The organism is Pseudonocardia petroleophila, from assembly GCF_014235185.1.
GTDB classification, from domain to species: Bacteria; Actinomycetota; Actinomycetes; order Mycobacteriales; family Pseudonocardiaceae; genus Pseudonocardia; species Pseudonocardia petroleophila.
The window spans coordinates 2,701,276-2,757,608 of record NZ_CP060131.1; the positions used below are offsets into that span (position 1 = coordinate 2,701,276).

55 protein-coding genes and 1 tRNA gene (2 of these 56 only partly in view) are annotated in these 56,333 nt (G+C 75.1%); 37 read left to right on the forward strand and 19 right to left on the reverse strand.

The annotated features are described in order from the left end of the window. From H6H00_RS13645 to H6H00_RS13665, 5 genes are all read left to right on the forward strand, one after another. Nucleotides 1-614: the 3' portion of a hypothetical protein gene (locus tag H6H00_RS13645; RefSeq protein ID WP_185721626.1), read on the forward strand. 217 nt of this gene lie to the left of the window's left edge; only the last 614 of its 831 coding nucleotides appear in the window; its start codon lies off the left edge, out of view; the stop codon is at nt 612-614. A gap of 116 nt (nt 615-730) precedes the next feature. Then, a complete protein-coding gene (locus H6H00_RS13650) occupies nt 731-4,459 on the forward strand; it encodes an ABC transporter ATP-binding protein (protein ID WP_185721627.1) in 3,729 nt (1,242 codons plus the stop codon). A gap of 275 nt (nt 4,460-4,734) precedes the next feature. Then, entirely contained in the window at nt 4,735-5,001 is a 267-nt protein-coding gene (locus tag H6H00_RS13655; RefSeq protein WP_185721628.1) for a hypothetical protein, read from the forward strand. A gap of 16 nt (nt 5,002-5,017) precedes the next feature. After that, nucleotides 5,018-6,844 carry a glutamine--fructose-6-phosphate transaminase (isomerizing) gene (gene glmS / locus H6H00_RS13660; protein WP_185721629.1) on the forward strand — a complete coding sequence of 609 codons (1,827 nt, stop codon included), beginning with the start codon at nt 5,018-5,020 and terminating at the stop codon, nt 6,842-6,844. Nucleotides 6,845-6,919: 75 nt separating this feature from the next. After that, a complete protein-coding gene (locus tag H6H00_RS13665) occupies nt 6,920-8,227 on the forward strand; it encodes a serine hydrolase domain-containing protein (RefSeq protein ID WP_185721630.1) in 1,308 nt (435 codons plus the stop codon). On the opposite strand, the gene H6H00_RS13670 is transcribed toward H6H00_RS13665, so the two are convergent. Then, entirely contained in the window at nt 8,224-9,714 is a 1,491-nt protein-coding gene (locus H6H00_RS13670; protein WP_185721631.1) for a helix-turn-helix domain-containing protein, read from the reverse strand. The genes H6H00_RS13665 and H6H00_RS13670 overlap by 4 nt on opposite strands. A 174-nt stretch (nt 9,715-9,888) precedes the next feature. On the opposite strand from H6H00_RS13670, the gene H6H00_RS13675 reads away from it, so the two are divergent. Together H6H00_RS13675 and H6H00_RS13680 are read left to right on the forward strand one after the other, a co-directional pair. After that, complete coding sequence (locus tag H6H00_RS13675) at nt 9,889-10,614, forward strand: LuxR C-terminal-related transcriptional regulator (RefSeq protein ID WP_255425736.1); 726 nt, start codon at nt 9,889-9,891, stop codon at nt 10,612-10,614. Between the two features lie 20 nt (nt 10,615-10,634). Next, a complete protein-coding gene (locus H6H00_RS13680; RefSeq protein WP_185721633.1) occupies nt 10,635-11,228 on the forward strand; it encodes a DUF4126 domain-containing protein in 594 nt (197 codons plus the stop codon). 3 nt (nt 11,229-11,231) lie between these two features. Here the strand turns inward: H6H00_RS13680 and H6H00_RS13685 are convergent, their stop codons facing one another. Then, complete coding sequence (locus H6H00_RS13685; RefSeq protein WP_185721634.1) at nt 11,232-12,257, reverse strand: 6-phosphofructokinase; 1,026 nt, start codon at nt 12,255-12,257, stop codon at nt 11,232-11,234. Between the two features lie 77 nt (nt 12,258-12,334). On the opposite strand from H6H00_RS13685, the gene H6H00_RS13690 reads away from it, so the two are divergent. After that, nucleotides 12,335-13,108, forward strand: a complete 774-nt coding sequence (locus H6H00_RS13690) for a pentapeptide repeat-containing protein (protein WP_185721635.1) — start codon at nt 12,335-12,337, stop codon at nt 13,106-13,108. Nucleotides 13,109-13,126: 18 nt separating this feature from the next. On the opposite strand, the gene H6H00_RS13695 is transcribed toward H6H00_RS13690, so the two are convergent. Next, on the reverse strand, nt 13,127-13,717 hold the full coding sequence (locus tag H6H00_RS13695; protein ID WP_185721636.1) for an ATP-dependent Clp protease proteolytic subunit: 591 nt from the start codon (nt 13,715-13,717) through the stop codon (nt 13,127-13,129). Nucleotides 13,718-13,832: 115 nt separating this feature from the next. Here H6H00_RS13695 and H6H00_RS13700 point away from each other — a divergent pair, with 115 nt between their 5' ends. Both H6H00_RS13700 and H6H00_RS13705 read left to right on the forward strand, forming a co-directional pair. After that, nucleotides 13,833-14,261 carry a hypothetical protein gene (locus tag H6H00_RS13700; protein WP_185721637.1) on the forward strand — a complete coding sequence of 143 codons (429 nt, stop codon included), beginning with the start codon at nt 13,833-13,835 and terminating at the stop codon, nt 14,259-14,261. A 151-nt stretch (nt 14,262-14,412) separates the two neighbouring features. Continuing rightward, on the forward strand, nt 14,413-16,494 hold the full coding sequence (locus H6H00_RS13705) for a PhoX family protein (RefSeq protein WP_379539759.1): 2,082 nt from the start codon (nt 14,413-14,415) through the stop codon (nt 16,492-16,494). A gap of 5 nt (nt 16,495-16,499) precedes the next feature. Here H6H00_RS13705 and H6H00_RS13710 read toward each other — a convergent pair whose 3' ends face one another. From H6H00_RS13710 to H6H00_RS13720, 3 genes are all read right to left on the reverse strand, one after another. Continuing rightward, on the reverse strand, nt 16,500-17,528 hold the full coding sequence (locus H6H00_RS13710) for a VldE C-terminal domain-containing protein (RefSeq protein WP_185721639.1): 1,029 nt from the start codon (nt 17,526-17,528) through the stop codon (nt 16,500-16,502). A gap of 169 nt (nt 17,529-17,697) precedes the next feature. Continuing rightward, nucleotides 17,698-18,453, reverse strand: coding sequence for a VldE C-terminal domain-containing protein (locus H6H00_RS13715; protein ID WP_185721640.1), 756 nt, complete (start codon nt 18,451-18,453; stop codon nt 17,698-17,700). A 340-nt stretch (nt 18,454-18,793) separates the two neighbouring features. After that, nucleotides 18,794-19,633 (reverse strand): carbonic anhydrase family protein, encoded by an 840-nt coding sequence (locus H6H00_RS13720; protein ID WP_185721641.1) that lies wholly within the window; start codon nt 19,631-19,633, stop codon nt 18,794-18,796. A gap of 300 nt (nt 19,634-19,933) precedes the next feature. Between H6H00_RS13720 and H6H00_RS13725 the strand changes: the two genes are divergently transcribed. Next, on the forward strand, nt 19,934-20,137 hold the full coding sequence (locus H6H00_RS13725; protein WP_185721642.1) for a cold-shock protein: 204 nt from the start codon (nt 19,934-19,936) through the stop codon (nt 20,135-20,137). Between the two features lie 161 nt (nt 20,138-20,298). On the opposite strand, the gene H6H00_RS13730 is transcribed toward H6H00_RS13725, so the two are convergent. Both H6H00_RS13730 and H6H00_RS13735 read right to left on the reverse strand, forming a co-directional pair. After that, on the reverse strand, nt 20,299-20,574 hold the full coding sequence (locus H6H00_RS13730; protein ID WP_185721643.1) for a hypothetical protein: 276 nt from the start codon (nt 20,572-20,574) through the stop codon (nt 20,299-20,301). A 9-nt stretch (nt 20,575-20,583) separates the two neighbouring features. Beyond that, nucleotides 20,584-21,090: a VOC family protein gene (locus H6H00_RS13735; RefSeq protein WP_185721644.1), complete on the reverse strand. Its 507-nt coding sequence runs from the start codon at nt 21,088-21,090 to the stop codon at nt 20,584-20,586. A gap of 50 nt (nt 21,091-21,140) precedes the next feature. Here H6H00_RS13735 and H6H00_RS13740 point away from each other — a divergent pair, with 50 nt between their 5' ends. Continuing rightward, the gene (locus tag H6H00_RS13740; RefSeq protein WP_185721645.1) at nt 21,141-21,770 is read left to right on the forward strand and encodes a TetR/AcrR family transcriptional regulator; all 630 of its coding nucleotides are present in this window, start codon (nt 21,141-21,143) and stop codon (nt 21,768-21,770) included. 9 nt (nt 21,771-21,779) lie between these two features. Here H6H00_RS13740 and hppD read toward each other — a convergent pair whose 3' ends face one another. Further along, the gene (gene hppD / locus H6H00_RS13745; RefSeq protein ID WP_185721646.1) at nt 21,780-22,973 is read right to left on the reverse strand and encodes a 4-hydroxyphenylpyruvate dioxygenase; all 1,194 of its coding nucleotides are present in this window, start codon (nt 22,971-22,973) and stop codon (nt 21,780-21,782) included. Between the two features lie 108 nt (nt 22,974-23,081). Here hppD and H6H00_RS13750 point away from each other — a divergent pair, with 108 nt between their 5' ends. The 3 genes from H6H00_RS13750 (at nt 23,082) to H6H00_RS13760 (ending at nt 25,704) form a co-directional block, all read left to right on the forward strand. Then, nucleotides 23,082-23,579, forward strand: coding sequence for an Lrp/AsnC family transcriptional regulator (locus H6H00_RS13750; RefSeq protein ID WP_185721647.1), 498 nt, complete (start codon nt 23,082-23,084; stop codon nt 23,577-23,579). Between the two features lie 92 nt (nt 23,580-23,671). Continuing rightward, nucleotides 23,672-25,111, forward strand: a complete 1,440-nt coding sequence (locus tag H6H00_RS13755; RefSeq protein ID WP_185721648.1) for a DHA2 family efflux MFS transporter permease subunit — start codon at nt 23,672-23,674, stop codon at nt 25,109-25,111. Further along, the gene (locus tag H6H00_RS13760; protein WP_185721649.1) at nt 25,108-25,704 is read left to right on the forward strand and encodes an HAD-IA family hydrolase; all 597 of its coding nucleotides are present in this window, start codon (nt 25,108-25,110) and stop codon (nt 25,702-25,704) included. Before H6H00_RS13755 ends, H6H00_RS13760 begins: the two co-directional genes overlap by 4 nt. Here the strand turns inward: H6H00_RS13760 and H6H00_RS13765 are convergent. From H6H00_RS13765 to H6H00_RS31860, 3 genes are read right to left on the reverse strand one after another with little or no spacing between them, the layout of a single operon-like run. Further along, a complete protein-coding gene (locus tag H6H00_RS13765; RefSeq protein WP_255425737.1) occupies nt 25,679-26,725 on the reverse strand; it encodes a winged helix DNA-binding domain-containing protein in 1,047 nt (348 codons plus the stop codon). The two genes, H6H00_RS13760 and H6H00_RS13765, sit on opposite strands and share 26 nt — an antisense overlap. Nucleotides 26,726-26,737: 12 nt before the next feature. Further along, a complete protein-coding gene (locus H6H00_RS13770; RefSeq protein ID WP_255425738.1) occupies nt 26,738-28,222 on the reverse strand; it encodes a sulfatase-like hydrolase/transferase in 1,485 nt (494 codons plus the stop codon). Beyond that, entirely contained in the window at nt 28,219-28,830 is a 612-nt protein-coding gene (locus tag H6H00_RS31860) for a CDP-alcohol phosphatidyltransferase family protein (protein ID WP_221775871.1), read from the reverse strand. The genes H6H00_RS13770 and H6H00_RS31860 overlap by 4 nt, the downstream gene beginning before the upstream one ends. 120 nt (nt 28,831-28,950) lie before the next feature. Between H6H00_RS31860 and H6H00_RS13775 the strand changes: the two genes are divergently transcribed. From H6H00_RS13775 to H6H00_RS13800, 6 genes are read left to right on the forward strand one after another with little or no spacing between them, the layout of a single operon-like run. Further along, nucleotides 28,951-29,925, forward strand: coding sequence for a zinc-dependent alcohol dehydrogenase (locus tag H6H00_RS13775; protein ID WP_185721650.1), 975 nt, complete (start codon nt 28,951-28,953; stop codon nt 29,923-29,925). Nucleotides 29,926-29,954: 29 nt separating this feature from the next. After that, nucleotides 29,955-30,353: a 6-pyruvoyl trahydropterin synthase family protein gene (locus H6H00_RS13780; RefSeq protein WP_185721651.1), complete on the forward strand. Its 399-nt coding sequence runs from the start codon at nt 29,955-29,957 to the stop codon at nt 30,351-30,353. Then, the gene (locus H6H00_RS13785) at nt 30,350-31,393 is read left to right on the forward strand and encodes a glycosyltransferase family 4 protein (RefSeq protein ID WP_255425739.1); all 1,044 of its coding nucleotides are present in this window, start codon (nt 30,350-30,352) and stop codon (nt 31,391-31,393) included. The genes H6H00_RS13780 and H6H00_RS13785 overlap by 4 nt, the downstream gene beginning before the upstream one ends. Continuing rightward, nucleotides 31,345-32,178 (forward strand): class I SAM-dependent methyltransferase, encoded by an 834-nt coding sequence (locus H6H00_RS13790; RefSeq protein ID WP_255425740.1) that lies wholly within the window; start codon nt 31,345-31,347, stop codon nt 32,176-32,178. Before H6H00_RS13785 ends, H6H00_RS13790 begins: the two co-directional genes overlap by 49 nt. Then, nucleotides 32,175-33,029, forward strand: coding sequence for a lysylphosphatidylglycerol synthase domain-containing protein (locus H6H00_RS13795; RefSeq protein ID WP_221775872.1), 855 nt, complete (start codon nt 32,175-32,177; stop codon nt 33,027-33,029). The genes H6H00_RS13790 and H6H00_RS13795 overlap by 4 nt, the downstream gene beginning before the upstream one ends. Then, on the forward strand, nt 33,023-33,586 hold the full coding sequence (locus H6H00_RS13800) for a histidine phosphatase family protein (RefSeq protein WP_185721652.1): 564 nt from the start codon (nt 33,023-33,025) through the stop codon (nt 33,584-33,586). The genes H6H00_RS13795 and H6H00_RS13800 overlap by 7 nt, the downstream gene beginning before the upstream one ends. On the opposite strand, the gene H6H00_RS13805 is transcribed toward H6H00_RS13800, so the two are convergent. Together H6H00_RS13805 and H6H00_RS13810 are read right to left on the reverse strand one after the other, a co-directional pair. After that, on the reverse strand, nt 33,570-34,319 hold the full coding sequence (locus H6H00_RS13805) for an FkbM family methyltransferase (protein ID WP_255425741.1): 750 nt from the start codon (nt 34,317-34,319) through the stop codon (nt 33,570-33,572). The two genes, H6H00_RS13800 and H6H00_RS13805, sit on opposite strands and share 17 nt — an antisense overlap. Nucleotides 34,320-34,332: 13 nt before the next feature. After that, entirely contained in the window at nt 34,333-34,779 is a 447-nt protein-coding gene (locus H6H00_RS13810; RefSeq protein WP_185721653.1) for a DUF2231 domain-containing protein, read from the reverse strand. 79 nt (nt 34,780-34,858) lie between these two features. Between H6H00_RS13810 and msrA the strand changes: the two genes are divergently transcribed. Further along, entirely contained in the window at nt 34,859-35,368 is a 510-nt protein-coding gene (gene msrA, locus H6H00_RS13815; protein ID WP_185721654.1) for a peptide-methionine (S)-S-oxide reductase MsrA, read from the forward strand. Between the two features lie 14 nt (nt 35,369-35,382). Here msrA and H6H00_RS13820 read toward each other — a convergent pair whose 3' ends face one another. Beyond that, nucleotides 35,383-36,204 carry a LuxR C-terminal-related transcriptional regulator gene (locus tag H6H00_RS13820; RefSeq protein ID WP_221775873.1) on the reverse strand — a complete coding sequence of 274 codons (822 nt, stop codon included), beginning with the start codon at nt 36,202-36,204 and terminating at the stop codon, nt 35,383-35,385. A gap of 240 nt (nt 36,205-36,444) precedes the next feature. Between H6H00_RS13820 and H6H00_RS13825 the strand changes: the two genes are divergently transcribed. Continuing rightward, entirely contained in the window at nt 36,445-37,809 is a 1,365-nt protein-coding gene (locus tag H6H00_RS13825; protein ID WP_185721655.1) for an MFS transporter, read from the forward strand. Nucleotides 37,810-37,921: 112 nt separating this feature from the next. Here the strand turns inward: H6H00_RS13825 and H6H00_RS13830 are convergent. From H6H00_RS13830 to H6H00_RS13840, 3 genes are all read right to left on the reverse strand, one after another. Then, nucleotides 37,922-37,996, reverse strand: a tRNA-Arg gene (locus H6H00_RS13830). A gap of 32 nt (nt 37,997-38,028) precedes the next feature. Beyond that, on the reverse strand, nt 38,029-38,727 hold the full coding sequence (locus tag H6H00_RS13835; protein ID WP_255425742.1) for a DUF305 domain-containing protein: 699 nt from the start codon (nt 38,725-38,727) through the stop codon (nt 38,029-38,031). Next, complete coding sequence (locus H6H00_RS13840) at nt 38,724-39,521, reverse strand: thioredoxin-like domain-containing protein (protein ID WP_255425743.1); 798 nt, start codon at nt 39,519-39,521, stop codon at nt 38,724-38,726. The genes H6H00_RS13835 and H6H00_RS13840 overlap by 4 nt, the downstream gene beginning before the upstream one ends. A 98-nt stretch (nt 39,522-39,619) precedes the next feature. Here H6H00_RS13840 and argS point away from each other — a divergent pair, with 98 nt between their 5' ends. The 10 genes from argS (at nt 39,620) to H6H00_RS13890 (ending at nt 51,784) form a co-directional block, all read left to right on the forward strand. Further along, the gene (gene argS, locus H6H00_RS13845) at nt 39,620-41,263 is read left to right on the forward strand and encodes an arginine--tRNA ligase (protein WP_185721656.1); all 1,644 of its coding nucleotides are present in this window, start codon (nt 39,620-39,622) and stop codon (nt 41,261-41,263) included. After that, nucleotides 41,263-42,705: a diaminopimelate decarboxylase gene (gene lysA, locus H6H00_RS13850; protein WP_185721657.1), complete on the forward strand. Its 1,443-nt coding sequence runs from the start codon at nt 41,263-41,265 to the stop codon at nt 42,703-42,705. Before argS ends, lysA begins: the two co-directional genes overlap by 1 nt. 76 nt (nt 42,706-42,781) lie before the next feature. Further along, a complete protein-coding gene (locus H6H00_RS13855) occupies nt 42,782-44,122 on the forward strand; it encodes a homoserine dehydrogenase (protein ID WP_185721658.1) in 1,341 nt (446 codons plus the stop codon). 5 nt (nt 44,123-44,127) lie between these two features. Continuing rightward, nucleotides 44,128-45,192, forward strand: coding sequence for a threonine synthase (thrC, locus tag H6H00_RS13860; RefSeq protein WP_185722437.1), 1,065 nt, complete (start codon nt 44,128-44,130; stop codon nt 45,190-45,192). Next, nucleotides 45,192-46,094 (forward strand): homoserine kinase, encoded by a 903-nt coding sequence (gene thrB, locus H6H00_RS13865; protein ID WP_185721659.1) that lies wholly within the window; start codon nt 45,192-45,194, stop codon nt 46,092-46,094. Before thrC ends, thrB begins: the two co-directional genes overlap by 1 nt. Before the next feature lie 399 nt (nt 46,095-46,493). Beyond that, nucleotides 46,494-48,755 carry a transcription termination factor Rho gene (rho, locus tag H6H00_RS13870; protein ID WP_221775958.1) on the forward strand — a complete coding sequence of 754 codons (2,262 nt, stop codon included), beginning with the start codon at nt 46,494-46,496 and terminating at the stop codon, nt 48,753-48,755. Between the two features lie 118 nt (nt 48,756-48,873). Further along, on the forward strand, nt 48,874-49,089 hold the full coding sequence (rpmE, locus tag H6H00_RS13875) for a 50S ribosomal protein L31 (protein ID WP_185721661.1): 216 nt from the start codon (nt 48,874-48,876) through the stop codon (nt 49,087-49,089). A 71-nt stretch (nt 49,090-49,160) separates the two neighbouring features. Then, nucleotides 49,161-50,225 (forward strand): peptide chain release factor 1, encoded by a 1,065-nt coding sequence (gene prfA / locus H6H00_RS13880; RefSeq protein ID WP_185721662.1) that lies wholly within the window; start codon nt 49,161-49,163, stop codon nt 50,223-50,225. A 31-nt stretch (nt 50,226-50,256) separates the two neighbouring features. Next, a complete protein-coding gene (gene prmC, locus H6H00_RS13885; protein WP_185721663.1) occupies nt 50,257-51,126 on the forward strand; it encodes a peptide chain release factor N(5)-glutamine methyltransferase in 870 nt (289 codons plus the stop codon). 10 nt (nt 51,127-51,136) lie between these two features. Beyond that, nucleotides 51,137-51,784: an L-threonylcarbamoyladenylate synthase gene (locus tag H6H00_RS13890; RefSeq protein ID WP_185721664.1), complete on the forward strand. Its 648-nt coding sequence runs from the start codon at nt 51,137-51,139 to the stop codon at nt 51,782-51,784. On the opposite strand, the gene H6H00_RS13895 is transcribed toward H6H00_RS13890, so the two are convergent. Next, entirely contained in the window at nt 51,774-52,469 is a 696-nt protein-coding gene (locus H6H00_RS13895; RefSeq protein WP_185721665.1) for a TetR/AcrR family transcriptional regulator, read from the reverse strand. The genes H6H00_RS13890 and H6H00_RS13895 overlap by 11 nt on opposite strands. A gap of 108 nt (nt 52,470-52,577) precedes the next feature. Between H6H00_RS13895 and H6H00_RS13900 the strand changes: the two genes are divergently transcribed. The 4 genes in view from H6H00_RS13900 to H6H00_RS13915 are tightly spaced (at most 20 nt apart) and all read left to right on the forward strand, a layout consistent with a single transcriptional unit that may run on beyond the window. After that, entirely contained in the window at nt 52,578-53,528 is a 951-nt protein-coding gene (locus H6H00_RS13900) for an NAD-dependent epimerase/dehydratase family protein (protein WP_185721666.1), read from the forward strand. Nucleotides 53,529-53,548: 20 nt separating this feature from the next. After that, nucleotides 53,549-54,829, forward strand: a complete 1,281-nt coding sequence (glyA, locus tag H6H00_RS13905; RefSeq protein WP_185721667.1) for a serine hydroxymethyltransferase — start codon at nt 53,549-53,551, stop codon at nt 54,827-54,829. 13 nt (nt 54,830-54,842) lie between these two features. After that, on the forward strand, nt 54,843-55,979 hold the full coding sequence (locus H6H00_RS13910; protein WP_255425744.1) for an MraY family glycosyltransferase: 1,137 nt from the start codon (nt 54,843-54,845) through the stop codon (nt 55,977-55,979). After that, nucleotides 55,976-56,333 carry the 5' portion of a Cg1360 family ATP-synthase-associated protein gene (locus tag H6H00_RS13915; protein WP_185721668.1) on the forward strand. Its footprint extends 194 nt past the window's final position, so only the first 358 of its 552 coding nucleotides appear in the window; its start codon is at nt 55,976-55,978; the stop codon falls past the right edge of the window. Before H6H00_RS13910 ends, H6H00_RS13915 begins: the two co-directional genes overlap by 4 nt.

Genomic DNA, 56,333 nt, shown 5'->3' on the forward strand with positions numbered 1-56,333 from the left:
CCGTGCACGGGGCGATCGCGACGGCGGGGGAGTTCCGGCACCGCACGATCACCACGACCTACCTCACCGCGCCCGGCCGCGGCGCCGTCCTCGCCGCGAAGACGCTGGTGGCGGCGGGGGTCGGCGTCGTCTACGCGGCGACGACGGCGGTGGTCGGCGTCGTCGGCGGGCTGATCGGGCAGGAGAGCACGCAGTTCCCGGAGGCGGGCGCGCTGCTCGGCGTCGTCGGGATCGGGGCGGCGGTGTGCGCGCTGTGGGGGGCCTTCGGCGCGGCGCTGGGCACAGTGCTGACCAACCAGGTCACCGTGCTCGTGCTGCTGCTGGTCTACGTGCTGCTCGGGGAACCGCTGCTGTCGCTGCTGCTCACCGCGGACGACTCGCCCGCTGTGGCCGGGATCAGCGCGTACCTGCCCGTCAACGCGGGGGAGGTGGCGCTCTACGACGTGCCGGCCCGGGTGCTCGTCGGCCCCGCCGACGGCACCGACCTGCTCGGGCTGGCGGCCGGGGTGTCCGGGCCGCCGCCGTGGTGGGGCGGGCTGCTGATCCTCGTCGGGTGGACGGCGGTCGGGGCGGCGCTGGGCGGGTGGCTCGGGACCCGGCGCGACATCACCTGAGCTGAGCGGCGCCCCCCGGGACTGCAGCATGGCCACCTTCACGCGACGACGTGGCGTGAAGGTGGCCATGCTGCAACGGCGGGGCGCGAGTCCCGGCCGCGACGTAGCGTGGTCCGGTGCCCGAGAACGCTCCCCCCACCGGCTGGATCCGCCGGCTCACCGGCGCCTGCCTGCGCCACCGCGGCGTCGCGATCGGCGCGCTCGTCGCATCCGCCCTCGGCGTCAGCCTGGAGGCGGTCGGCCCGCTCCTGACGCGCGTCGCCGTCGACGACGCCGTGGCCGGGTCCACGGCCGTGCTCGGCACCGTCGTGGCCGCGATCGCCGGGCTGGCGCTGGTGCGGTTCGCGGCGTCGTTCCTGCGCCGGTTCCTGGCCGGGCGCCTCGCGCTCGACGTGCAGCACGACCTGCGCCGCCAGGTGTTCGCCGCGGTCCAGCGCCTCGACGGGCAGCGCCAGGACGCCATGCGCACCGGGCAGGTCGTGTCGCGCTCGATCACCGACCTGCAGCTCGTGCAGTCGCTGCTGTCGATGGTGCCGCTGGCGCTGGGGTCGGTGGTGCTCGTCGTCGCGTCGATGGCGGCGATGCTGTGGCTCTCGCCGCTGCTCACGCTCGTCGCGCTGATCCTGCTGCCGGTCGCCGGGTTCGTCACCGCGCGGGCGAGGGCGTCGCTGTTCCCGGCGACGTGGTCGGCGCAGCAGCGCGCGGCCGACGTCGCGCAGCAGGTGGAGGAGACCGTCACCGGCGTCCGCGTGGTGAAGGGGTTCGGGCAGGAGACGCGCGAGGTCGGGGCGCTGGAGGGCCGCGCCCGCACGCTCTACGCCGAGCGCATGCGCGCCGCCCGCCTCACCGCGCGGCTCAACCCGACGCTGCTCGCGCTGCCGACGCTCGGCCAGGTCGGCGTCATCGGGCTCGGCGGGTACCTGGCGCTGACCGGTTCGATCACGCTGGGCACCTTCCTCGCGTTCACGACGTACGTGGCCGGGCTCGTCGGGCCCGCGCGGCTGCTCGGGTCGCTCGTCGTGAGCGCGCAGCTCGCGCGTGCGGGCGTCGAGCGGGTGTACGACCTGGTCGACTCGCAGCCCGACGTCACCGACCCGCCCGTTCCGGCGACGCTGCCCGACGGGCCGCTGTCGGTGGAGCTCGACGGCGTGCGGTTCGGCTACTCCCGCAAGGAACCCGTCCTCGACGGGGTCTCGCTGACCGTCGCGCCGGGCGAGACGCTCGCGCTCGTCGGCACCGCAGGCTCCGGCAAGTCGACGGTGGCGCTGCTGCTCCCGCGCTTCTACGACCCGCAGGACGGACAGCTGCGCCTGGGCGGCGTGCCGCTGCCCGACCTGCGGCTGGCCGACCTGCGCCGCGAGCTCGGCGTGGTGTTCGAGGAGGCGTTCCTGTTCTCCGACACCGTGCGCGCCAACATCGCCTACGGCTGCCCCGACGCCTCCGACGACGAGGTCCGCGCCGCGGCGGAGGCGGCGCAGGTGCACGAGTTCGTCGAACGCCTGCCCGACGGCTACGCCACGATGGTCGGCGAGCGCGGTCTGACCCTGTCCGGCGGGCAGCGCCAGCGGATCGCCCTGGCCCGCGCGGTGCTCACCGACCCCCGCGTCCTCGTGCTCGACGACGCCACCTCGGCCGTCGACAGCGCCACCGAGGCCGCCATCCACGACACCCTGCGCACGCTGACGGCCGGGCGCACGACCCTGCTCGTCGCGCACCGCCGCTCCACCCTCGCCCTCGCCGACCGGATCGCCGTGCTCGACGCGGGGCGGGTCGTCGACGTCGGGACCGAGGCCGAGCTGACGGCCCGCTGCGGGCTGTTCCGCGAGCTGCTCGCCGTCGACGACGCCCCGGCGCCGGTGGCGGCGTCGACCGGACCGGGCGGGACCACCCCGGAGCTGTGGCCCGCGCCGGAGAGCGTCCCGGGGTCGGACGCGGCGCTGCGGGTCGCCGTCGCCGCCTCGGGGGTCCCGACCGGGCGGCCGTCGGGCGTCGGGGGGCCGTCGGCGATGGCCGGGGCGATGCCCGTCACCGCGGCGCTGGCCGCGTCCGTCGCCGCGCTCCCGCCCGCCGCGGAGCAGCCGCGCCTGGGCGACGAGGAGCCCACCGCGCCCGACCCCGGCTTCCGGCTGGCCCGGCTGCTGCGGCCGGTCCGCTGGCTGATCGTGGCGACGATCGGGCTCGTCTCGGTCGACGCCCTCACCACGCTCGCGTTCCCGACCGTCGCCCGCCTCGCCGTCGACGGCGGGATCACCGCGGGCTCCACCACGACGCTATGGACGGCGACGCTGCTCGGCGTCGGGGTGGTGGCGGTGGGCTGGCTGGTCGTCGCGCTGCAGACCGTCACCACCGCGCGGGCCGGGGAGAGCCTGCTCTACCTGCTGCGCGTGCGCAGCTACGCGCACCTGCAGCGGCTCGGGCTCGACTTCTACGAGCGCGAGGTCTCCGGCCGGATCATGACGCGGATGACCACCGACGTCGACGCGCTGTCGGTGTTCCTGCAGACCGGGCTCGCGCAGGCCGTGGTCAGCCTGCTCACCGTCGTCGGGGTGGCGGTGGCGCTGCTGCTCACCGACGCCGCGCTCGCCGTCGTCGCGCTCGCGGTGCTGCCGGTGCTGATCCTCGCGACGGTGATCTTCCGGCGGCTGTCGTCGCGGGCGTACGCGGAGGCGCGGGAGAAGGTCGGCGCGGTCAACGCCGACATGCAGGAGAACGTCTCCGGCGTGCGCATCGCGCAGGCCTACGTCCGGGAGGAGCGCAGCGCCGCCGCCTTCTCCGACCGCAGCGAGGCCTACCGCCGCACCCGGATGCGCGCCCAGCGCTACATCGCGACCTACTTCCCGTTCGTCGCGCTGCTCTCGGACGTCTCGCAGGTCGCGGTGCTCGGCGTCGGGGCCGCGCGGGTGGCGGCAGGCGACCTCACCCCGGGCGTGCTCACCGCGTTCCTGCTCTACCTGGGCCTGTTCTTCGCCCCGGTGCAGCAGCTCTCGCAGGTGTTCGACGCCTACCAGCAGGCGCGCGTCGGGCTGACCCGGATCGCCGACCTGCTGCGCACCCCGACCTCGGAGGCCCCGGCCGTCGACCCGGTCCCGGTGCCCGCCCGGCTGCGCGGCGAGGTCGAGCTGCGCGACCTGTGCTTCGCCTACCCCGGTGCCCCGGCGCCGGCCCTGGACCACGTGTCGCTGCGCGTCGCGCCCGGCGAGACGGTCGCGCTGGTGGGCGCGACGGGTGCGGGCAAGTCGACGCTGGTCAAGCTGCTGGCCCGGTTCTACGAGGCCGGGTCGGGCGCGGTGCTGGTCGACGGCGTCGACGTGCGGCGGTTCGCCCTGGCCGACTACCGGCACCGGCTCGGGATCGTGCCGCAGGAGCCGCACCTGTTCACCGGCGACGTCGCCGCCAACATCGCCTACGGCCGCCCGTCGGCGACGCCGGCGGAGATCGAGGCGGCGGCGCGAGCGGTCGGGGCGCTGGACCTGGTGCGCACGCTGTCCGGCGGGTTCCGGCACCCGGTCGGGGAGCGCGGCCAGGGCCTCTCGGCGGGGCAGCGCCAGCTCATCGCGCTGGCGCGGGCGGAGCTGGTCGACCCCGACCTGCTGCTGTTCGACGAGGCCACCGCCGCGCTGGACCCCGCCACCGAGGCCGCCGTCCTCGCGGCGGGGGACCGGGTCGTGTCGCGGCGCACCGCGTTCGTCGTGGCCCACCGCCTCGCCACCGCCGCCCGCGCCGACCGGATCGTGGTGCTCGAGGGCGGCCGGATCGTGGAGGAGGGCCCGCACGCCGAGCTGCTCGCGGCGGGCGGCCCCTACGCCCGCCTGTGGCGGGCGGGAGAGCTGGAACCCGCCGCCTGACCCCCTCGCGGGTCCCGGGATCGCGCGCGTGAGTCGCCGGGGTTCGGGGCGGCCGGACCCTCGCACCGGCGCACCACCGGCAGGACGACCGGTCCGCTGCGGGCCGGATCGGTCTGCCACCGGCCCCGTGCAGGACGACCGACCGGCCGGGCGTCGGCGGCACACTCGCCGGGCGGCGGCGGCATACTCGCCGGGGTGAGCGGCAAACTCGCCGGGTCTGCCCGAAATCGGGCACGGGTTTGGCGTTCGCCCGCGCATCCGGCACCATCTGACGGGTGCCCGGCCCGTACGACGACCTCGTCGACCATCTCGTACGCAGCTCACCGTTGAGCGCGAGCGAGGCGACGCGGGTGGTCGCCGAGGTCGTGGCCTACTTCGCGGAGCCGGTGCAGGACTACGTCCGCCGCCGGCACACCGAGCTCCGGAACCGCGGATGGCACAACGACCGGATCTTCGCGGCGCTCGGCACCGAGCTGGCCACGCGGCGGGTGGCCCCGCCCGCGCTGTCGGCCCGGCAGCTGCGCCGACTCGTGTACGGCTAGAGAACAGGACACGCCCATGTGCGGAATCGTCGGGTACGTCGGGCCGCAGGACGCGGCCCCGATCCTCGTGGAGGGTCTGGGCCGGCTGGAGTACCGCGGCTACGACTCCGCGGGCCTCGCCGTGATGACGAAGGCCGGGCTGAAGGTGCGCAAGGTGAGCGGCCGGGTCGCGGCGCTGGCCGCCGACCTGCCCGCCCGATTCAAGGGCGCCCCCGGCATCGGGCACACCCGCTGGGCCACCCACGGCGGCCCGACGCCGGAGAACGCCCACCCGCACACCGACGGCAGCGGCCGCATCGCGGTGGTGCACAACGGCATCATCGAGAACGCCGAGGAGCTGCGCGCGAAGCTCACCGCCGACGGCGTGGAGTTCGTCAGCCAGACCGACACCGAGTGCGTCGCGCACCTGGTCGCCGCCGCGTTCACCGCGGGCGCGGGCGACCTGGAGCAGGCCGTGCGCTGGGCCCTGCGGCAGGTGGTCGGCGCGTACGGCCTCGCCGTCGTCGACGCCGAGCACCCCGACCGGATCGTCGTCGCCCGCAACGGCAGCCCGGTGCTGCTCGGCGTCGGGGAGAAGGAGATGTTCGTGGCGTCCGACGTCGCGGCGCTCGTCGGCTACACCCGCCAGGTCGTCTACCTCGACGACGGCGAGCTCGCCAGCCTCACCGCGGGCGGCTACCGCACCTTCACCCTCGACGACACGTCGACGGCGAAGAGCCCGTCCACGATCGACTGGGACGTCGTCGGCGCCGAGATCGGCGACCACGCGCACTTCCTGATCAAGGAGATCGAGGAGCAGCCCGCGACGATCACCCGCGCGCTGGCCGGCCGCCTCGACGAGCGCTTCTCCACCGCGCACCTCGGCGGGCTCAACCTCAGCGTCCGCGAGGCCCGGGAGTTCCGCCGGGTGAAGATCCTCGGCTGCGGCAGCGCCTGCTACGCGGGTGACCTGGGCGCCCAGCTCATCGAGGACCTCGCCCGGCTGCCCGCCACGAGCGAGGCGGCCAGCGAGTTCCGCTACCGCAACCCGGTCGTCGAGCCCGACACGCTCTACGTCGCGGTCAGCCAGTCCGGCGAGACCGTCGACACCCTCGCCGCGGTGCAGGAGCTGCAGCGCAAGGGCGGCCGCGTCATCGGCATCATCAACGTGGTCGGCTCGACGATCGCGCGCCAGGTCGACGGCGGCATCTACCTGCACGCCGGCGCGGAGATGTCGGTGGCCGCCACGAAGTCGTTCACCTCGACGGTCACCGCGTTCGCCCTGCTCGCGCTGCACCTGGGCCGCATCCGCGACCTCTCGCCGACCGACGGCACCCGGATCATCAACGGCCTCGCCGCGCTGCCCGAGCAGGTCCGCGAGATCCTCAAGCTCTCCGACGAGATCGCCGAGGTGGCCCGGGAGATCGCGCCGAGCCCCAGCATGATGTTCGTCGGGCGCCGCCGCGGCTGGCCGGTGGCGCGCGAGGGGGCGCAGAAGCTCAAGGAGATCTCCTACATCCACGCGGAGGCGTACCCCTCGGCCGAGCTCAAGCACGGCCCGCTCGCGCTGATCAGCCCGGAGATGCCGACGGTCGCGATCGTCCCCGACGACGACCTGCTCGACAAGAACACCTCCACGCTCTCGGAGATCAAGGCCCGCAGCGGCCCGGTCATCGCGCTCGCGCACCGGCAGCTGCCGGCGGAGCTGGCCGACCGCACCATCGTGATCCCGCGCAACGAGCCGGAGCTCGACCCGATCCTGCTCTCGATCCCGCTGCAGCTGCTGGCCTACCACGCCGCGGTGGCCCTGGAGCGCGACGTCGACAAGCCGCGCAACCTGGCGAAGTCGGTCACGGTCGAGTGACCCGTGAGCGGATACGGCTGCCCGGGCAGCCGTATCCGCTCACGGGCGCCGGAGACGCCCGGATACCGTCGGCCGGTGCTCGACTCCACCGCCGCCGTCCTGCTCGCCCGCACCGCCCGCGCCCAGCGCGACGGCCGCGTCCCGTCACTGGTGGCGGGGGTGGTGCGCGACGGCGGGCTGGTGTGGTCGGCGGGTCGCGGGGCGATCGAGGAGCCGCACCGGGACGTCCAGTACCGGCTGGGCTCGATCAGCAAGACGGTCACGGCGATCACGGTCCTGCGCCTGCGCGACGAGGGGCTGCTCGACCTCGGCGACCCGCTGGAGCGCCACCTGCCCGGCACCCCGCTGGGCGACCGGACCCTGGGGCAGCTGCTCAGCCACCTCGCCGGAGCCGGGTCGGAGAGCCCGGGGCAGTGGTGGGAGCGCACGCCCGGCACGACGCTGGAGGGCCTCGCCCTCTCCGACGCCGACGTCGTGCTGCCCGCCGCCCGCCGCTTCCACTACTCCAACCTCGGCTTCGGCCTGCTCGGGGAGCTCGTCGCCCGGGCGCGCGGGCGCAGCTGGTCGGAGGTCGCGCGCGACGAGGTGCTGCTCCCGCTCGGGATGCGCCGCACGACCCCGCGCCCCGACGGCCGCGCCGCCCAGGGGTACGCCGTGCACCCGTGGGCCGACGTGACGCAGGTCGAGCCCGAGCACCACGCCGAGGTCATGGCCCCGGCCGGGCAGCTCTGGGCGACCGCCGACGACCTCGCCCGGCTCGGTGCGTTCCTGCTCGGCGACACCGGGGACGTCCTCTCGCCCGACACCGTCGAGGAGATGACGCTGCCGGCCGGGATCGACTCCTCGGCGCCCGGCTGGTCGTCCTACGGACTGGGCGTGCAGGTGCAGCGCACCGCCGACGGGACCGTGCTGGTCGGCCACGGCGGCTCGATGCCCGGCTTCCTCGCCGGGCTGTGGGTCGACCGCGAGGAGGCCACCGGGGCCCTCGCGATGGGCAACACCACCTCCGGCCTCGACGGCGGGCTGCCGGCGGGGCTGCTCGCCGACGTCCGCGCGGCCGAGCCCCGCGTCGTCGACGCCTGGGAGCCCACCCCGTCGCCGGTGCCGCTGGAGCTGCTCGGGCCCTGGTACTGGGGCCCCTCGCCGTACGTGCTGCGCGCCGTGCCGGGCGGGCTGCTGCACCTGGGCGGGCTCGGGCGGCCGGGCCGGTCCAGCCGCTTCCGCCCCGGCCCGGACGGCACCTGGACCGGCCTCGACGGCTACTTCGCGGGCGAGACCCTGCGCCTGGACCCGGTGGCGCTGAACCTGGCCACGTTCGTCCTCACCCGCACCCCGTACGACCCGACCGCGCCGGTGCCCGGCGGCGCGGGCGACTGGGCCTAGTCCTCGGCGAGAAGCCGGGCCCGGCGGGCCAGCACCTCGGGCCGGCGCCGGTCGTCGGCGGGCAGGCGCTCGGCGAGCAGGTCGTGCACCTCGAGCTCGTCGCGGCCCAGCGGGTGCGCGGCGAGCTCGGCCAGCAGGTCGACGTCGTCGGCGTCGAGGACGGCGCGGCGCAGGCCGACCTCCAGCTGGTCGCGCAGCTCCCGGATCTCCGGGGCGTCCGAGCGCGGCAGCAGGGGCCCGGCGCACGCGCGCAGGGCCTCGGCGGCGTTCCCCTTGCGCAGCGCGGTGCGGACGGCGTCGAAGTCGGTGTCGACGGCGGCGTCGAGGCGGTACGGGCGGGTGCGCAGGACGTCGGCCCCGATCAGGCCGCGCAGCCGCAGGATCTCCCCGCGGACGGTGGTGGGGTTGCCGTCGTCGCCGTAGAGCAGCAGGGCGAGGCGCTCGGCGGTGAGGCCGTCGGGGTGCAGGGCGAGCGCGGTGAGGATCTCGGCGGGCCGCAGGGTGACCTGCACCGTCTTGCCGTTGAGCACCACGCGCGGGCCGGCCTCGCCCATGAACCGCAGCGACAGCGCGCTGCGCCGGGCGGCGCGGGCGGGGCGCGGCGTGCGCAGCAGGTACCCCTCGGCGAGCGGCTCGACCACCATCTCGCGGCCGTCGTCGAGCAGCACGCGGTCGGACCCCTGCGGCAGCGCGACCCGCTCGGGCCACGTGCCGTACGGCTCGCCCGCGACGATCCGGCCGGTCGGGGTGACGAGCGCACCCTGCCCCCGCAGGCTCGTCAGGTGCGGCATGTTCCGCACGCGCAGCCGCTCGTCGGCGATGGCCAGGCGCACGCGCAGCTGGTTCTCCGCGAGCTGCGCGGTGGCCGACACGAGCTGCACCATCGCCGGGTGCACGGTGTGCAGCGGCCCGGAGATGTCGATGGCGCCGAGGATCGCGCCGGTGTCGGGGTCGTGCACGGGGGCGGCCGCGCAGGTCCACGCGTGGAACGCGCGCACCAGGTGCTCGGCGGAGTGGATCTGCACCGGGGCGTCGATGGCGAGGGTGGTGCCCATGGCGTTGGTGCCGATCGCGTCCTCGGACATCTTGAACCCCGGCGACAGGCCGGTGTCGTCGGCGATGTGCAGCAGCCGGGCCGCGCCCTCGCGCCACAGGATGGTGCCGTCGGCGTCGGTGACGAGCATGACGTGCATGGCCTCGTCGGCGATGCTCACGAGCGTGCTGCGCAGCAGCGGCAGGACGTCGTTGAGCGGGTGCGTCTCGCGCACCTCGGACAGGTCGTCCTCGGCGAACACCGCGGGCGGGGTGTGCCGGTCGGGGTCGACGTGCGCGGCGAGGCTGCGCTGCCAGCTCGCGGACACCAGCGACCGCGGGGCCCGCCCACCGGACCCGCCGGTCAGGGCACTGTCGTAGATCCCGTGCAGCACGCGGGCGTGCTCGACGGGATCGTGCACGGGCGTCGTGCCGTGCTCTCCGCGCGTCGTCATCCGTAGCTCCGAGCGTCATCGCCCCAGGACATGCCCCGCGGCCATCATCGCCCAGGCCCCCGAACGGGGCAAGCCGATCGTCGTTGCGCGTGCAACGTCGAGGCAACGCGGCGGTGCCTAACGTCGCACCCCAGTGATGCGAGACACGCCCGACGGCCCCAAGGAGGTTGGTCCGTGACCATCGATGCCGTGCTCGAGCCGGACGTGGCTCCGTTCGACCGCTCCGCCGCCGGGCGCCCGACGGCGCGCCGCACCGCCCGCCTGCTGATCGTCGACGGCGAGGCGATCGTCCGCTTCGGCCTGCGCCAGCTCGTGGCTCCCGACCCCGAGCTGGCCGTCGTCGGCGAGGCCGCGTCCCCGCGCGACGCCCTCGTCGTCGCCGACCGGTGCCCGCCCGACCTGGTGATCCTCGACGTCGACCTGGGCCGCGGCGACTCGGCGGGCGTCGAGCTGGCCCGGATGCTGCTCGAGCGCCACCGCGGCGTGCGGGTCCTCGTGCTGACGAGCTGTCGCGACCGCGAGGTCATGCGCCGCACCGTGCGCCTCGGCGTGCACGGCTACCTGCGCAAGGGCGCCGAGACCGCCGACATCCTGCGCGCGATCCACGCCCTGCTGCGCGGCGAGAGCGTCTTCGACTCCCGCGGCCCCGGCGCGGTCACCGACGTCGTGCGCGAGGAGGACCGCCCCGCCGTCCGCCAGCTCGGCGGCGCGATGCTCACCGACCGCGAGAACCAGGTGCTGCGCCTGCTCGCCGTGGGGATGTCCAACCGCGAGATCGGCGTGCGGCTGCTGATCAGCGAGGCCACGGTCAAGTTCCACGTGCGCAACCTGCGCGACAAGCTCGAGGTCCGCCGCCGCACCGAGATCGTCTACACGGCCACGCGGCAGGGCATCGTCTGACCCTGCTCTACCCTGCTCCGATGGAGCTGGTGCCGGCCGTGCTGGCCAGCGGGTGGGCGAGCGGCGTCAACGCCTACCTCTGCGTGGTCGTGCTCGGCGTGCTGGGCCGCTTCGGCGGGATCGAGGCGGTGCCCGAGGCCCTGACCCGCACCGACGTGCTCGTCGTCGCCGCGGTGCTCTACCTGCTGGAGTTCGTCACCGACAAGATCCCCTACGTCGACTCGCTGTGGGACGCGGTGTCCACCGCGATCCGGCCGACGGCGGGCGCGGTGATCGGGCTGCTCCTCGCCGGCGACGCGTCCTCGCTGGAGCAGGCGGTGCTGGCCGCGAGCGGTGGGGCGGCGGCGCTGGTCAGCCACCTCGTCAAGGGCGGGCTGCGGCTGATCGTCAACACCTCGCCCGAACCCGTCACGAACATCGGGGTGAGCCTCGGCGAGGACGTCGCGGTGGCCGGGGTGGCGACGCTCGTCGTCGTCGCCCCCGTGGTGGCGTTCGGGATCGCCGCGGTGCTGCTGGTGATCGGGCTGATCCTGCTGGTGCTGCTCTGGCGGAACGTGCGGCGCGGGTACCGCCGCTACCGCGCCTGGCGGGAGCGGCGGCTCGCGACCGCGTGAGGCTCAGCCGAAGAAGACCTCGGCCTCGGCGTAGAGCGCGGGGTCGACGACCTTGAGCTCCTTCGTCGCCTCGCTCAGCGGCACCATCGTGATGTCGGTGCCGCGCAGCGCCGTCATCTGGCCCCAGGCCCCGGCGTGCACCGCGTCGATCGCGTGCAGGCCGAAGCGGGTGGCGAGCCAGCGGTCGCGGGCGGTCGGGGTGCCGCCGCGCTGCACGTGCCCGAGCACCGTCGTGCGGGCCTCCTTGCCGGTGCGCGCCTCGATCTCCTTGGCCAGCCAGTCGCCGATGCCGCCGAGGCGGACGTGGCCGAACGCGTCCTTCTCCTCGTTGAGCAGCGACTCGTCGCGGTCCTTCGGCTTCGCGCCCTCGGACACGACGATGATCGGCGCGTAGTCGAGCCGGAAGCGCGACTCGACCCAGGTGCAGACCTGCTCGATGTCGAAGCGCACCTCGGGGATGAGGATGATGTTGGCGCCGCCCGCCATGCCGGCGTGCAGCGCGATCCAGCCCGCGTGCCGGCCCATGACCTCGACGATGAGCGCGCGGTGGTGCGACTCGGCGGTGGTGTGCAGCCGGTCGATGGCCTCCATCGCGATGTTGACCGCGGTGTCGAAGCCGAACGTGTAGTCGGTGCCGGACAGGTCGTTGTCGATCGTCTTCGGCACCCCGATGACGTTGACGCCGATCTCGTGCAGCTTCGTCGCGACGCCGAGGGTGTCCTCGCCGCCGATCGCGATGAGCGCGTCGACGCCGAGGTTCTGCAGGTTGGTGCGGATCTTCTCGACACCGCCCTCGATCGCGAACGGGTTGGTGCGCGACGAGCCGAGGATCGTGCCGCCGCGGGGCAGCAGGCCCCGGACGGCGGGGATGTCCAGCGGCTTCGTCAGTGCCTCGAGCGGCCCGCGCCAGCCGTCGCGGAAGCCGACGAACGAGTAGCCGTACTCGGGGACGCCCTTGCGGACGATCGCCCGGATGACCGCGTTCAGTCCGGGGCAGTCGCCACCACCGGTGAGCACGCCGACGCGCATGTGAGAGGCCTCTCCATCGATGCAGAAGTGGGCACACGCTAGCGTCGCCGGTCCGGGCGGGTGCGAGGAGGTGGGCGGTGCGCGAGCTGACGGCCGACTGCGCGCGCTGCACGGCGCTGTGCTGCGTCGTCCCCGCGTTCGCCGCGTCGGCCGACTTCGCGATCGACAAGCCCGCCGGGACCCCGTGCCCGAACCTGCGCCCCGACCACGGCTGCGGCATCCACCCCTCGCTGCGGGAGCGGGGCTTCCCCGGCTGCACCGTCTACGACTGCTTCGGCGCGGGCCAGCAGGTCGTGCAGGTGACGTTCGGCGGGCACCCCGACACCCGGGTCGCCGCGGTGTTCCCGACGATGCGGGTGCTGCACGAGCTGCTCGCGTTCGAGACCGCCGCGCTGGCGCTCGGCACCGCGCTGGACGGCGACCTGCGCCGCGCCCGCGACGAGACGCTGCGCCTGTCCGGCGGCACCCCGGACGCGCTCGCCGCCCTCGACCCGTCGGCGCACCGGGCGGAGGTGGCGGGGCTACTGCGGGCGGTCAGCGCGCTGGTCCGCGACCCGGCCGGCCCCGACCACGCGGGCGCCGACCTCGTCGGGTCCCGGCTGCGCGACCTGCGCCGCGGCTGCCTGCGCGGGGCGGTGCTGCTGGGGGCCGACCTGCGCGGGGCGGACCTGCGCGGCGCCGACCTGCTGGGCGCCGACCTGCGCGGCGCGGACCTGTCGGGGGCCGACCTCACCGGTGCGCTGTTCGTCGTGCAGGCCCAGCTCGACGCGGCCCGCGGCGACGCGGCGACCGTGGTCCCGGCGGGCCTGCGGCACCCGGCGCACTGGCCCTCGGGCGGCGGGCGCGGCTGACGCCCCGGTGCGGCCGGCTCACACCACCGCGTCCACCAGCCCGTACGCCACGGCCTCGGCGGCGGTGAACCAGCGCTCGGCCGCGGTGTCGGCCGCGACCTCCGCGGCGTCGCGCCCGCTGCGGGCCGCGGTCACGGCGACGGCCTCCCGCCGCTGCGCCCCGGACACCGTCGCCGGGGCCGGGTCCGCCGCCGGGGTGCGCAGGGCCAGCCGGGCGTGCCGGGCGGCCGTCCGCCGCCCGGGCGCCCCCGCGGTGACGACCAGCTGCCCCACCCCGGCCACGGCGCCGACGGCGCAGGTCGCGACCTCGGGCCCGACCAGCGCCATCGTGTCGACGACGGCGAGCCCGGCTCCCGCCGTCCCGGCGGTGCAGGACACGGTCAGCGTGATCTCCGCCCGCGGGTCGCGGGCGGCCAGCAGCCGCAGCCGCGCGCACACCCGGTCGGCGGCGTCGGCGTCGAGGACCCCGCCGACGTGGACGATCCGCACGTCGAGCAGGTGCTCGGCCACCGGGTCGGCGCCCGCCACGAGCAGCGTCGAGGTGAACGAGGGCTGCGGGGGCTGCGGCGGGGGCAGCGGCACGACGGTGGGGCGGTGGGGTTCGGGCACGGGAGCTCCTCGGGTCGGGCGGTCCCGCCGACGCTAGGACGGCCGGGCCCGCCCGGCGGCCGCGTTCGCCGTGGGCCCGCGTTTGCGCCGTGGGCGAACGGGCAAACCCGCGGCCGTGGAACACCTCGACGACGCCCACGCCCGGCCCGCCGGCGCCTCCGACGCACTCGTCTCCGCGGTCGGGACCCTGTCCGAGGCGCTGGAGCGGATCGAGCGCGCCCGCGGCGCGCTCTACGAGTTCCACCAGCTCACCGGCGGCGCCGACGCGCTCCTCGACGACGTCGTCGACGGGCTGCGGGCCGAGGGCCACGGCGATCTGGCCGACCGGATCTCCGAGGAGCTCATCGGGCTCAACGCGATCGCGGGGCGCTGGACGTTCCAGATCGTCGAGGAGTTCGACGACGGCTACTACGCGACCTGGCGGGAGCTGGAGCGCACCGTCCGCGACGCCACGATGGGCGGGCGCCGGCACGTCCTGGAGGCGGAGATGAAGGCACGTCGGCGCACGGCGGGCCGCGCAGGTCACGAGGCCACTCCGGGCTGATCGGGGGATTCACCTCACGTCCATCCGGAGGCCACCGGCTCCTCGATCGGGCTACCTAGTGTCGGAGCGTTCCCGAGCGCCCACCAGGAGGATGACCGTGGCAAAGCCCTGCCCGGATGCCGACCCCACCACCCGGCCCGGCACCGTCGCGCTGCCGTTGCTGTCCGACCAGCACCGCTCCGACCAGCACCGCCCCGGCCGCCTCTACACCTGCCGCTACCGCTGCGGCGACGCCTGCGCGCAGCCCGTCCCGAACCGCTCGGAGAACGAGTACTTCGGCACGATCCTGCAGCGGGCGATCTCCCGCCGCGGGGCGCTGCGCGCCGGGGCCGTGATCACCCTGGCCGTCGGCGCGTCCGGGGCGCTGGCCGCGTGCGCCCCCGCGGCCCCCGGCGCGCCCGAGGGCACGGGCGGCGGCCTGCCCGTCGGCCTCGACTACGAGACCGTGCCCGTCAACAACACCGACGCGATCACGGTGCCGCCGGGCTACCGCAGCAACGTCGTGATCCGCTGGGGCGACCCGATCGTCGACGGCGCGCCGGAGTTCGACTTCGCGAACCAGACGCCGGAGGCCCAGGCGCAGCAGTTCGGCTACAACAACGACTTCTGCGGCGTGCTGCCGCTCGACGGCGACCGCCTCGTCATGTTCAACAACCACGAGTACACGATCGAGCCGCTGATGTTCGCCGGCTACGACGAGGAGAACCCCACCGAGACGCAGGTGCGGATCGGGATGGCCGCGCACGGGCTGTCGGTGCACGTGGTGGAGCGCGACCCGGCCACCGGCGAGATGCGCGCGGTCCTCGACCCCCTCAACCGCCGCTACACCGCCACCTCGGAGTTCCGGCTGACCGGGCCCGCCGCCGGGTCGGCGCTGCTGCAGACCTCCGCCGACCCCACCGGCACCCGCGTGCTCGGCACGCTGAACAACTGCGCGGGCGGCGTCACGCCGTGGGGCACGTTCCTGTCCGGCGAGGAGAACTTCAACCAGTACTTCGCCAACGCAGCGTCGGTCGTCGACCCCGCGGTGCTGGCCCGGGCCGAGCGCTACGGGATCACCGAGGAGGCCTCGGAGCGCAAGTGGGAGCGCTTCGACCCGCGCTTCGACATGCTCGCCGAGCCCAACGAACCCAACCGGTTCGGCTGGATCGTCGAGGTCGACCCGCAGGACCCGACGGCCACCCCGGTCAAGCGGACGGCGCTGGGCCGGTTCAAGCACGAGGGCGCCACCATCCACCTGGCCGCCGACGGCCGCGCCGTCGCGTACATGGGCGACGACGAGCGCTTCGACTACGTCTACAAGTACGTCTCGAACGCCGCGGTGCGGGAGGGCAACACCCGCGCCGCCCGCGAGGCCAACGCCACCCTGCTCGACGACGGCACCCTCTACGTCGCCCGCTTCACCGGCAACAGCCCGGCCACCGAGATCACCGGCGACGGCGCCCTGCCCGCCGACGGCGCGTTCGACGGCACCGGTGAGTGGATCAAGCTGGCGGCGGGCACGGAGTCGTTCGTGCCGGGGATGTCGGCCGAGGAGGTCTACGTCTTCACCCGCCAGGCCGCCGACGTCGTCGGGGCCACGAAGATGGACCGCCCCGAGGACGTCGAGGCCAACCCGGTGACCGGGCGCGTCTACATCGCGCTCACCAACAACACCGACCGCGGCACCGAGGGCGCGGCCGGTCCCGACGAGGCGAACCCGCGCACCGAGAACGCGCACGGGCACGTCGTCGAGTTCGAGGAGGACGGCGGCGACGCGGCGGCCGGCGCCTTCTCCTGGCGGATCCTGCTGGTCTGCGGGGACCCGGAGGACCCGAGCACGTACTTCGCCGGGTTCGACAAATCGCAGGTCAGCCCGATCACCTCGCCGGACAACCTCGCGTTCGACGGCCACGGCAACCTGTGGATCTCCACCGACTCCGGACGCGCGCTGGAGGTGGCCGGCACCCCCGCGGGCATCAACGACGGGCTCTACGGGGTGTCGCTGGAGGGGGAGACGCGCGGGCGCACCGCGCTGTTCGCGACCGTGCCGAACGGGGCGGAGTGCTGCGGGCCCGTCGTCACCGACGAGTTCGTGCTGATCTCGCCGCAGCACCCGGGCGACCTCGACGGCGCGAGCACCGAGACCCCGCAGTCGACCTGGCCCGACGGACCGGGCAGCCAGCCGCGGCCGTCGGTCGTGAACATCTGGCGCGAGGGCGAGGGCGGGCGCCCCGGCCGGATCGGCGAGTAGGGGCCCTACGAGCAGGCCGCGGCGAGCGGGCCGCCCGACCCGCCGCCGCGCTCGAACGACACGTGCACGTGGTCGAAGTGGTTCTCGGTCACGCCGCCGCGGTCGGACATGGGCTCCCAGCCCTCGCCGTAGTTGACGCGCTGGCGCCAGATCACGTAGCTGATCCCGAGCGCCTCCTGGTTGGCCAGCGCGCAGTCGGCGATCCGGTCGCCGCGCTCCCGCTCGGTCATGAAGTCGATCGCCAGGCCTCGGGGGTGGTCGGAGACGCGGGCGCGCCCGGCCACCCCGATCAGCGTCGGCGACTCGTAGAGGCAGGAGATGAAGCGGGCCGCGTCGCGGACGAAGTCCTTGACGGCGCCGAGCCCGCGCAGCGGCACGTCGCAGTTCGCGGCGGCCTCGCGGGCCAGGCGGGCCTCCTCGGCCGCGCGGGCCTCCTCGGCGAGTCCGGCCGCCTTGAGCAGCGACTCCGCGTCGGTGACGGGCGCCGCGGCCTCGTCCCGGGCCAGCACCGGCAGGATGCTCGCGGCGAGCAGCCGCCCGTCGACGAGCTGGCCCTCGACGGGTGCGGCCGCCGCCGGTGGCGCGGCGAGCAGGGGCGCCGGGGCGCTCGCGGCCCGGGCCGACTCGGCGGCCAGCGCCAGTGCCGCGGTGTCGTCGGGGTCGGCCGGGAGCGCCGGGACGAGCGGCGCGGCGACCGACAGCAGGCCCGCGGTGGCGGCCGCGGCCACCAACCCGTTGCGGACGGCCGGGGCGGCGTGGCGGGGGCCGACGCGCGGGGCGACGGCGGGCCCGGCCGGGCGGACGTCGTCGGCGAACTCGCGCGGCGGGGCGGCAAACTCGCGCGGCGGGGCGGCAAACTCGCGCGGCGGGGTGGGCTCGGGGGCGGGTCGTTCGAGCAGGGCGACCCCGCCGCCGCCCGCGTACGGGGTGGGCGGCGCGTCGGCGCGACGCGACGCCGCACCGGTGACCGCGACCGCCTGGGGAGCGGACCGCTGGTGCGTGCGCCGGCCGGCGGGGGAGCGGTGCCGGGACACGTCTACCTCTTCGTCGGGCCCTCCGGCGTCCGGTTCGGGGACCGGCCGGGGCGGGGACCCCGGTGCCGTACGGGCTCTTGCGCGGCCGACGATAGCGGTTAGGTCACGGATCGGAGTCAACCGTCACTCCGCGTGAGTCGGGCGTGTCGCTGCGCGCGACGAGCGGCGATCAACACCCGGAGAGGCTGCCGCCGCCACCGGAGTCGAACGAGACGTGCACGTGGTCGAAGTGGTTGGCCGTGACACCGCCCCGGTCCTCCATCGGCTCCCAGCCGCTGCCGTAGTTGATCCGCTGCTCCCAGATGACGTAGCTGATGCCGAGGGAGTCCATGTTGCGCAGCGCGCAGGCGGCCAGGCCGTCGCCGGTGGCGCTGTCGACCATGAAGTCGATGGCCTTGCCCGACGGGTGGTCCGACGTGCCGGCGCGCCCGGCGACACCGTGCATGGTCGACACGTCGTAGAGGCAGCCCAGGAACTCGGCGGCCTCGCGCACGAAGTCCTTCACGGCGCCCAGCTGCCCGGTGTTCAGCCCGCAGTCGGCGCCGACCGAGGACCGGCGCTCGGCCTCCGCCGCCTCGGCGGCGGCCCGCTCGGCCTCCTCCGCGGCGCGCGCCTCGGCGGCGACGCGCTCCTCCTCGGCCCGCGCGATCTGCTCCTCGGCCATCTGCACGGCCTTGACGAGCGGGGCGGGGTCGTCGAGCACGTCGGTGTCGGGGACGACCGGCTGCACCGCCGGGACCATCAGCACCTCGGGCACGGCGGCCTGGACCGGGAGGTCGGAGCGCGCCGCGACGTCGGCGATCTCCGGGGTCGCGGCCGGCGCGGCCGCGCCCATCAGGGACAGCGCGCCACCGGCGACGGCGACGACCGCGGCGCCGCGGCGCACCGGCGTGGAGCCCAGTGGTCCGGGGAACGCCGGGACCACGGGGGTGGAGACGGAGTCCGGCCGGCGCGTGGAGGGCCATCCGGTCGCCCGGCGCAGCGCCGGGGACGGAGTGCTCTCGTGCGCGCGGCGGCCTCGGGGGGAGCGATGCCGAGCCACGTTGAACCTTCCGGGCCGACGGTGCGGCTGGACGTCCGGTTCGGGGGGAGCCGGTCGGGTGGGGAGTCCCGTGTCCAGTTCGTGACCGTGCCGTCATTGACCCGGAACCGAAACTAGGCAACCTCCCCGCGTTCCGCTCGCTCGGACGCGCTCCGCAACGACGACCGTCACTCGGCGTGCGACGAACGGTGCCCGGTTGGCCCGTTCGTCGTACGCGGCGGGCTCACTGCTCGCGCAGTCGGACCACCCGGCCGTTGAGGGGCTGCAGGTCCCGGGCGTCGCCGTCGGGGAAGAGCTCGCGGACCTCGGAGATGGTCTCGTCGGCGACCGAGCCGGGGGTGCGCAGCACCAGCCACGACACGCCCTCGGTGTTGGGCTTCGTGGTGAGCGACCCGGGATAGCGCAGGGTCGACAGGTCCGCGGGCAGGTCGCCGGCCAGGTCCGCCCCGGCGATCGCGATCTCCTCGCCGCACTCCTCGGGCAGGTCGTCGAGGACGCGGTCGGCCGTGGTTCCCCCGGGTCCGCCGCCGTCGAGGAACCGCCCGATGACGAGCGTCTCGCCGTTCGGACCGGCGTGCACGAAGTGCTGCTCGACCGCGTACCGGCGCCCGTCGAGCGTGTGCTCGGAGGCGGTGTGGAAGTGGAACTGCTTGAGCTCGTAGCGGACGCCGTCCAGCGAGATGCCCGCCGCGCCCGCGGGGACCTCGGCCTCGATCGTCTCCTCGCGCCCGCGGGTGGTGCAGCCGGTCGGGTCGTCGGGGTCGCGGCTGACGTAGCGGACGGACAGGTCGACCGACCGCGGGTAGTCGACGACGAGCTCCGGCAGCTCCGGGGCCGGGACCGCGTCCGCCGTGCTCAGGGCGACCGGGCTCTGCTGCGGTCCCGCGGGGGGTGCGGGGCTCGTCGACGCCGCTCCGGACGGCGCGGTGCCCGGCGGGGCCGGTGACGGGTCGGTGGCGCAACCGACCAGCCCGGGGGTGAGGAGGAGGGCGGGGACGGCGGTCAGGAACGAACGGCGGGTGGGCACGACGTCGAGCTCCGGTTCCAGGTCGGTGTCACTCATTCCGGTGATCCGGAAGCTACGCTCGGATGTGGATCGTTGCCAGTGCTAAGCGTATGTCGTCCCCGATGTCCGGATCCGGCCCGAGACCGCGGATGAGCAGCCCGAATCCGGGGTCGGATCGACCCGTGTAGGGTTCGTGGTGTTCGTCCGTCGGTTTCGGTGTTCGTGTGATGCACGCCCGCAGGAACAAGTTGTCGGGGACAGCCCGGTCCACAGAGGTCCGGGGGGTCGCCGTCAGGGACGGTCGGTCGGGTGGTCGCGCAGTGCGACCCCCACCACCATCTGCTAGGAGCTCATCGCATGGCGCAGGGAACTGTGAAGTGGTTCAACGGGGAGAAGGGCTTCGGCTTCATCTCCGTCGACGGGGGCGGCGCTGACGTCTTCGTGCACTACTCCGAGATCGACGCGGGCGGCTTCCGCTCGCTCGACGAGGGGCAGCGCGTGGAGTTCGAGGTCGGCCAGGGCGCCAAGGGGCCGCAGGCCACCGGCGTTCGCGTCGTCTGACCCACCTCTCTTCGCGGAAGCCCGTCACCCCCTCGGGGGTGGCGGGCTTCCGTCGTTCCGGGGCCCCGACGGCGCAGACCGAGAGGTCACCGCGCAGACCGCCGGCGGCCTGCGCGGTGCACCCGGGTCTGCGAGGTCGGTCGCACGTGGCCCGGCGGCGCTCATGCGGCCGGCGGGTCGTCCAGCAGGTACCAGGGCACCATGTTGATCGCGCCGTTGAGGCCGGGCATGGGCACGCCCTGGGCCGTCAGGTCGCGCTCCTCGTCGCGCGCCACCACCATCCACCGCCCCGCGGTGTCGCGGCTGAGTTCGAGCTCGACCGTCTGGTCCTCGCCGTCGGCGCGGGAGCGGTAGATGCGGCACCGCGAGGCGATCTCCCAGAGCTGGGCCTCGACGAGGAACGGCACCTTCTCCAGGATGGGGAGCACGTCGTCCATGGGCGCACGCTATCGGGACGACGCCCGCGGGGATGTCTCAGATCGCGCCTGCGCGCGCCGCGCCGCCGACTCGCGGGGATCGTGGACGGTCGCGACCGCGTCGACGTCGGTGTGGTGCTCGACGGTGTAGAAGCGCACCTCGTGGCCGTCGGGGTCGTGCAGCAGCGGCAGGATCCAGCCGAACGTCGCGACGTGCACCCCCGCGTGGGTCTCGCCCAGCGCGGAGAGCCGGGCGGCCAGTGCCTGGATGGACTCCTGGTCCGGCACCCCGATGGAGAAGTAGTCGAACCCGGCGGCCGCCTCGGCGCGGGCGGGGTCCAGGCGCAGGGCGAGGTCGGGGCCGCCCCGCGGGTGGGTCAGGCCGATCCCGACGAGCGTGCCTCCCTCGATCCACTCCTGCGCCTGCTCGTAGCCCAGCCGGCTCGTGTACCAGTCGCGCGAGCGCTCCAGGTCCCGGACCGGGAGCTTGAGGTGGTGGACGCCGGCCAGCGCCGGTGCGGTCCCCGTGGATCCCATGACGGCCTCCCGTTGCAGTACCACTGCATGATGCAGTTAGACTGCAACCTGTGACCCCGCCCGTCAAGGCCCGTCCGCGGGCCGCGCAGATCGCCGAGACCGAACGGCGGGTGGTCGGGGCCGCGGCCCGGCTGTTCGTCGCCGACGGCTACGCGGCCACGACGCTCACCGCCGTCGCCGACGCCGCCGGGGTGGGGGCCCGCACGATCTACGTGCGCTTCGGCTCGAAGGCGGCCCTGCTCAAGCGCGTCGTCGACGTGGCGATCGTGGGTGACACCGAACCCGTCGACGTGCTGGGCCGGGACTGGATGCGGGCCGCGCTGACCGCGGCGACCGCCGACGAGCGGCTCGCCGCGGCCGCCGCAGCGGGCCGCCGGATCATGGAACGGGCCGGACCGGTGTTCGCCGTGGCCCAGCAGGCCGCGGCGGTCGAGCCGCTGATCGAGGCCTACTGGGACGAGGGCCGGGCGCAGACCCGGCACACCGGGCGGGTGTTCTGGTCCCGGATGGCGCAGGACGGCCTGCTCGACCCGGCGTGCGACCTCGACCGGATCGTCGACAGCGCGGCCGTCGTGTGCGCCGCCGAGACCTACCTGCTCGGCCGACGGATGCTCGGCTGGTCGCCCGCCGACTACGAGGCCTGGCTGCTCCGGACGACGACGTCGCTCACGCGGCCCTGAGCCGCGGGCTCAGAAGTTGCCGCGCCGCTCCTGCTCGCGCTCGATGGCCTCGAACAGCGCCTGGAAGTTGCCTGCGCCGAAGCCGAGCGACCCGTGCCGCTCGATGATCTCGAAGAAGACGGTCGGGCGGTCACCGAGCGGCTTGGTGAAGATCTGCAGCAGGTAGCCGTCCTCGTCGCGGTCGACGAGGATGCCGCGGGCCGCCAGCTCCTCGATCGGCACGCGGACGTGGCCGATGCGGGCGCGCAGCTGCGGGTCGGAGTAGTAGGACTCCGGGGTGGACAGGAACTCCACGCCGCGCTCGCGCAGCGCGTCGACGGTGGCGAGGATGTCGGTGGTGGCCAGCGCGAGGTGCTGCGCGCCGGGGCCGCCGTAGAACTCGAGGTACTCGTCGATCTGGCTGCGCTTCCTGCCGATCGCCGGCTCGTTGAGCGGGAACTTCACGCGGTGGTCGCCGCTGGCGACGACCTTGCTCATCAGTGCGGAGTACTCGGTGGCGATGTCCTCGCCGACGAACTCGGCCATGTTCGTGAAGCCCATGACCCGGTTGTAGAAGCCGACCCACTCGTCCATGTGCCCGAGCTCGACGTTGCCCACGACGTGGTCGAGCGCCTGGAACAGCCGGGGCCCGGCCGTCACGCCGCCGCGGGCGACGAACCCGGGCAGGTACGGGCCGGTGTAGCGGGAGCGGTCGACGAGCGTGTGCCGCGTCTCGCCGTAGGTGGCGATCGCGGCGGAGCGGACGGTGCCGTGCGCGTCGGTCTCGTCGTGCGGCTCCACCAGCACCGTGGCGCCCTGGGCGCGGGCGTGCGCGACGCAGCGGTCGACGTCGGGCACCTCGAGGGCGATGTCGACGATCCCGTCGCCGTGGCGGCGGTGGTGGTCGGCGACCGGGGACGCCGGGTCGACGGCGCCGGTCAGCACGAACCGCACCGCGCCGGAGCGCAGGACGTAGGCGTGGTGGTCGCGGTTGCCGGTCTCCGGGCCGGAGTAGGCGACCAGCTCCATGCCCCACACGGCCTGGTAGAGGTGCGCGGCCTGGGTGGCGTTGCCCACGGCCCACACGACGGCGTCCCAGCCGATGACCGGGAACGGGTCGCCGTCGCCGTCGTGCTCCACGAGGCCGACGAGCTGGCGCAGCTGGTCGAGGTCGAGCTCGGCCAGGCGCTCCTGGCCGGTCAGGGGGGTCTGGTCGATGCTCATGGGCACCATGACAGCGCCCGGTCCGGTGCTGCGCAACAGGCCGCTCCCGAGGTGGACGGGATGGGCAGAACGGCCAGTCGGAGCCGCCGCGGGCTGTACATTCTGCCCATGCTGGACGCCCTCGACATCGACCTGCTCCGCGCGCTGCGCGAGACCCCCCGCGCCGGGGTGCTGGAGCTGTCCCGCACGCTCGGGGTGGCCCGCGGCACCGTGCAGTCGCGGATCGACCGCCTCGAGCGCGACGGCGTCGTCACCGGGTACGGCCCCGACGTCGACGTGGTCGCGGCCGGGTTCCCGGTGCAGGCGTTCGTGACGCTGGAGATCGCCCAGGGCGCGCTCGACGACGTCACCGCGGAGCTCTCGGCGCTGCCCGCGGTGCTGGAGGCCCACGCCACCACCGGCACCTCCGACGTGCTGTGCCGCCTCGCCGCGGCCTCCCACGAGGACCTGCAGGAGACCCTGCTGCAGATCGACCGCTCCGGCACGGTCTCCCGCTCCACGAGCGTGATCGTGCTCTCGACCGTCGTCGCCCCGCGGACGGCGCCGCTGCTGGAGCGGGGCCCGCGTCGCGGCGCACCCCGGGCGCCCGCGTACCGCCGCGGGTAGCGCGTGCGCCGAATCACGGCTGCAGGGTGTCGGGGGCAGTGGGTACCGTCGGATCACGGCGGCCCGACCGGTCGCCGGAACGGGGGAAGCACATGTCCGGCGACGGTGTCGCTCGCGACGAGCCGCAGGCACCGGTGACGCGGGTGGGTCTGGCGATCGGCCTGCTGGTCGGCTCGGCGTTCGTCATGATCCTCAACGAGACGATCATGAGCGTGGCGCTGCCCGTGCTGATCGTCGACCTGCGGATCAGCGCGAGCACGGCCCAGTGGCTGACCAGCGGGTTCCTGCTCACGATGGCCGTGGTCATCCCGGTCACCGGGTACCTGCTGCAGCGGTACTCGCCGCGGCAGGTGTTCGTGGCGGCGATGACGATCTTCAGCACGGGCACCCTGGTGGCCGCGCTGTCGCCCGGCTTCGAGCTGCTGCTGGTGGGCCGCGTCGTGCAGGCCGTCGGCACCGCGGTGATGATCCCGCTGCTGTTCACCACGGTGATGACGCTGATCCCCCTCGAGCGCCGCGGCACCACCATGGGCACGATCTCGATCGTCATCGCGGTGGCGCCCGCGGTCGGCCCCACGATCTCGGGCCTCATCCTCTCCGCGCTCGACTGGCGCTGGATGTTCTGGATCGTGCTGCCGATCGCCCTGGTCGCGCTCGCCGCGGGGGCCTCGCTGCTGCGGGTGCCCGCCGAGACGCGCACGGTCCCGCTCGACGTGCTGTCGGTGCTGATCTCCGCGGTCGCGTTCAGCGGCCTGGTCTACGGCCTGAGCGCGATCGGCGAGGCCGCGCGCGGCGGGGCCCGGGTGCCGCCGTGGATCCCGGTGGTCATCGGGGCGGTGGCGATGGTCGTGTTCGTCCGGCGCCAGCTGCGGCTGCAGCGCGACGACCGCGCCCTGCTCGACCTGCGGCCGTTCGCGCACCGCTCGTTCGTCGTGTCGGTGCTGCTCGTGGCGCTGAGCATGATGGCGCTGTTCGGCGCGCTGATCCTGCTGCCGCTCTACCTGCAGGAGGTGCTCGGCACCGACCCGTTCACCACGGGGCTGGTGGTGCTGCCCGGCGGCCTGGTGATGGGTCTGCTCGGCCCGGTGGTCGGCCGCGCGTTCGACCGCGTCGGCGCCCGCCCGCTGGTGATCCCCGGGGCCGTGGTGCTCAGCGGGGCGCTGTGGATGCTCACGCTGCTGGTCGGCGGCCCGCTGTGGACCGTCGTCGCCGCGCACGTCGTGCTGAGCGCGGGCATCGCCGTGATGCTCACGCCGCTGATGACCGACGCACTGAGCTCGCTGCCCGCGTCGCTGTACTCGCACGGCAGCGCGATCATCACCACGCTGCAGCAGGTGGCGGGCGCCGCGGGCACCGCGCTGTTCGTCACGGTGATGACGATCGCGTCGGTGTCGGACGGGGCGATCGACGCGGCAGGCGTGCGCGTCGCGTTCGGGACGGCCGCGGTGATCTCGCTCGGCGCGATCGCCGTGTCGCTGCTGGTGGCGCCGAAGCGGACGGCCGCGCCCGAGACGGTCGACGCCGCCGCATGACCCGCACGGTCGTCCTCGACGTCGGCGACGTGCTGATCCCCACCGGCCCGCTGCACGAGTCGGTGGGGGCGGGGCTGGGGCTCGACGCGGAGACCTTCCGCGCCGGGTTCGGCACCGGCCGCGCCGGCTACGACCTCGGCGGGCCGGCCGGGGAGTACTGGTCCGGGGTCGTGCGCGCGTGGGGCCGCGACCCGGAACCGGCCCTGCTCGCCGAGCTGGAGCGCCGCGACGCCGAGCGCTGGACGGCCCTGCCGCCCGGCGAGGCGGAGCTGGTGGCCGAGCTGGCCGCCGCGGGCGACCGGCTCGCGATCCTGTCCAACGCGCCCGCGCCGCTCGCCGCCGCGGCCCGCGCCGCGTCCTGGACCGACCCGTTCGAGGTGATCGTGTTCTCCGCCGAGGTCGGGCTGGCCAAGCCCGACCCGGCCGTCTTCGCCGCGGTCGAGGCCCGGCTCGGGCCCACCGGGGGGATCGTGTTCCTCGACGACAAGCCGGCCAACGTCGAGGCGGCCCGGGCCCACGGCTGGGCCGCCCACGTCTTCGTCGACGTCGCCACGGCCCGGCGCGACCTCAGCCGTCGCGGTGGAACGCGGTGAGCCGGTCGGCCTCCGCCTCGACGTCGTCCCGGACGGCGGGCGGCAGGGCCTCGAACGGCGCGGTCCGCACGCGCCCGTCGGCGTAGCGCCAGGTGCCCGCCACCCGCCCGTCGACGAGGAACGTCGGTGCCGACTGCGGCTTGCGGACGTGGAACACCTCGTGCCGGTGCTCGGCCGGGACGAGCCGCGCGCGGGTGGCGTGGCCGAGCAGCAGCGCGCCGTCGAAGGTGCCGAGGAACCGCACGGGGGCCGGGGCGTCGGCCTCCGGCAGCGCGGCGCGCGGCAGGTCGTACAGCAGGGCGCCGTCGGGGTCGCGGAAGGTGCGCAGCGCGAGGCGGTCGAGCACCGTCCTCGTGTGCGTGATCGTCCAGCCGGCGTAGCGGCCGAGGTCGCCGGGGGTGGCGGGGCCGTAGCCGCGCAGGTAGCGGCGGGCGAGCAGCTCCTCGGCCGCGGCGAGGTCGACGGGGGCGCGGGGGGTCCGCGCGAGCCCGTAGACGTGGGCGCGCGGGCGTTCCCAGGTGCCCGCGGGCGGCACGCGCACCAGGTCGAGCCACAGCTGCACCCCGGTGAACGCGTCCTTGCCGAACCCGGCCGCGAGCAGCCCGTCGACGATCGCGGCCTGCGTCAGCGGCCCGGCGGCCAGCAGGTCGCGGACGACCTCGGCCGCGGCCGGCATGTCGATGCCGGCGCTGCGGGGGTCCCGGGTCCACCACACCCGGCGGTGCGCGCGCACGGCCTCGGTCAGCGGCGGGTGGTCGGCCGCGGACACCATGTGGATCGTGCAGCGCATCACCCAGCCCTGGACGATCCGGCCGCGGGTCAGGGCGTCGGTGAGGTCGGCGCGGCGGAACCCGGCCAGTCGCGACCACAGGCCGATGTAGGCCGACGGGCTGTACTGCGTCTGCAGCCCGCCCACCCGCTCGACGGCCGCGACGGGATCCAGGTCGGCGCGCTCCAGCAGCAGCTGGCGGGCCAGCAGCGCGCGGTTGAGTCGCGCCCACGACAGCTCCCGCTCCGCCACGGCCCCATCCTGCTACCCGGAGAACGCCGCCAGGAAGCGGTCCCGGAAACCCTCCATCGGCCAGACCGGGGCGTCCGGGGCGGGTCGCAGGCCCGGCGTCCAGTCCCAGGAGGCGACGCGGTCGAGCACCGCGGCGTCGCGGGTCACCACCGAGATCGGGACGTCCGCCGTCGCGCCACCGCCGGTGACGGCCGCGGACGGCTGGTGGTCACCGAGCACGAGGAGCACGAGGTCGTCGTCGCCGTGGGTCCGCACCCAGGACACGATGCTGTCGAGGGAGTAGGCGATCGCCCCGGCGTACTCCGCGGGCCCGGGCGGCACGCCCCGGTAGACCGACCCGTCCCCGACGGCCGCCCAGTCCAGCACCGGCGGCACGTACGCCCACGGCGCGTGGCTGCTGACCAGCGCGATCTCGGCCATCAGCGGGGCGTGCGCCGCGTCGAGCTCGGCGCGCTGGAACGCGGCGAGGGTGTACTGGTCGGGCACCGTGGCCCAGCCGTGGTCCGGCCCGCGGTAGCCCAGTGCGGCGAAGTCGTGGACGGTGTCGTAGCCGTAGAAGCCGGCCTCGGGCCACTCCCGGGTCGTGCCTGGCATGACCCCGACCGTCCGCCAGCCGGCGTCGCCGAACGCGCTGCTCAGCGTCATCCGGTCGCTGCCGACGAGCGCGGCGTGGCGCCGCTGGTCGTCGACGCGCAGGCCGGAGAGGAACGTGGCGTGGGCGAGCCAGCTGTTGCCGCCCACCACCGGTGAGGTGAGGAAGCCGCTGCGGGTGGCGAACCCGGCGGCGGCGAGGTCGCGGGTGCCGGCGTCGAGGTGCGGGCCGACGAGGTCCACGGCGTCGCGGCCGTAGCTCTCCACGAACGCGACGACGACGTCCTTGCCCGCCAGCGCCGCGAGCAGCCCGTCGGCGCCGCGGTAGGGGTCGGCGGCCAGCTGCGCGGCGAAGACCTCGGCGTCGGCGAGGCCGTCGCGGACCTGGACCGCGTGGTCGCGGACGAGCACCGCGGCGCCCGCGGAGGCGACCGGGGCGCCGAGCAGCGCGGCGACCACCCAGACCGGCGTCAGCACGGCGACCGCGCGGGCGGCGGTGCGCCGGTGCGCCACGGCGAGCCGGGCCAGGTGCCGCACGGCCAGCGCGACGCCGACGACCAGCGCCAGCGCGGCGACGGCCGCCGCCGTCGCGACCCCGACCGCCGCGGGCACCCCCGCCGACCCCGCCACGAACTCGACGCCCGCCGCGACCGAGGTGGCGTCGAGCAGCGGGTCGAACGGGCGGGCCAGCACGGCGCGGAACCCGGCGTCGAGGACGGCCAGCACGGCGACGACCCCCAGCACGGTCCCGGCGACGGTCGCCGCGGGCCGCACCGCCCTGGCCGGGAGCAGCAGCGCCACGGCGAGCAGCGCCAGCCCCTCGACGGGCAGCCGCAGGATCCCGAGGGCGTCGCGCGGCACGACCATCGCGGCCAGCACCACGACCGCGGCGAGCGCGGTCCTCACCGGGCGCGCCACAGGAACACCACGCTCTGCCCGAACGACCACACGAGCAGCACCAGCGCCGCCGCGACCACCCAGCCCGGCGCCCCGGCGACCGCCGCCACCAGCACGATCCCCTGCACCGCGGCCACGGCCTTCGCCGAGTACCGCACCGGCAGGGCCCCGCGCAGCCACGGCAGCAGCCGGCCCGCCGCCGCGTACGCGTAGCGCATCAGCCCGATCGCGAGCACCCACGGGCCGAGCAGGACGGCGACGTGCGCGCTGAGCACGAGCAGCAGGACCGCGTCGACCTCCATGTCGAACCGGGCCCCCAGCGCCGAGGCCGTCCCGGTGCGCCGGGCCACCCGCCCGTCGACGGCGTCCAGGGCCAGGGCGACCGACGCGACGGCGACGATCGGCACCGGTCCCGCCCCGTCGACCACCAGGGCCAGCACCCCTCCGACCAGTGCGGCCCGCGCGAGCGTCACCAGGTCGGCCGGCCCGAGCGCGTCGGTGCCGGCCCGGCGGGCCGCGGTGTCGAGCAGGGTCCACAGGCCAGCGGCGAAGAGCAGCCCGGCGGCCCACCCGACCGGGCCGAGGCCGGTGAGCGCCGTCAGCAGCGCGAGCAGCACGACCTGGGCGGCGGCTCCGCACGCCTGCTGGGTGGGTCGCTGCCGGGATACGGTCGTCGCGGCTCGGGTGTGCACACCAGGGACACGCATCCGGGGCCGCCGGAGTTCAGAGGAGATCGGGTGGACCGCAGTGCTCGGGCCTTCTGGGTCGCCGCGCCGGGCCACGGGGAGATCCGCGACGTCGAGCTGACGCCCCCCGGACCGGACGACGTGCTCGTCCGCACGCTGACCTCCGGCGTCAGCCGCGGCACCGAGACGCTGGTGTTCCGCGGCGGCGTGCCGCACAGCCAGCACGCGGTGATGCGCGCACCGTTCCAGGACGGGGAGTTCCCCGGGCCGGTGAAGTACGGCTACCTCAACGTCGGCGTCGTCGAGCTGGGCCCGCCCCACCTGCTCGGGCGCACCGTGTTCGGCCTGTACCCGCACCAGACCCGCTGGGTGGTCCCGGCCGGTGCCGTCACCGTCGTCCCCGACGACGTCCCGCCGGCCCGTGCGGTGCTGGCCGGCACCGTCGAGACCGCCGTGAACGCGCTGTGGGACGCCGCGCCGCTGGTCGGCGACCGGATCGCCGTCGTCGGGGCCGGGATGGTCGGCTGCTGCGTGGCCGCGGTGCTCGCCGGGTTCCCGGGCGTGCGCGTCGAGCTGGTCGACGTCGACCCCGCCCGCGCCGCGATCGCCGACGCGCTGGGCGTCGGCTTCGCCGCCCCGGCCGCCGCCGCGGGGGAGTGCGACCTCGTGGTGCACGCGAGCGCCACCGACGCGGGGCTCGCGCGGAGCCTGGAGCTGCTCGCCGTCGAGGGGGAGGTGCTGGAGCTGAGCTGGTACGGCGACCGCGCCGTCACCGTCCCGCTGGGCGCGGGCTTCCACTCCCGCCGGCTGAGCATCCGCAGCAGCCAGGTCGGGATGGTCGCGCCCGCCCGGCGCGGCCGCCGCGGCTACGCCGACCGCCTCGCGCTGGCGCTGCGCCTGCTCGCCGACCCGCGCTACGACGCGCTCGTCGCCGACGCCGTGCCCTTCGAGGAGCTCCCGCGGCTGCTGACCCGCCTCGCCGCCGGTGAACCGTTCGCGCCGTGCGTCCGTGTCCTCTACGGCTGAGTCCTTCGGCCGCACGGAAGGGGCAACCGTTGTTCAGCATCACCGTCCGCGACCACGTGATGGTCGCGCACAGCTTCCGCGGCGCGGTCTTCGGACCCGCGCAGCGCCTGCACGGCGCCACGTTCGTCGTCGACGCCACGTTCCGCCGGCCCGACCTCGACGCCGACAACATCGTCGTCGACATCGGGCTGGCCACCACCGAGCTCAAGGCCGTCCTCGCCGACCTCGACTACCGCAACCTCGACGACGAGCCCGCCTTCGCCGGGATCAACACGTCCACGGAGTTCCTGGCGAAGGTCGTCGCCGACCGGCTGGCCGACCGCGTCCACGCCGGCGCGCTCGGCGAGGGCGCCCGCGGGCTGGCCGGGATCACCGTCGCGCTGCACGAGTCGCACGTGGCCTGGGCGAGCTACGAGCGGTCCCTGTGAGGGTCCACGTCGTCGTCCCCGGCGACGTCGACGACGCCGGTCGCCCCAGCGGCGGCAACACCTACGACCGCCGCGTGATCGCCGGGATGCGGGCGGCCGGGGTCGCGGTGGAGCAGATCGCCGTCGCCGGGCGGTGGCCGCGGCCGTCGGTCCCCGAGCGCGGCGCGCTGCAGCGCGCGCTCGCCGCCCTGCCCACCGGGTCGACGGTGCTGATGGACGGCCTCGTCGCGTGCAGCGTGCCGGACGTCGTCGTTCCGCAGTCGCGCCGCCTCGAGATCACGGTGCTCGTGCACCTGCCGCTGGGGGACGAGGTGGGCGCCGCCGATCTCGCCCACCGCGAGCGCGAGGCGCTGCACGCCGCGGCCGCCGTCGTCGCCACCAGCCCGTGGACGGCGCGGCGGCTGCGCGAGGTGCACGACCTCGGGTCCGTCGAGGTCGTCACCCCCGGCGTCGACCCGGCCCCGGCCGCGGCCGGCACCGACGGCGTCGGCCGGCTGCTGTGCGTCGGCTCCGTGACGCCGACGAAGGGCCAGGACCTGCTGGTCGAGGCGCTCGCCGACGTGGCCGACCGGCCGTGGAGCTGCGACCTCGTCGGCCCGCTCGACCGGGCCCCCGCGCACGTCGCCGACGTCCGCGCGGCGATCTCCCGGTACGGGCTCGACGGCCGGGTCCGGATGCCGGGGGCCCTGGTCGGGGCCCCGCTCGCCGCCGCGTTCTCCGGGGCCGACCTGCTCGTGCTGCCCTCGCGCGTCGAGGCCTACGGGATGGTCGTGACCGAGGCGCTGGCCCGCGGCATCCCGGTGCTCGCCACCGACGTCGGCGGGGTCCGGTCCGCGCTCGGCGGCACCGGCCTGCTCGTCCCCGCCGCCGACGCCATGGCCCTGTCGATGGGCCTGATCCGCTGGTTCGGCCGGTCCGACCTGCGCGCGGAGCTGCGCGCGGGTGCGCAGGCCCGCCGCGCCGAGCTGACCGGGTGGGAGGTGACGTCCCGATGCCTGATCACGATCCTGGACCGCGCGCGGAGTGGGACGCCCGCCTGAGCGACGCGGGCTCGCCGGTCTGCACCCCGGACTGGCTCGCCCTGCGCGAGCCCGCCGACGCCGACGCCCGGTCGGCGGAGCTGGCCGGCCGCGCCGCGGCGCTCGCGCCGACCGTCGTCCGCGACCTGGGGTGCGGCACCGGCTCGATGGCCCGCTGGCTCGCGCCGCTGCTGCCCGGGTCGCCGCGCTGGGTCCTGCACGACCGCGACCCCGCGCTGCTGGCCAGGGCCGTCGCCGACACCCCGTCGGCGGAGGGCGCCGCGGGCGACCTCACGACCCTGCGCGCCGCCGACCTCGCCGGGACGTCGCTGGTCACCGCCTCGGCGCTGCTCGACCTGCTCACCGCCGACGAGGTCGACGCGCTGGCCGCCGCGTGCGCGGGTGCCGGGTGCGCGGCGCTGCTGGCCCTGTCGGTGACGGGGGAGGTCGGGATCGTCCCGCCGGACCCGCTCGACGCCGTCGTCGCCGCCGCGTTCGACGCCCACCAGCGCCGGACCGTCGACGGGCGCACGCTGCTCGGGCCGGACGCCGGGCCCGTCGCCGCGGCGGCGTTCGCCCGGCACGGCATGACCGTGCAGACCCGACCCAGCCCGTGGCGGCTCGGGGCGGACCGGGCCGAGCTGGCCGAGGAGTGGCTGCGCGGCTGGATCGCCGCCGCGGTCGAGCAGCGGCCCGACCTCGGCCGGGAGGCGGGCCGCTACCTGCGGCGCCGGCTGGTCGCGCGGGCGGCCGGGGTCCTGCGGGTGACCGTCGGGCACGTCGACGTGCTGGCGGTCCCGTCGTGAAGGTGCTGCTGGGGGCCGTGGTGCTGGTCGCGGTGCTGGTGTGGGCCGGCACCGACGCGGTGCTCACCGGGCTGGCCGCGATCGACGCCCCCGCCGTGCTCGCCGCACTGGCCGTCGGGCTGCTCGGGGCGCTCTGCGCGGGCGCCCGCTGGTGCCTGGTCGCCCGCGGCCTGGGGCTGCGGCTGCCGTTCGGCACCGCCGTCGCCGACACCTACCGCGCCGTCGCCCTCAACTCCGTCCTGCCCGCCGGCGTGCTCGGCGACGTGCACCGCGCCGTCGCCCACGGCCGCACCGACGCCCGCGGGCTGCGCGCCGTCGTGCTGGAGCGGACGGCGGGACAGGCGGTCGTCGTGGTCGCCGGGCTGCTGGTGCTGCTCGGGCACCCCGCGCTGCTCGGGGGGCTGCTGCCCGGGCTCGGCGTCGGGGCCGTACTCCTGCTGGTGGCGTCCCGGATCCCGAGGGTCCGGTCGCTGCTGGCCCCCTTCCTCGCCGACGCCCGGCGGCTCACCCGTCGCACCGCCCTCGCGGTCGTCGCGCTGTCGCTCGCGGCCACGGCCGGGTACCTGGTGCTGTTCGTCGTCGCCGCGCGGACCGCGGGCGTGACCGCGCCGGTGGGCGAGCTGCTGCCGCTGCTGGTGGTGGCCCTGCTGGCGATGGTGCTGCCGCTGGGTGTCGGGGGGTTCGGGCCGCGCGAGGCGGCCGGCAGCGTCGCGTTCGCCGCGGCCGGGCTCGGCGCCGCGCAGGGCCTCACCACCGCCGTCGTCTACGGGGTGCTCGCCACCATCGCCTGCCTGCCCGGGCTCGCGGTCCTGCTGCGGCCCGCCGCCCGGGCCGAACCGGTCCCGTGCTGATCCTCGTCCGCCACGGGCAGACCACCGCCAACGCGCGCGGCCTGCTGTGCGGGCGCGCCGACCCGCCGCTGACCGACCTCGGCTGCCGGCAGGCCCGCGCGCTGGCGGCGGCACTGCCGCGGCCGGTCCGGGTGGTGTCGAGCCCGCTGGGCCGGGCCCGCGCGACCGCCGCCGCGTTCGCCCCGTCGGCCGTCGAGGTGGACGAGCGCTGGACCGAGATGGACTACGGCCGCCTCGACGGCGCCGCACCCTCCGACGTCGACGCGGCGACCTGGCGGCGCTGGACGACCGACCCGGACTTCGTGCCCGCGGGCGGGGAGTCGCTCACCGCCGTCGGGATCCGGGTGCGGGAGGCGTGCCGGGAGCTGGCGGCCGACGCCGCCCGGGGCGACGTCGTGGTCGTCAGCCACGTCTCGCCGATCAAGGCGGCGGTGGCGTGGGCGCTGGGCGTCGACGACACCGCGGCGTGGCGGCTGTACCTCGCCGACGCCGGCGTGTGCCGGATCGACACCCGCGGCGAGCTCCCGCGCCTGCTGACCTTCAGTGATCCGGGCTGAGCCGCGCGTAGACGTCGCCGGAGCGGCCGAGCGGGCGGAACCGGTCCAGCAGCGCGCGCAGGCCGTCGGCGTCGAGCCACTCGTCGGAGGCGAGGGTCATCGTCTCGACGGGGGAGTAGTTGTAGGTGTACGCGCCCCCGTGCCGTCGGCCCAGCGCGTCGACGAGGTCGAGCGCGGCCAGCGCGGCGTCGTGCGCGGGCGGCAGGTACTCGAACGACAGCGCGCGCACCGGCCGGCCCAGCCCGCGCAGCACGTCCAGCTCGAACCCCTCGACGTCGATCTTCACGAACGCTGGCTCGCCGTGCTCGGCGATCAGGGCGTCCAGCGTCGTCACCGGGACCTCGACGGAGCGGTCCCAGCGCACGCGGGCGAACCCGCGGTCGGCGCCGACCGTTCCGATCCACTCCGGCGACATCGACGACACCGTCGGCGTGGCGCTGGACAGGCCCAGCCGTGCGGTGCCCACCTGCGCGCCGACGGCGACCGGGGCGATCACGACCCCGTCGTCGCGGCCGAAGAGCAGGCGCAGCACCGTGAGGCAGTCGGGCTGCGGCTCCAGCGCGACGACCCGCACCCCCAGCTTCCGCCACGCGCGGACGCGGCTCCCGACGTGTGCGCCGACGTCGAACGCGATGTCGCCGGGCCCCAGGAACCGCCCGTAGAACGCGACGATCCGGCGGTGCCGCCCGGGGATGCCGTGGTACATCGCGAGCGAGCGGACGACGCCCCGCACCCGGGCGAGCCGGCTAGCCAACGACGTCGCCCCACACCGCGGCGGCCCCGCTGTGCCCGGCGAGCACCACGGCCACGACCGCGACCCCCCCGGCGACCGCGGCCAGCGCCCAGGCGATCCGCCCGCGGTCGCGGCGGGCCAGCAGGAACGCCGCGACGGCGAGCACCGCGAACGGCCACGCGGCGAACACGGTGAAGGTGCCGAACCGCTCGTGCTGCTCGATCACCGGCTCGAAGCCCGGGGTGATCTCGATGGCGTCCTCCAGCTGCTCGCCCGCCACCCGGGCCAGCAGCGCGGTCACGGCGCCAGCGAGCGCCCCCGCCGCGACGAGCGGGCCGTACGGCCGCGCCCACGCCGGCCGCACCGCGACGGCGACCGCCCCCAGTGCGGCCAGCGGGAGCAGGACGACGACGGCGTGCACGAGCAGCGGATGGGCGGGGACGCCAGCGACGGAGAGCACCGCGGCATTGTCCTACGGAACATCGCCCGCTCCCGGGGCGTTCGGAGTAGAGGTTCTTCGACATCTGGAGGTTCGCACCATGTCCGAAACGGCCATCCTCGCCGGCGGCTGCTTCTGGGGCGCCCAGGAGCTGCTGCGCAAGCGGCCCGGCGTCCTCTCGACGCGCGTCGGCTACTCCGGCGGCGACACCCCGAACGCCACCTACCGCAACCACGGCGACCACGCGGAGGCCGTCGAGGTCGTCTTCGACCCCGAGGTCATCTCCTACCGCGCGATCCTGGAGTTCTTCTTCCAGATCCACGACCCGTCGACGAAGGACCGGCAGGGCAACGACATCGGTCGCAGCTACCGCTCCGCGATCTACTACACCAGCGACGAGCAGAAGCAGGTCGCGCTCGACACGATCGCCGACGTCGACGCCTCGGGGATCTGGCCCGGCCGCGTCACCACCGACGTCGAGCCCGCCGGCCCGTTCTGGGAGGCGGAGGAGGAGCACCAGGACTACCTGCAGAAGTCGCCCTACGGCTACACCTGCCACTACGTCCGCCCCGACTGGGTCCTGCCTCGCCGCGAGGCCACGGCCCGCTGACGTCGGCGCCGCGCTCAGAGGAGACCGGCGGCCCGGGCGGCCACCACCGCCCGGCCCCGGTTGTTCACCCCGAGCTTGCGCATGGCGTTGTGCAGGTACGCCTTCACGGTGACGACGCCGATGCCCATCGCGACGGCGATCTCGGCGTTGGTCGATCCGACGGCGACCAGCCGCAGCGCCTCCCGCTCCCGGGGTGACAGCGCCGGGGCCCCGGCGGCGGGCTCCACCGGCCCTCCGGCCAGGTCGGTGTGGATGCGGGCCAGCCGGGCCCGCAGCAGCGGGTCGGCCGTGGAGCGGGCGAGCTCGGCGAGCTCGGCGAGCGCCGCTCCGGCGGCGTCGACGCGGCGGGCGGCTGGGGCCGGTGTCCCGGCCAGTGCCGCCAGGTCCCGCGCGAGGTGCGCGGCGACGACCCCCGCGTTGCGGACGGCGACGTCGCCGATGCGCCGGCTCTCGCGCGCCGCGCCGTAGAGGACCCCGCGCACCGCGCCGTGGACGACGACCGGGTACGCCATCACCGACGCCAGCTGCTCGCGCTCGACGACGGCCTGGTCGTAGTCGTGGGTGATGCCGGGCGTCGAGGCGTAGTCGCTGACCCGGCACGGGGCCGACCGGGCCATCGCGGCGCCGCCCAGCCCCCGCCCGGTGACGACGCGGACGCGCCGCAGCGAGTCGCCGAAGGTCCCGACCGTCCGGCTGATGGACAGCTGCAGCGCGCCCTGCTCCGACCGGGTGCTGCCCCCGAACACGACCGGCAGCCCGGTCGCGCTCCGGAGCTCGGCCAGGCGCCGGGGCAGGGCCGCGTCGAGGGCCCGGGACAGCGCGTCGTCGTCGATCACGGACTCCTTCGTCCTGACCAGGCGGTATCCACCCGAGGTGTCGTCGGGTGCAACGAGCGGCGCGTGTCGGCAGATGTCACCCGATCGGGCGGTTCCCGCACGTCAGCGGCCGGGCCGGGGCCCGGCGACCGGCTGCGGGAGTGCCGGGGCCTACCAACTTAGGTACGTGGGCCGCGTCACCCCGCCCGGCCGACCCCGTTGGGTCCACGACGTGCGCGTCGACACGACGAGGAGCCCCCGATGACCACACCCGCCACCACCGGGAAACCACCGGTGCCCCTGCGCCGCGTTGCGATGGCCAGCTGCGCCGGGACGACGATCGAGTTCTACGACTTCTTCATCTACGGGACGGCCGCCGCGCTGGTGTTCCCGAAGGTGTTCTTCCCGGCGCTGGGCTCGACCGCCGGCATCGTGGCCTCCTTCGCGACGTTCGCGGTGGCGTTCGTCGCCCGCCCGGTCGGGGCCGTCCTGTTCGGGCACTACGGCGACCGGATCGGTCGCAAGCGCACGCTCATCTCGACGCTGCTGCTGATGGGCATCGCGACGGTGCTCATCGGCCTGCTGCCGGGCGCCGACACCATCGGCGTGGCCGCGCCGATCATCCTGGTGGCGCTGCGGTTCGCCCAGGGCTTCGCCGTCGGCGGGGAGTGGGCCGGGGCCACCCTGCTGACCGCGGAGTACGCGCCGCAGGGCAAGCGCGGCCTGTACGGGGTCTTCCCCCAGCTGGGCGCGGCGATCGCCTTCGCCCTGTCGAGCGGCACCTTCCTGGCGACCGGCCTGATCATGGGCGACACCGACGAGGCGTTCCTCGCCTACGGCTGGCGGATCCCGTTCCTGCTCTCGATCGTGCTGATCGGGGTGGGGCTCTACGTCCGCCTCAGCATCGAGGAGACCCCGGCCTTCACGGCCGCCCAGGCCGCGGCGGCCCGCTCGCCCCAGGCCGACACCCCGAGGAAGCTGCCGTTCCTCGACGTCGTCCGCAGCCAGCCGCGCGAGGTCCTGCTCTCCGCCGGTGCGCTGACCATGCTGTTCGCGTTCTTCTACATGGGCACCGCCTACCTCACCAGCTACGCCACCAACCCGGACGGGCCGGGCCTGGCCCGGCCGGTCGTGCTGAGCATCGGGATCGGCGCCGCCGTGGTCTTCGGCCTCGCGACCGTGGCCGCGGGCGTCCTGTCGGACCGGTTCGGCCGCCGCAACCTGATCATGACGTCCTGCGCGCTGGGCATCGTCTGGGCGCTGGTGCTCTTCCCGCTGATCGACACGGGCTCGCCGTGGGCGTTCGGGCTCGGCCTGACCGTGACGATGGTGATCTTCGCGATCTCCTACGGCCCGGCCGGGTCGTTCCTGCCCGAGCTGTTCAGCGCCCGGCACCGCTACACCGGGGCCGGGCTGGGCTACAACCTCGCCGGCGTCCTCGGCGGTGCGATCCCGCCGCTGCTGGCCCCCGGGCTCACCGCGTCGTTCGGCAGCATCGCGATCGGCGTCATGCTCTCCGTGACCGGTGTGCTGTCGCTGGTGTGCACCTACGCGCTGGCCGAGACGCGCCACCGCCGCCTGGAGCACGAGCAGGTGGCCGGAGCGTCGGAGACCGCCTCGGTCTGACCCCGCAGGGCCCAAACCGCCCGTCACCGTCCACCGGTGGCGGGCGGTCGGCGTGTGCGGGGAACGACCGCGACGGTCGGGGCCGCGGACGAGGACCGGGCCCGGTACGGGATGGTGCCCCCGGCAGGATTCGAACCTGCGCTTTCGCCTCCGGAGGGCGACGCTCTATCCCCTGAGCTACGGGGGCTCGGGTACGTCGAGCCTAGCGCACCCGCCCGGTCACAACGGCAGGGGAGTCCCGCCGCGCTCGACGAGCAGCTGGCGCAGGTAGTCGGCCTCCGACGCCTGCGAGCCGAGCATCTGCGCGACCAGGCTGCGGACCTGCGGGACCGCCGCGTTGTCGGCCGCGTAGCGGAGCATCTCGGCCCCGCCCTCGTGGTGGCGCAGCATGAGCTGGAGGAACAGCACGTCGAGTTCGGGGCCGGTGGCGGCGCGCAGCGCGTCGAGGTCGGCCGGGGAGGCCATCCCCGGCATCGTCGTGACGACGCCGGTCGCCGCGTCCGTGTGCCCGTGCCCGCCGGGGACGCCGGCCATCCACCCCATGTACCCGCCGATCGGCAGGGCCGGGGCGTCCCACAGGGCCAGCCAGCCCTGCATCTGGCCGACCTGGTTGTTCTGCGTCTTCTCGATGTCGGTGGCGATCTGGGCGAGGACGGGGTCGACGGTGTGGTCGCGCTCCCAGCTCGCCATCTCGACGGCCTGCAGGTGGTGCACCGACATGTCCTGCGAGAACCCGACGTCGACCGGCCCCGGCTCCGGGGTCGACGACCCGGGCAGGCCCAGCAGCAGGCCACCCGCGGCGCCGAGCAGCAGGAGCCCGACCACCGCGACGACGGCGACGAACGGCCGCACCCACCGCGCCTCGCCGCGCCCGGTGGGCGGCGGCGAGGTCGCGGTCGGCGGGGCGGAGACGGTCACGATCCCGCGTCGGGGGTGACGGCGTCGGTGCCCGCGGCGGTCTCGGGCTGCGACCCCGGGGTGCCGGGGGCGGGGGGCGCGGCGAACGGCGGCGGGTCGGTCCGCACGAAGCCGCCGGGCCCGACCTCCTCGCAGCTCGCGCCGGGCTCCGGGTGGGTGTTGCGGTTGACGCGCAGCGCGGTGACGAACTGGTCGATCCGCGGGTCGTTGACGTCGGTGAGCTTCAGCTGGTGGCCCCAGGACTGCAGCGAGAACGGGGAGTCCATGCCCGGGTAGGGCGACATGACCATGTACGACTGGCCGTCGACCTTCGCCCGCAGCGTGTCGAGCGCGGCCCCGGAGACCTGCTCGGGGTCGTAGGTGATCCACACCGCGCCGTGCTCCAGTGAGTGCACGAGGTTCTCGCTGCGCACCGGCTGGTCGTACACGACGCCGTTGCACGCCGCCCACACCGCGTCGTGCGCGCCGCCGAAGGGCGGGCTGTTGGTGTAGGCGACCTGCGTGACGGGATCCACGTGCTGCCCGCCGGTGTACTCGACGACCTGGACGCCCTCGATCTGCGTCGACGGGTCGGGGTTCTCCGCGGTGGGGGTGAACGGCGCGAGCGCGGAGAGGCGCTCGGCGTTGGCCTGGTTCTGGACGAACGCGTAGCCGAAGACGGCCCCCGCGAACACCACCACGGCGACCACCCCCGCGATCAGGCCCCACGGGGTCGACCGCCGGGTCACGACCGCGGCCCGCGCGTTGCGCACCGCCTTGCTGTTCTTGCCGCTGACCATGAACCGTCCCACCATCACGCGTCCGGGTGCCGTCACCCGGACGGCCCTTGCGGCCCCCGAGTCTAGGAGCGGTGCCTGAGAAACCGATGAGCAGCACCTCCTAGACTCAGCCGGTGACTCCCGCCCAGCTCGCCGACCTGGTCCGCACGACAGCGACCGAGGTCCTCACGACGCGCGGCCTGGACGTCGCGGCGCTGCCCGACGACGTCGGTGTCGAGCGCCCCCGCAACCCCGAACACGGCGACTACTCCACCAACGTCGCCATGCGCACCGCGAAGAAGGCCGGGGTCGCGCCGCGCGACCTCGCGACCTGGCTGGTGGAGGCCCTCGGCACCCGCGAGGGCATCGCGTCGGCCGAGATCGCCGGCCCCGGCTTCATCAACCTGCGCCTCGCGGCCGACGCCCAGGGCGCCGTCGTCGGCGAGGTGCTCGCGGCGGGGCCCGCCTACGGCACCGGCGACGAGCACGCCGCGCGCACCGTCAACCTGGAGTTCGTCTCGGCCAACCCGACCGGGCCGCTGCACCTGGGCCACACCCGCTGGGCCGCCGTCGGCGACGCGCTGGGCCGGGTGCTGGCCGCGCGGGGCGCGAAGGTCACCCGCGAGTACTACTTCAACGACGCGGGCGGCCAGATCGACCGGTTCGTCGCCTCCCTGGTGGCCGCGGCCGAGGGGAGGCCGACGCCCGAGGGCGGCTACGGCGGCGCCTACATCGGGGAGATCGCCGCGCAGGTGCTGGCCGCGGAGCCGGGTGCGCTCACCGATCCCGACCGCGACGAGGTGTTCCGCCGGATCGGCGTCGAGCTGATGTTCGACGAGATCAAGCGCGCCCTGCACGCCTTCGGCACCGACTTCGACGTGTGGTTCCACGAGAAGTCGCTGCACGACTCCGGCGCCGTCGACACCGCGGTGCAGCGGCTCAAGGACTCCGGCAACCTCTACTTCGCCGACGGCGCGTGGTGGCTGCGCTCCACCGACGAGGGCGACGACAAGGACCGCCCCGTCATCAAGAGCGACGGCAAGCCCGCCTACATCGCCGGCGACCTCGCCTACTACCTCGACAAGCGCGCCCGCGGCTTCGACCTGTGCATCTACATGCTCGGAGCCGACCACCACGGCTACATCGCCCGGCTGCGCGCGGCCGCGGCCGCGTTCGGCGACGACCCGGACACCGTCGAGGTGCTCATCGGGCAGCTCGTGCGGCTGTTCAAGGACGGCCAGATGCTCAAGATGAGCAAGCGCGCCGGCACCGCGGTGAGCATGGACGACCTGGTGGAGTTCGTCGGCGTCGACGCGGCCCGGTACTCGTTGATCCGCAGCTCGATCGACTCGGTGCTCGACCTCGACCTCGACGTCCTGTCGAAGCGCAGCAACGACAACCCCGTGTTCTACGTCCAGTACGCGCACGCGCGGCTGGCCTCGCTCGCCCGCAACGCCGCCGACCTCGGCATGGAGCCCGGCGCCGCCTACGGCCTGCTGGAGCACCCGCGCGAGGGCGACCTGATCCGCACGATCGGCGAGTTCCCCGCGGTCGTCCGCTCGGCCGCGGAGCTGCGCGAGCCGCACCGCGTCGCGCGCTACCTGGAGACGCTCGCCGCGGCCTACCACAAGTTCTACGACGCCTGCCGCGTCCTGCCGATGGGCGACGAGGAGGTCTCCGACCTGCACCGGGCGCGTCTCGCGCTGTGCGTCGCGGCCCGCCAGGTCCTGGCCAACGGCCTCGACCTGCTGGGCGTGAGCGCGCCGGAGCGGATGTGATGAGGGCCCACCCCGCCGGTCCGCTGCACGCGGGCATCTCGGCGCCGCCCGAGACGGCCGGCCCGCGCCCCGACGGCGCCGACGGCCTCGACGAGCTGGCGCCGTCGGTGTGGCCGCGGGGCGCCGCGCGCGGGGCCGGCGGGGCGCTGGAGATCGCCGGGCTCGACGTCCGCGACCTCGCCGCCGAGTACGGCACCCCGCTGTTCGTGATCGACGAGGACGACTTCCGCTCGCGCGCGGCGGAGTTCGCCTCCGCGTTCGGGGCGGCGTCGGTCCACTACGCGGCGAAGGCGTTCCTGTCCGTCGAGGTCGCGCGCTGGGTGGCGCAGGAGGGCCTCTCGCTCGACGTCGCGAGCGGCGGCGAGCTGGCCGTCGCGCTGCACGCCGGGTTCCCGGCCGAGCGGATCGCGGTGCACGGCAACAACAAGTCCACCGAGGAGCTGACGGTCGCGGTCGAGGCGGGCGTCGGCCGGGTCGTGATCGACTCCTTCCACGAGATCGCCCGGCTCGACGCGATCGCCACCGACCGCGGCGTGGTCACGCCGGTGATGATCCGGCTGACGGTCGGGGTCGAGGCGCACACGCACGAGTTCATCGCCACCGCCCACGAGGACCAGAAGTTCGGGTTCTCCATCGCCGGGGGCGAGTCGAGCGCGGCGGCCGAGGCCGCGCGGCGCGTGCTGCGCTCGCCGGGCCTGTCGCTGGTGGGCCTGCACAGCCACATCGGCAGCCAGATCTTCGACACCGAGGGCTTCGAGGTGGCCGCGCACCGCGTCGTGCGCTTCCTCGCCGCGCTGCACAAGGAGCACGGCGGCGACGCGCTGGCCGCGCTCACCACGCTCGACCTCGGCGGCGGCTTCGGCATCGCCTACCGCGCGGGGGAGACGCCGCTCGACGTCGGGGAGCTGGCCGACGAGCTGCGCGGCATCGTCGAGAAGGAGTGCCACGCCGAGGGGCTCGACGTGCCCGAGATCGCCGTCGAGCCCGGCCGCGCGATCGCCGGTCCCGGCACCGTCACGCTCTACGAGGTCGGCACCCTCAAGGACGTGCCCCTCGGCGGTGCGACGGGCCGCCGCTACGTGAGCGTCGACGGCGGGATGAGCGACAACATCCGCACCGCGCTCTACGACGCGGTGTACGACTGCCGGCTGGTCTCGCGGTCCTCCGAGCGCGACGGCAGCGGCGAGGCCGTGCTCTCGCGCGTCGTCGGCAAGCACTGCGAGAGCGGCGACATCGTCGTGCGCGACTGCTGGCTGCCCGCCGACCTCGCCCCGGGCGACCTGCTCGGCGTCGCGGCCACCGGCGCGTACTGCTACTCGATGGCCAGTTCCTACAACCGCCTGCCCCGGCCTGCGGTCGTCGCGGTGCGCGCGGGGCGGGCCCGGGTGATCCTGCGGCGGGAGACGCCGGAGGACCAGTTCCGGCTGGAGGTCGGGCCGTGAGACCCGTCACGCGCGCGGACCGCCCCGGTGCCCGGCACCGGACCATGAGCCCACTGTCGTCAGCGAGGAGTCCTCAGTGAACGGGAACGCGGTGCGCGTCGCGCTGCTGGGCTGCGGCACCGTCGGCGGGGAGATCGTCCGCCTGCTGCGCGAGCAGGCCGACGAGCTCGCGGCGCGCGCGGGAGCCCCCGTCGAGCTGGTCGGGGTCGCGGTGCGTCGTCCGCACAAGCACCCGGAGCTGGGCGAGCTGCTCACCACCGACGCCACCGCGCTCGTCACGCGCGACGACGTCGACGTGGTCGTCGAGGTGATCGGCGGCATCGAGCCCGCCCGCACGCTGCTGCTGGAGGCCCTCAAGGCCGGCAAGTCGGTCGTCACGGCGAACAAGGCCCTGCTCGCCGAGGAGGGCGCGGCGCTCGCCGAGGCCGCCGACGCGTCGGGCGTCGACCTGTTCTACGAGGCGGCCGTCGCGGGCGCGATCCCGCTGCTGCGCCCGCTGCGCGAGAGCCTGGCCGGTGACCGGATCACCCGGGTCGCCGGGATCGTGAACGGCACCACCAACTTCATCCTCTCCGCGATGACGGAGTCCGGCGCCGGCTACTCCGACGCGCTGGAGGAGGCGACGCGGCTCGGGTACGCCGAGGCCGACCCCAGCGCCGACGTCGACGGCTACGACGCCGCCTCCAAGGCCGCCATCCTCGCGACGCTGGCCTTCCACACCCGGGTCACCGCGGCCGACGTGCACTGCGAGGGCATCCGGCACGTCACGGCGTCCGACATCGCCGCCGCGCGCGGCATCGGCTGCGTGATCAAGCTGCTGGCCATCTGCGAGCGCAGCCCGGCCACCGACGACGCCCCCGAGGCGGTCTCCGCGCGCGTCTACCCCGCGATGATCCCCGCCGCGCACCCGCTGGCCGGTGTCGACGGCGCGTTCAACGCGGTCTTCGTCGAGGCCGAGGCCGCCGGGCAGCTGATGTTCTACGGCCAGGGCGCCGGCGGTGCCCCCACCGCGAGCGCGGTGCTCGGCGACCTGGTGGCCGTCGCGCGCAACCGCGTCCACGGCGGGCGCGGGGCGCGCGAGTCGGCCTACGCCCACCTGCCCGTGCTGCCGATCGGCGCGGTGGCCACGCGCTACCACGTGAGCCTGGAGGTGGCCGACCGCGCGGGCGTGCTGGCCACCATCGCGGGGGAGTTCTCCACCCACGGGGTGAGCATCGCCGCGGTCCGCCAGACGGGCGGGATGGCCGACGCCGGGGCCGACCCGGTCAGCGCCGCCCGACTCGTCGTCGTCACCCACGCCGCCCCGGAGGCCGCGCTGGCCGCCACGGTCCAGGTGCTGGCCGGGCTCGACGTCGTGCACGCCGTCGACAGCGTCCTGCGCGTCGAGGACCTCGGACGAAAGGGAGTGGCGCCGTGACGGCGTTGACGACGCACCGCTGGCCGGGCGTGATCGAGGCCTACCGCGACCGGATGCCGGTCGAGCCGGGGTGGACGGTGGTGACGCTCGGCGAAGGCGGCACGCCGCTGCTCCCCGCGCCGCACCTGTCCGGGCTGACCGGCTGCGAGGTGTTCCTCAAGGTCGACGGCATGAACCCGACGGGGTCGTTCAAGGACCGCGGGATGACGATGGCGGTCACCGCCGCCCTCGCGCACGGCCAGCAGGGCGTCATCTGCGCCTCCACCGGCAACACCTCGGCCTCGGCCGCCGCGTACGCGACCCGCGCGGGCATGACCTGCGCGGTGCTGGTGCCCCAGGGCAAGATCGCGCTGGGCAAGCTCGCCCAGGCCGTCGCGCACGGCGCCCGGATCCTGCAGATCGACGGCAACTTCGACGACTGCCTCGAGCTCGCCCGCAAGACCGCGGCCGACTACCCGGTGGCCGCGCTCGTCAACTCGGTGAACCCGACCCGGATCGCCGGGCAGGCGAGCGCCGCCTACGAGATCTGCGACGTGCTGGGCCGCGCGCCCGACGTGCACTGCCTGCCGGTCGGCAACGCCGGCAACATCACCGCGTACTGGGCCGGCTACCGCGCCTACCTCGACGACGGCCTGATCCCCGCGCCGCCGCGGATGTTCGGCTACCAGGCGGCGGGGGCCGCGCCGCTGGTGCACGGCGCGCCGGTGAAGAACCCGGAGACGATCGCCACCGCGATCCGCATCGGCTCGCCGGCCTCGTGGGCGGCCGCGACGACCGCCCGCGACGACTCGAACGGGAAGTTCGCCGCCGTCACCGACGAGGAGATCCTCGCCGCCTACCGGCTGCTGTCCGCCCGCGAGGGCGTGTTCGTGGAGCCGGCGTCGGCGGCGAGCGTCGCGGGGCTGCTGCAGTCCACCGCCGACGGCACGCTGCCCCGCGGCTCGCTCGTGGTGTGCACCGTCACCGGGCACGGCCTGAAGGACCCCGACACGGTGCTGCTCACCGCGCCGTCGCCGACCGTCGTCCCGATCGACCCGAGCGCGGTCGCGGCCGCCCTGGAGCTGGCCTGATGGGACGCCCGGGTGAGGTCCGCGTCCGCGTTCCCGCGTCGTCGGCCAACCTGGGCCCCGGCTTCGACTCGCTCGGTCTCGCCCTCGGCCTCTACGACGAGATCGAGGTGTGCGTCGCCCCCGACGGCGTCGGGGTCGAGGTCGTCGGGGAGGGCGCCGGGCAGGTGCCGTGTGACGATTCCCACCTCGTGGTCCGGGCCATGCGCACCGCCTGGAACATCACCGGCGACGCCCCCGCCGGGCTGCGGCTGCGCTGCCGCAACGCGATCCCGCACTCGCGCGGGCTGGGCAGCTCCGCTTCCGCCGCGGTGGCCGGGGCCGTCGCCGCGGTCGTGCTCGCCGGCCGGGACGTGGAGCTCGAGCAGGACACGCTCCTGCAGGTCACGGCGGGGATGGAGGGGCACGCCGACAACGCGGCGGCGTCGCTGCTCGGCGGGTTCGTGATCGCCTGGGAGACGGTGGGGAACACCGCCGGGCGCTTCCACGCCGTACGGCTCGACGCGCACCCGGGCATCCACCCCGTGGCGCTCGTCGCGGGAACGGAGTCGTCCACCTCGACGACCCGGGGCCTGCTGCCCGACCGGGTCCCCCTGGTCGACGCCGCCTTCACCGGCAGCCGCACCGCGCTCGCGGTGCTGGCGTTCACCCAGCGTCCCGAACTGCTGCTCCCGGCCACCGAGGACCGCCTGCACCAGGGCTACCGGCGCCCGGCCTACCCGGAGTCCGCCGACCTGGTCGACGCGCTGCGCGCCCACGGCGTCCCGGCCGCGATCTCCGGCGCCGGGCCCACCGTGCTGGCCCTCACCACCGACGGCACCCTGCCCGACGGGGTGGACCTGCACGGCTTCTCCACGCTGCCGCTCGCCGTCGACGCCCTCGGGGCGCAGGTCGAGATCGGCTGACACGCCGGGGTGGTGGTTGCCGTGACCAGCGCGGGAGTCTAGTCTCGGCCTCGCAACGGCGATCCACGCGTCATCCGCGTGGCCACTCGGGCCATCTGCGCACCCCGGCACCCTGGTTCTCCCGAACCAGCGCTGGAGCCAGACCCGCGCCCGTCCCGAGCGGCCGTCCCCGCGAACAGTCGCAGTGATCGTCGCCCCTGCCTGTCGGGGCGGCCGCGAACTGGTCAGGTTCCCTGACCTGCGATCCGTAGACCGACACGTCGTCCGGCACACCGTCCGGACGAGTGTGTGACATCCGCTGACCAGGGCAAGAGACCCGGTCGGTCAGGAAGGACATCTGTGAGCGAGACCGATCTCGTCAGCTCCACGCCCGCCCGCAAGCGCGGTGGCCTCACCGGCATGGTGCTGGCGGAGCTCCGCCAGCTGGCCGAGGAGCTGAACATCTCCGGCACCACGGGGATGCGCAAGGGCGACCTCATCGCCGCCATCAAGGAGCGCCAGGCCGGCGCGCCGGCCGCCGCGGCCCCCGCCGCCGCGCCTGCCGCCACCCCCGCCCCGGCCGCCGCCACCCCGGCGCCTGCCGTCGAGGCCCCCGCCGCCGCGGCTCCCGCCGACAACGGCACCCCGGCCCCCACCACCCGTCGGCGCCGCACGGCGTCGCGCCCGGCCGGTGCGCCCGACACGACGTCGGCGCCCGCCGCGAGCACCCCCCGCGCCCGAGGCCCCCCGCCCCCGTGGCCGCCGCCGCCGAGGCCCCGGCGCCGGTCGAGACGCCGGCCGTCGACGCCGCGCCCGTCGAGGCCCCCCGCGGCCGCCGCACCGGCGGTCGAGACCCCGGCCGCCGCCCCGCCGGCCGCCGAGGCGCCGTCGGCCAACGGCTCGGCCCCCGCGGCCGACGCGGACGCCCCCGCCGAGGGCGGTGGCCGCCGCGGCCGCAGCCGTCGCAACCGCAACGCCGAGCAGCAGGCCGAGCCCGTGGCCGCCGACGCGGGCGACGCCGCCGAGGAGCGCGGCGGCCGCACCCGCTCGCGCGGCTCCCAAAACGGTTCGGGGCAGAACGGTTCGGGCCAGAGCGGTTCGGGCCAGAACGGCGCCGCCCAGAACGGCGGCCGCAACGGCAACCAGGACGACCGCGCTCAGAACGGCACCGCCGCCGACCAGCGCTCCGAGGGCCGCGGCGACGCCCGCGACGACGGCCGGGGCGGTGACAACCGCGGCGACCGCAACGACGGCCGGGACCGCACCGACCGCAACGAGGGCCGGGGCGGCAACGACCGCGGCGAGCGCTCCGACAACCGCGGGGGCAACGACTCCCGCGGGGGCAACGACTCCCGCGGCGGCAACGACAACCGCGGCCCGCGCGACAACCGCCCGGACGACGACTCCGACGACGACGGCGACGGCCGCGGCCGTCGCGGCCGCCGCTTCCGGGACCGCCGACGCGGCCGCGACCGCGACCGCGGCGGCGCGGGCAACGGCGGCGGCAACCAGGGCAACGTCGACACCGAGGTGCGCGACGACGACGTCCTGCTCCCCGTCGCCGGCATCGTCGACATCCTCGACAACTACGCCTTCGTCCGGACCACGGGCTACCTGTCCGGGCCCACCGACTGCTACGTCTCGCTCTCGCTCGTGCGCAAGCACGGCCTGCGCCGCGGCGACGCGATCACCGGTGCGGTCCGCGAGGGGCGCGAGGGCGAGCAGTCCCGCCAGAAGTTCAACCCGCTCGTCCGCGTCGACACCATCAACGGGCAGGACCCGGAGGCGTCGCGCAACCGCGCCGAGTTCACCAAGCTCACGCCGCTCTACCCGAACGAGCGGCTGCGCCTCGAGACCGAGTCGCACATCCTGACCACGCGGATCATCGACCTGGTCATGCCGATCGGCAAGGGTCAGCGCGCGCTGATCGTCAGCCCGCCCAAGGCCGGCAAGACGATGGTGCTGCAGGCGATCGCCAACGCGATCACCACGAACAACCCGGAGTGCCACCTCATGGTCGTCCTCGTGGACGAGCGGCCGGAGGAGGTCACCGACATGACCCGGTCGGTGAAGGGCGAGGTCATCGCCTCCACCTTCGACCGTCCGGCGTCCGACCACACCACGGTGGCCGAGCTGGCCATCGAGCGGGCCAAGCGCCTCGTCGAGATGGGCCACGACGTCGTCGTGCTGCTCGACTCGATCACCCGACTGGGCCGGGCCTACAACCTGGCCGCGCCCGCGTCGGGCCGGATCCTCTCCGGTGGTGTCGACTCCACGGCGCTCTACCCGCCCAAGCGCTTCCTCGGCGCCGCGCGCAACATCGAGAACGGCGGCTCGCTCACCATCCTCGCCACCGCGCTGGTCGAGACCGGTTCCACGATGGACACGGTGATCTTCGAGGAGTTCAAGGGCACCGGCAACGCCGAGCTCAAGCTCGACCGCCGCATCGCCGACAAGCGGGTCTTCCCGGCCGTCGACGTCGGCGACTCCGGCACCCGCAAGGAGGAGCTGCTGCTCTCGCCCGACGAGCTGGCCGTCATGGTCAAGCTGCGCCGGGTGCTCTCCGCGCTGGACGACCAGCAGGCCATCGACCTGCTGCTCACCCAGCTCAAGAAGACCCGCACCAACATCGAGTTCCTGATGCAGGTCGCCAAGGGCCTCCCGGTCGGCGACACCGACTGACCCGCCCGGCCGCCCGCGGGAATCCGCGGGCGGCCCGGGTGGTTGAATGACCCGTCACGCTCCGGCCCCGGTTCACCTCGCACGACGAGGACCCGGTGCCACTTCGAGAGGAACCACCGTGCGATCTGGCATCCACCCCGAGTACGTCACCACCCAGGTGACCTGCAGCTGCGGCAACTCGTTCACCACGCGCAGCACCAAGTCCAACGGCTCGATCACCGCCGAGACCTGCTCCGCCTGCCACCCGTTCTACACCGGCAAGCAGCGCATCCTCGACGCCGGTGGCCGCGTGGCGCGCTTCGAGGCGCGCTACGGCAAGCGGGCCGGCAAGTAGTTCCGCCGACGGCGCCCACCCGACCCGGGTGGGCGCCGTTCGCGTGTCATGAGACCCGAAGGGACGAGGAGATGCCGGCACCGGCCGTCGACGCGATGCTCGCCGAGCACGCCGAGCTGGAGCTGCGCCTCGCCGACCCGGCCATCCACGCCGACGCGTCGCTGGCCCGCAAGCTGGGCCGCCGCTACGCCGAGCTGGGCCCGATCGTCGCCGCCTCCCGCGAGCTGTCCACCGCCCGCGAGGACCTCGCCGCCGCCCGCGAGCTGGCGGGGGAGGACCCCTCGTTCGCCGCGGAGGCCGACGACCTCGCCACCCGCATCCCGGCGCTGGAGACCCGCCTCGCCGAGCTGCTCGTCCCGCGCGACCCGCACGACGGCGACGACGTCGTGATGGAGGTCAAGTCGGGGGAGGGCGGCGAGGAGTCGGCCCTGTTCGCGAGCGACCTCGTCCGCATGTACACCCGCTACGCGGAGCGGCGCGGCTGGAAGACCGAGGTGCTCGACGCCAACGTGTCCGACCTCGGCGGCTACAAGGACATCACCCTCATCGTGCGGGCGCGGGCGCCCGAGCCCGACGGGGTGTGGAGCGCGCTGAAGTTCGAGGGCGGGGTGCACCGCGTGCAGCGCGTGCCCGTCACCGAGTCCCAGGGCCGCATCCACACCTCCGCCGCGGGCGTGCTCGTCTACCCCGACACCGGCGAGGACGCCGACGTCGAGATCGACGAGAAGGACCTGCGCGTCGACGTGTTCCGCTCCTCCGGCCACGGCGGGCAGAGCGTCAACACCACCGACTCGGCGGTGCGGATCACGCACCTGCCCTCCGGCATCGTCGTGAGCTGCCAGAACGAGCGCAGCCAGCTGCAGAACCGGGCGCGGGCGATGGAGGTGCTCCGGTCGCGGCTGCAGGCGGTGCACGAGGCCGAGCTGGCCGCCGAGGCGATGGCGGAGCGGAAGTCGCAGGTGCGCACCGTCGACCGCTCGGAGCGCATCCGCACCTACAACTACCCCGAGAACCGCATCGCCGACCACCGCGTCGGCTACAAGGCGCACAACCTCAGCACGGTCCTCGACGGCGACCTCGACGACCTGCTGACGGCCCTGACGACGGCCGACCGGGCGGAGCAGCTGAGCTCATGACCGGGCGGCGGGCGCGACGGGGGACGGGCCGGTGAGCCGCCAGCCGCTGCGCCTCGCCATCGCCGAGGCCGAGCGGATGCTCACCGCCGCCGGGGTCGCCTCCCCGCGCGTCGACGCCGAGATCCTCGCCGCGCACGTCGTGGGGGTGGAGCGGGGGAAGCTGATGATGCACCCGCTCGTCGACCCGCCCGTGGTGGAGGCCCTGCGTCGGCTCGTCGTGCGCCGCGCCACCCGCGAGCCGCTGCAGCACCTGCTCGGCACCGCGGTGCTCGGACCGGTCGCCGTCGCGGTCGGGCCGGGGGTCTTCACGCCGCGCCCGGAGACCGAGCTGCTGCTGGAGTGGGGGCTCCGCGCGATCGCCGACGTCGCGTCGCCGCTGGTGGTCGACCTGTGCACCGGCACCGGGGCGCTCGCGCTGGCCGTCGCCGCGAGCCGCCCGGACGCGCAGGTGCACGCCGTCGAGGCCGACCCCGGCGCGCTGACCTGGGCCCGGCACAACATCGCCGCGCACGGCGACACCGTCGTCCTGCACGCCGCCGACGTGCGCTGGAGCGACCTGCTCGTCGAGCTCGAGTCGCACGTCGACCTGGTGCTGTGCAACCCGCCCTACGTCCCCGACGCCACGGCCCTGCCGCCCGAGGTCACCGAGTGGGACCCGCCCGGCGCCGTGTTCGGCGGCCCGGACGGCCTGGAGGTCATCCGCGCGGTCATCGGCACCTCGGCCGGGCTGCTGCGCTACGGGGGTCACCTCGCGATCGAGCACGACGACACCCACGGCGAGTCCGTGCCCGCCCTGCTGCGCCGCCGCCGGGTGCTGACCGACGTCGAGGAGCACCACGACCTGACCGGCCGGCCGCGCTTCGCGACGGCCCGCCGCGTCGGGCCTCCGCCGCCCTCGTAGGCTCGCGCCCGTGCCTCCCACCTACGACTGCGCGGACGCCGACGCCCGCCGCGACGGCCTCGCCGCCGCGGCTCGTGCGGTCCGCGCCGGACGCCTGGTCGTGCTGCCCACCGACACCGTCTACGGACTGGGCTGCGACGCGTTCTCCGCCACCGCCGTCCGCGCGCTGCTCAAGGCCAAGAACCGGGGCCCGGACATGCCGGTGCCGGTCCTCGTCGGCTCCTGGTCGACCATCGACGGCCTCGTGCTGGGCGTCCCGCGGGCGGCGCGGCAGCTGATCGAGGCGTTCTGGCCCGGCGGGCTGTCCATCGTGCTGCCGCACGCCCCGTCGCTGTCCTGGGACCTGGGCTCGACCAAGGGCACCGTCATGCTGCGGATGCCGCTGCACCCGGTCGCCCTGGAGCTGCTGCGCGACGTCGGCCCGATGGCGGTGTCGAGCGCCAACATCTCCGGGCAGCCCGCGCCGGCCACCGCGGCGGGCGCGTCGGAGCAGCTGGGCGGGAGCGTGGCCGTCTACCTCGACGGCGGCGACTCCGGCGAGCCGGTCGCGTCCACCGTCGTCGACCTCACCGGCGACGACCCGCTGATCCTGCGCGAGGGCGCGGTGACGCGGGCCGAGGTGGCCGAGGTCCTCGGCCGCACGGTCCTCACCGCGTAGCCCCCGGGCCCGGCAGGCCGATCTGGTCGGCGAGGCGGTCGACGGCGTCGGTGAAGAAGGCGGCGCGGTCGTCCACCACGTTGTGCAGGTGCCCGAACAGCTCGAAGCCGATCAGCCCGAACAGGCCGGTCCAGGCGACGATCGCGCGCTCGGCGAGCGCCGAGTCGGCGGGCAGGCCCATGAGCTCGGCGAGGCCGGGGTGCAGGGCGCCGCTGCCGGTCCCCGCCGGCTCGACCTGCCCGGAGGCGACGCCGCGCGCGACGATCGCGCACAGCACCTCGCCGACCCGCGCCGCCGGGCCGATCGTCGTCTCCGGGGCGGCGTAGCCGGGCACCGGTGAGCCGTAGACCAGCGCGTACTCGTGCGGGTGGGCCCGCGCCCACTCCCGCGCGGCCCGGCAGACGGCCTGCCAGCGCGCCCGGAGGTCGTCGGGGGCGACCGCGGCGTCCGCCTGCTCGGCCGCGGTGCCCAGTGCGTCGTAGGCCTCCACGATCAGCGCGGTCAGCAGCTCGTCGCGGCTGGGGAAGTAGCGGTAGACCGCCGAGGACGCCATGCCCAGCTCGCGCGCGACGGCCCGCAGCGAGAGCGCGCTCGCCCCGTCGACGGCGAGGTGCCTGCGCGCGACCTCGGTGATCTCGCGCGTCAGCGCGGCGCGGACGCGGGCACGGGTTCCGGTGGCGTTCACACCGCGCAGTCTGGCACAGGAACGAGAGCACTGCTCTTGACACGCCGGCGGAGCGGGTGAACAGTGTGTCGAACAGAGAGCAGTGCTCACGTTTCGAAGGGGAACGCCATGTCGCAGCACGTGATCGTCGGAGCCGGGACCATCGGGAGCGGGGTCGCCCGCCTCCTCGCCGGGCAGGGCCACGACGTCCGGATCGTCTCCCGCAGCGGGTCCGGGCCGGTGGGGGAGCGCATCGAGCGGGTCACCGCGGACGCCTCCGACGCCGACCGCCTCGCCACCCTGACCGCGGGCGCGGTGGCGCTCTACAACTGCGCCAACCCGCCCTACCACCGCTGGGCCACCGACTGGCCCCCGCTGGCCGCCGCGCTGCTCACGGCGGCCGAGCGCTCCGGCGCGGTCCTCACGGTGATGTCCAGCCTCTACGGCTACGGCCCCGTCGACGCCCCGATGACCGAGGACACCGCCCTGAACTCCGCACCCGGCACCAAGGGCGCGATCCGCAACCGGATGTGGTCCGACGCGCTGGCCGCGCACGGGGCGGGGCGGATCCGGATGACCGAGGCGCGGGCGTCGGACTTCTACGGCCCGGGCCTGCGCACCACCGGCCACCTGGCGGAGTACTCCGTCGGCCGGCTCCTCGACGGCAGGCGGCCGCTGCTGCTCCAGGGCGACCCGGACGCACCGCATTCCTGGACCTTCGTCGACGACGTCGTCCGCACGCTGGTGACCCTCGCGTGCGACGAGCGCGCCTGGGGCCGGGCGTGGCACGTCCCGACGGGGCCCGCGCGGTCGGTGAACGCGATGCTGGCCGGGATCGCGCGGACCGCGGGCGTCCCGGAGCGGCGGGTGCAGGTGCTGCCGGCGTTCGCGGTGCGCCTGGGCGGGGTGGCGGTGCCGTTCCTGCGGGAGCTCGCCGAGGTCCGCCACCAGTTCACGGGGCCGTTCGTCATCGACTCCTCGGCGGCGCAGCAGACCTTCGGGCTCGCGCCGACGCCCCTGGAGGACGGTCTCGCCGGGACCGTCGCGTGGTGGCGGGAGCAGGCGCGGGCCGCCGCCTGACGCCGGGTACCGTGGTCGCCGTGACGACACCGTTCTGGGGCCCCGACTTCGACGCGCTGCAGCAGCAGGACCCCGAGATCGCGGGAGTGGTGCTCGACGAGCTGGAGCGGCTGCGCGGCGGCCTCCAGCTCATCGCGAGCGAGAACCTCACCAGCCCCGCGGTCCTCGCGGCACTGGGATCCACGCTGTCGAACAAGTACGCCGAGGGCTACCCCGGCAAGCGGTACTACGGCGGCTGCGAGGTCGTCGACCAGGCCGAGGAGATCGGCAACGCGCGCACGCGGGAGCTGTTCGGCGCCGAGCACGCCAACCTGCAGCCGCACTCCGGCGCGTCGGCCAACTTCGCCGTCTACGGGGCGTTCACCGTCCCCGGCGACACCGTGCTGGCGATGGACCTCAAGCAGGGCGGGCACCTCACCCACGGCTCGAAGGTCAGCTTCTCGGGCAAGTGGTTCAACAACATCAGCTACTCGGTCCGCCAGGACACCGAGCAGATCGACTACGACCAGGTCCGCGACCTGGCCCGCGAGCACCGCCCCAAGATGATCATCGCCGGGGCCACGGCGTACCCGCGGCTGATCGACTTCAAGGCGTTCCGCGAGATCTGCGACGAGGTCGGTGCGATCATGTGGGTCGACGCCGCGCACTTCATCGGGCTGGTCGCGGGCCAGGCCATCCCCTCGCCCGTCCCGTACGCCGACGTGGTGTCGGCCACCACGCACAAGGTCCTGCGCGGCCCGCGCGGCGGCATGATCCTGTCGAAGGCGGAGCACGCGAAGGCGCTGGACAAGGCCGTGTTCCCGTTCTCGCAGGGCGGGCCGCTGATGCACGCGGTCGCCGCGAAGGCCGTCGCGATGAAGGAGGCGGCGCAGCCCGCCTACCGGACCTACGCCCGCCAGGTCGTCGCCAACGCCCAGGCGCTGGCCAAGAGCCTCGAGTCCGAGGGCATGCGGGCCACCTCCGGCGGCACCGACACGCACCTCGCGCTGATCGACCTGCGGCCGATCGGCGTCACCGGCGCCGACGCGGAGACCCGCTGCGACGCCGCGCGGATCACGCTGAACAAGAACGCGATCCCCTACGACCCGGCACCGCCGCTGAAGCCCTCGGGCGTGCGGGTCGGCTCGCCGAGCCTCACCACCCAGGGCATGGACGAGGCCGACATGGCCGAGGTCGGATCGCTGCTGGCCCGGGCGGTGAAGGCCGAGCACGGCACCTCCGCCGGCGACGCGGAGCTGGCCTCGGTCGCCGAGGCCGTGGGTGCGCTCGTGGCGCGGGCGCCCGCCTACCCCCGCCCCTGACACCGTCCTCCCCGTGCTGCTCGCCCAGGGACTGCCGGCGCAGATCCTCCCGATCAAGGAGTACCTGCTCGCCGGCACGACGGCCGCGGTCGTCACGTTCCTGCTGGTCGGGCCGGTGCGGGTGCTCGCGCTGCAGGTCGGGGCCGTCGCCTGGCCGCGCGGGCGCGACGTGCACGTCACACCGACGGCGCGCTGGGGCGGGCTCGCGATGCTCGCGGGCGTGCTGGCCGGGATCGCGATGGCCTACCAGCTCCCGGCCATGCGGCTGGCGTTCGCGTACTCCGAGGAGATGGTCGGGGTCGTGCTGGCCTCGCTGATCCTCGTGCTGGTCGGGGCGCTGGACGACCGCTACGAGCTCGACGCGCTCACCAAGCTGGCCGGCCAGACCACCGCGGCCGGGGTGATGACCCTGTTCGGCGTGCAGTGGACCGTGCTGCCGGACGTCTTCCTCGGGGGCCAGGTCGGGCTCGGCCGGGAGCAGGGCGTCCTGCTGACGGTGCTGCTCACCGTGGCGCTGGTGAACGCCATGAACTTCGTCGACGGCCTCGACGGGCTCGCCGCCGGCATCGGCCTCATCGCCGCGGGCGCCACCGCGCTGTTCACGATGGGCCTGGTGCTGCGCAACGGCAACGACCCGTTCGTCTTCACCCCGGCGCTGATCGCGTTCGTGCTCGCGGGCGCCTGCCTGGGGTTCCTGCCGCACAACTTCAACCCGGCGCGCGTCTTCATGGGCGACTCCGGGTCGATGCTGATCGGTCTGCTGCTGGCCGCGGCCACGACGATGGCGTCCGGGCGGCTCACCGACGTCACCACCGGCGGTGACCTGCTCGCCCTGTTCGCGCCGCTGATCGTGCTCGCCGCGGTCGTGTTCATCCCGGTGCTCGACCTGCTGATGGCGGTCGTGCGGCGGACCCGGGCGGGGCGCAGCCCGTTCGCGCCGGACAAGATGCACCTGCACCACCGGCTGCTGGAGATCGGGCACAGCCAGCGCCGCGCGGTGCTCCTGATCTACCTGTGGGCGGGCGTGCTCGCGTTCGGTGCGGTCGCGCTGGCGCTGATCGACGACCCGTTCGTGGTCCTGTGGGCGGTGGGGGTCGGCCTGGTCGTGGCCGTGCTCGCCTCGTCCGTACCGAGAGCGAGGATGCGATGACCGGCACCACCCGCAAGCTGCCCGAGGGGCAGGAGGAGACGGTGCTCGCACTGGGGCGGGCGATGCTGCGCAACGTCGTCGTCGTGTCCAGCGTCACGACCGTGGTCGTCGTCGTCGCCTGCGGGGTGGCCGCCGGCCCGCCCGGAGCGGTGAGTGCCCTGGTCGGGGCCGTGCTGGGGGTGCTCTCGTCGCTGTTCACGCTGGTGCTCATGCGGCGCACGGCGACCCACGAGCCGCAGGCTGTGATGGTCGCCTCATTCGGCGGGCTGCTCACCAAGATGATCTTCCTGCTGGCCGTGCTGTTCCCGATCGGGGCGATCGACGGCGTTCACCGAGTGTCGCTGGGCGTCGGCC

What these genes read in the sequence shown, in the direction of transcription:
- glmS (WP_185721629.1), top strand. Translation starts at nt 5,018, where the DNA reads ATGTGCGGAATCGTCGGGTACGTCGGGCCGCAGGACGCGGCCCCGATC.
- H6H00_RS13670 (WP_185721631.1), bottom strand. Translation starts at nt 9,714, where the DNA reads ATGACGACGCGCGGAGAGCACGGCACGACGCCCGTGCACGATCCCGTC.
- H6H00_RS13680 (WP_185721633.1), top strand. Translation starts at nt 10,635, where the DNA reads ATGGAGCTGGTGCCGGCCGTGCTGGCCAGCGGGTGGGCGAGCGGCGTC.
- H6H00_RS13685 (WP_185721634.1), bottom strand. Translation starts at nt 12,257, where the DNA reads ATGCGCGTCGGCGTGCTCACCGGTGGTGGCGACTGCCCCGGACTGAAC.
- H6H00_RS13720 (WP_185721641.1), bottom strand. Translation starts at nt 19,633, where the DNA reads ATGAGTGACACCGACCTGGAACCGGAGCTCGACGTCGTGCCCACCCGC.
- H6H00_RS13725 (WP_185721642.1), top strand. Translation starts at nt 19,934, where the DNA reads ATGGCGCAGGGAACTGTGAAGTGGTTCAACGGGGAGAAGGGCTTCGGC.
- H6H00_RS13730 (WP_185721643.1), bottom strand. Translation starts at nt 20,574, where the DNA reads ATGGACGACGTGCTCCCCATCCTGGAGAAGGTGCCGTTCCTCGTCGAG.
- H6H00_RS13735 (WP_185721644.1), bottom strand. Translation starts at nt 21,090, where the DNA reads ATGGGATCCACGGGGACCGCACCGGCGCTGGCCGGCGTCCACCACCTC.
- hppD (WP_185721646.1), bottom strand. Translation starts at nt 22,973, where the DNA reads ATGAGCATCGACCAGACCCCCCTGACCGGCCAGGAGCGCCTGGCCGAG.
- H6H00_RS13750 (WP_185721647.1), top strand. Translation starts at nt 23,082, where the DNA reads ATGCTGGACGCCCTCGACATCGACCTGCTCCGCGCGCTGCGCGAGACC.
- H6H00_RS13755 (WP_185721648.1), top strand. Translation starts at nt 23,672, where the DNA reads ATGTCCGGCGACGGTGTCGCTCGCGACGAGCCGCAGGCACCGGTGACG.
- H6H00_RS13760 (WP_185721649.1), top strand. Translation starts at nt 25,108, where the DNA reads ATGACCCGCACGGTCGTCCTCGACGTCGGCGACGTGCTGATCCCCACC.
- H6H00_RS13790 (WP_255425740.1), top strand. Translation starts at nt 31,345, where the DNA reads ATGCCTGATCACGATCCTGGACCGCGCGCGGAGTGGGACGCCCGCCTG.
- msrA (WP_185721654.1), top strand. Translation starts at nt 34,859, where the DNA reads ATGTCCGAAACGGCCATCCTCGCCGGCGGCTGCTTCTGGGGCGCCCAG.
- H6H00_RS13825 (WP_185721655.1), top strand. Translation starts at nt 36,445, where the DNA reads ATGACCACACCCGCCACCACCGGGAAACCACCGGTGCCCCTGCGCCGC.
- H6H00_RS13840 (WP_255425743.1), bottom strand. Translation starts at nt 39,521, where the DNA reads ATGGTGGGACGGTTCATGGTCAGCGGCAAGAACAGCAAGGCGGTGCGC.
- lysA (WP_185721657.1), top strand. Translation starts at nt 41,263, where the DNA reads ATGAGGGCCCACCCCGCCGGTCCGCTGCACGCGGGCATCTCGGCGCCG.
- thrB (WP_185721659.1), top strand. Translation starts at nt 45,192, where the DNA reads ATGGGACGCCCGGGTGAGGTCCGCGTCCGCGTTCCCGCGTCGTCGGCC.
- rho (WP_221775958.1), top strand. Translation starts at nt 46,494, where the DNA reads ATGGTGCTGGCGGAGCTCCGCCAGCTGGCCGAGGAGCTGAACATCTCC.
- prfA (WP_185721662.1), top strand. Translation starts at nt 49,161, where the DNA reads ATGCCGGCACCGGCCGTCGACGCGATGCTCGCCGAGCACGCCGAGCTG.
- H6H00_RS13900 (WP_185721666.1), top strand. Translation starts at nt 52,578, where the DNA reads ATGTCGCAGCACGTGATCGTCGGAGCCGGGACCATCGGGAGCGGGGTC.